The organism is Candidatus Tisiphia endosymbiont of Beris chalybata (assembly GCF_964026555.1).
GTDB lineage: Bacteria > Pseudomonadota > Alphaproteobacteria > Rickettsiales > Rickettsiaceae > Tisiphia.
Window position 1 is genome coordinate 403,701 of the sequence record NZ_OZ032159.1, and the last position, 57,671, is coordinate 461,371.

The following is a 57,671-nucleotide window of genomic DNA, read 5'->3' on the forward strand; positions in this document are numbered from 1 at the left end:
GTTTTAGAATCCAATCTACTATCCGGAACCACCCTCTATACCCTAATCGTGTATGGTATCACCATAACATAAAAGCTATACGCTACGGTGCAGGGCACTCATACTCTTAATGCTAATTTAGTTTTGGGGACAGGGGATTAGGACATCTGGGCACTGTTAAGAGACACTTAAAAGATTATCCCCATTATGGAGAAGAAGCTTAAATCAGAGGAAGGTACAGCATAATCGGTTAAGCTATTGACAAGGAGTATGCTAATGCTTCAAAAAAATCAGTAAAATTTACGGCAATTTTACGAATATGATTTTTTATCCTAAACCAGTGATTCTCTATTGGATTTAAATCAGGCTAATAAGTAGGCAACAATATAAGGTTCTGTCGCATTTATTGACTAATAGTTTAGCAGAAGGTATAAAGACATAAAAATACAGTCAAAATAATTAAGATGCCATTTCAAATTTCTGCTAAATTGTTAAAATATTTCAAAGGATATTGCTCATCAGCTGAAATCATCATGTTATTTGTCTACATGAAGTGTAGATTTTCTTTAAGCTATAGAGATTTAGAGGAGATGGCTGGAATTAGAGGAGCATCGATAGATCACGCCACTTTACAAAGATGGGTTATAAGGTTTGTAAAATTAATAGATATGCAAGTCAGGAAATACAAGAAGCCAGTTGGTAGAAACTGGAGAATGGATGAAACGTATATTAAAGTAAAGGGTAACTGGGTTTATCTGTATAGAGCAGTTGATACTATGGGTAACACCATAGATTTCTGCTTAAGGAAACATAGAGATACTGCAGCTGCTAAAGCATTCTTTCGGAAAGCTTTTAGACATAACGGTCATCCTATAAAAGTGAATATTGATAAAAGCGGTAGCAATACTGCTGCCCTTAACAGCATTAATAAGGATTTGCACGAGGAACAAAAAATTAAGGTTACTCAGGTTAAATACCTCAATAACATAATTGAGCAAGATCATCGCTTTATTAAGAAACGAACTAAGCCGATGCTTGGCTTCAAAAGTTTTGCTTCTGCTAAAATTACTATTGCTGGCTGCGAGAATATTAGGATGATTCAAAAAAAACAAATTACTAAGGCTAACTATAATTTTTCTACTTTTGAAAATTTTGTAACATTAATGGCTGCATAATATTTTAATCTTGAGATTTTTAAATCCAGATAAAACTACACTTGCAGATGCGACAAAACCGGATTTCCACCTTGCTTAAGTGACGTGGAAGCATTAACAATGGAAGTGGTGGGAGAATTTATCGGTTTGCACCAAGACAAGCAGATATGGGAATATTTTAAACGTCATTTTCAAGAATGGTTTCCCAATCTAAAGAGTAGACCGTCTTATGTGAAGCAATGTAGCGGTCTTTTATCTATTAAGAACATGCTGCTTGCCGACTTGTTTAAGAGTGCAAGCAAATCAGATCTGCATATGATAGATGGGGTACCGATTCCTGTAATAAATTTGGCCCGAGCAACGAGAGGGCGATGTTTTAAGGAATACGCTGACTATGGGTACTGCGCTTCGAAAGATAGCTATTATTACGGTTTTCTAGGACACGTATTAATTAATGAAGAAGGTCGAATAGCTGGATTCATGATAACTCCTGCTAATGGGTCTGAACGTGAAGCTCTGCAAGTAATGTCTCCTAATATTAGTGGCATGGTACTGGGCGATAAAGGCTATCTTGGTCAGGATTTAAAAGATGAATTGGCCACCAAAAACATTGATTTACAAACACCTTTAAAAAAGAATATGAAGGATAATAGATCCAAGAATTTCCTTAAATGGATTACTGCTACTCGTCGTTTAATTGAAACTGTTATTGGTCAGCTTACAGAACGTTTTGCTATTAATGCTATCAGAGTTAAGAGTTACTGGCATCTACAATCTCGCATCGCTAGAAAATTACTTGCTCATACTATTGCTACATTTTTGACAAAGTCTTTAAAACTTGTGCCAACACAACTCGAAAAATTAGTTACCTGCTAAAAAAAAGTCGAACATGGCGTATCTATTACATAATCTAAGAACTCATCACTTGTTATTTTTATGTTCACAAATCACTCATCGTAATTAGGGCAATTGTAAATATTTCTGCAAAAATTCCCCATAAGACTACAAGTCAGTATTTATAAGGGTTATATGATTACTTTTTTATATTGTTGTAGAAATCTTTCAGTAAAATAACAAAATTATCTATTACAAGCTTCCTTTGTATTCCTAATTATGATCAAGAACATAATTCCTGAACTGAAGGACTAGTAATAGCTTTGAGATGTCAAAATAGACATCCGTCTAATTATACAATTTTTCTAAACCAAGACAATGCCTTACTTGACAGGATGCTCCAACTCAAAAACTGTAAAATATACATGTCCAACAAGTGAATGTTAAATATAAGCATTATATTTGACATTCATTTTAAAAGGTTTTGTCGCATCTGCAAGTGTAGTTTTATCTGGATTTAAAAATCTCAAGATTAAAATATTATGCAGCCATTAATGTTACAAAATTTTCAAAAGTAGAAAAATTATAGTTAGCCTTAGTAATTTGTTTTTTTTGAATCATCCTAATATTCTCGCAGCCAGCAATAGTAATTTTAGCAGAAGCAAAACTTTTGAAGCCAAGCATCGGCTTAGTTCGTTTCTTAATAAAGCGATGATCTTGCTCAATTATGTTATTGAGGTATTTAACCTGAGTAACCTTAATTTTTTGTTCCTCGTGCAAATCCTTATTAATGCTGTTAAGGGCAGCAGTATTGCTACCGCTTTTATCAATATTCACTTTTATAGGATGACCGTTATGTCTAAAAGCTTTCCGAAAGAATGCTTTAGCAGCTGCAGTATCTCTATGTTTCCTTAAGCAGAAATCTATGGTGTTACCCATAGTATCAACTGCTCTATACAGATAAACCCAGTTACCCTTTACTTTAATATACGTTTCATCCATTCTCCAGTTTCTACCAACTGGCTTCTTGTATTTCCTGACTTGCATATCTATTAATTTTACAAACCTTATAACCCATCTTTGTAAAGTGGCGTGATCTATCGATGCTCCTCTAATTCCAGCCATCTCCTCTAAATCTCTATAGCTTAAAGAAAATCTACACTTCATGTAGACAAATAACATGATGATTTCAGCTGATGAGCAATATCCTTTGAAATATTTTAACAATTTAGCAGAAATTTGAAATGGCATCTTAATTATTTTGACTGTATTTTTATGTCTTTATACCTTCTGCTAAACTATTAGTCAATAAATGCGACAGAACCGTTAACTGTACACCTTTCCTACAAGGTATATTAAGGAATGTTTTTATTGAATTATTTTAATAATTAATGTATAAATTCGTTTACAAAAAGTTAAAGAATTTATACTTAATTAACCTTAATTATAGGATGTTTATGATAGAATTAGATAAATTATTAAATGAAATAATTAACAAAAAGAAGGAATCCGTACAAGACAAAATAAAAAAGATTAAGGAATTAGAGAATACACCTAATATAGGAGAGATATTATTTACTGTAATAGAAAGCAAGTTACAAAACATAATAACGGACGATAATAAAGATAAGGGCTTACATTCTACAATAGATCTAATAGATGCATTAGAAAAAGAGAATATTTTCTTAAAACATCAATTAAAAACTCTTGCTAACACTAAAACACAAAATGTTAAAACAAAAGAGGTTAAAACTATTCTAAATGTAGCTATTAAGACAGTTACGAAAACTGAACCGATTCACTTAATAGAATGGGGTGCTGAGCTTGAAATTTTTGATAAGCAAGGACGTAGTTATTTGCATACTATAGCCTCCGACATCAAAAACTCTGGAATATTATCAGCTGTAGCAGAAAAAATAATAAAAAACGCTCCGGAATTACTAGATCACCCGGAGAATACATGGGATAAGACAATTATTGAGGTGGAAACTCCAACTATGAAGCGTGGTGAACTACGTACTCCTACACATATTGCAGCATATCAAGGTAATAAAGAAATATTCCATATTTTCCTAAAAAACGGCGCTAATATAACATCTACCGACCAAAAAGGTTACGCTCCTCTTCATTGTATGCTGGCTACTCAAAATATGAGGATTGATATATTTAATAAATACTTAAATCATAATGGTCCGGTTGCTCTTTTAACTGCAGATGGTGAAAATATGATAACAGTAATAAAGTCATCAGCCAAAAGAGGTAAATATAAGATTGATGCTAATTTCTATTCTACTGTAGAACAAATATTAGGAGTAGCTTATGCAAATGGCTTAAAGCTAGAAATAAAAGAACTTAATGATTTCTTAAACGATATAAATACTAAAGGCATTATTACTAGAGAAGAATTCTTGAAAGAGATGCAATTAGTATTGCAAGAAGAATTTAATAAATCAGGTGATTCTAGGTTGTGTTGACAAAAAAAATAAGGTTGAGGTATAAGAGATAGAGGATTGCAATAATAATACTAAGTGGTAGTTTTCAGTCATTGAAACAAAGAAACCACCACAATGAAGTATTACATAAATGAACGAGTATGGGAAGTAATTATAACATTTTTAAAACAAACTAAAGGAATACATAGCCATGATGAAGCTAGCTTAAGGAAATTTATTGAGGCGATATGGTTTGTAACCAGGAGCGGATGTCAATGGCGCCTTTTACCTGAATATTATGGATATTGGTACAGTATTTATCGTAGATTTAAGAGATGGGTAGAACAGGGTATATGGGAAGCATTAATGGATTATGTAACAAGGGATGCAGATATGGAATCAACTATAATCGATGCGACTATTGTCAGAGCACATGCTTGTTCATCTGGGTATCACAAAGGCAATCAAGAGCAAGCAGCCTTAGGTAGAAGTAAAGGTGGTTTTAGTACTAAAATTCATACTAAAGTTGATGCGCTTGGTAATCCTTTGAAGTTTATTCTGACTGCTGGGCAGAGGAACGATATTACTCAAGCTGAAAATCTTACCAAAGATATCCACGATATTACCTTGATAGCAGATAAGGGGTATGATAGTAGTGCCTTTGTAAAAAGCTTAGAGAATAAGGGTTGTAAGGTTGTTATTCCGCCGAAATGTAACCGTAAAGTACAACGTGAATACGATAAACATATTTATAAAGAACGACATTTAATAGAATGTTTTTTCAGTAAAATTAAACATTTTAGACGCATATTCTCTAGGTTTGATAAAATTCCCGACACCTTCTTAGCTTTCCTAAATTTTGCAGGAACTTTAATTTGGTTACGTTAAATTTTTTGTCAACACAACCTAGTATTAAAGATAAAATTGATATACTAAAGGAATCCTTAATAGCTCAATCAGAGGAAAGTGACACAATATCATCACAACTAGATCTTTCTAAAGTATCTTTGCCAAAAGAAAACACTAAAAAAGTAGAGCAAATCACTGAAGATAAGAAAATAACACCTGAACTTACTCCAAGCATAACATTACTAGTAGAAGAAGAAATGGCTACAACTTCTAAAAGGCCACTTGAATTAAGCAATGATACGGGAAAAATTAAAATTAAAAAGCTAAAATTAGATGAAACCAGTACAACATTATTTGATGAGATATTATATACTGTGAATGATGCAGAGGATATAAGTATGGAAGCATCAGAAGTAGCAGGAGCAAATAGCAATCTTGATAGTCTTGATAGTTATGAGTAGCAAGAAAATAACGAGCAAAGGAGGGGAGAAGAGTTAATAATGCAAACGTTATCATGAAAAAATGGGACGAGGAAAGCAATATAGGGTTTTACCGCATATCCGGGCTAAACTGGCAATAGAATACAAATTATGGCTAGAAAGCTGATACTTAGTATCTATTCAGTCCTCATCTAGGGTAAGATCTGGGTGAGGGCTCACAGAATATATGGAAATTTATTAAAATTTTAACCATTCACTGCAAGGGCAAATTCTATAAATTGCCGCAAATGTATCCTCAATAATAAATCCCAGTTCTACCTGAGTGGGGGCTGAATAGATACGATACTTACAATGTAGTATAACGATAAAAACTAGCACGTGATATTTTCAAGGTTTTACAAATATCAGTGATACTCATCCCATGGTTTTTATGCATCTTTTTAGCCATTAAAACTTTTGGATTGGTATTTTCGACCTTTTGACGCCCACCATTTTTTCCTCTAGAGCGTGCGGATTCCAGACCAGCTTTGGTTCGTTCCTGAATAAGGAGACGTTTGAATTGAGCAAGTGAGGAGAAGATATTAAAAATCAACTCTCCAGATGCAGTAGTGGTGTCAATTGCTCCATCACAAATGGATTTAAAGAGTACCTCATTTAGGAGGCCATTCAAAAACAGGGGCAAGATTTTTTTACTTTAAGTTGAAGGCTCAAAATCCATTTTCCAATTATATAGTGTTTGTCTTGAAACTTTAGCCATTCTTGCTACATACGACACTGCATACTTACCATCTTTCATCATATTTACGTATTCCTGCCTTATAGTTTTATCTGCCGAATGATTACGCCCTTTGTATTTTCCTTGTTCTTGCGCTCTTTTTACTCCTTCATAAATTCTTCTGTTTATTAAACTTCTTTCAAACTCTGCTATAGACCCCATCATATTAAACATTAACATCCCTGTATCAGTTCCAGTATCCATTTGTTCCTTTAGGCTTTGAAAACTTATAAAGCGCTCTTTTAAACTGCTAATAATACCTATCAAATCTTTTAAACTTCTACCTAATCTATCAACTGAAACAATAATTAATGTGTGACCAGTTTGAATTTTATCTAATAATTTTGTTAACTCAGGTCTTTTAGCACTTGTACCGCTAATAATCTCCGAATAGATTTCTTTACATCCAGCATTTTTTAATAAAGCTATTTGTTGATCTAAGGCATCACGTTGATGTTTAGTTGAAACTCTAGCATAACCAATTTTCATATTTAATATTTTAACGTAAGTTTATGATGAAGATAATTATTGAGGCTTTTAAAAGGTTCTGTCGCATTTATTGACTAATAGTTTAGCAGAAGGTATAAAGACATAAAAATACAGTCAAAATAATTAAGATGCCATTTCAAATTTCTGCTAAATTGTTAAAATATTTCAAAGGATATTGCTCATCAGCTGAAATCATCATGTTATTTGTCTACATGAAGTGTAGATTTTCTTTAAGCTATAGAGATTTAGAGGAGATGGCTGGAATTAGAGGAGCATCGATAGATCACGCCACTTTACAAAGATGGGTTATAAGGTTTGTAAAATTAATAGATATGCAAGTCAGGAAATACAAGAAGCCAGTTGGTAGAAACTGGAGAATGGATGAAACGTATATTAAAGTAAAGGGTAACTGGGTTTATCTGTATAGAGCAGTTGATACTATGGGTAACACCATAGATTTCTGCTTAAGGAAACATAGAGATACTGCAGCTGCTAAAGCATTCTTTCGGAAAGCTTTTAGACATAACGGTCATCCTATAAAAGTGAATATTGATAAAAGCGGTAGCAATACTGCTGCCCTTAACAGCATTAATAAGGATTTGCACGAGGAACAAAAAATTAAGGTTACTCAGGTTAAATACCTCAATAACATAATTGAGCAAGATCATCGCTTTATTAAGAAACGAACTAAGCCGATGCTTGGCTTCAAAAGTTTTGCTTCTGCTAAAATTACTATTGCTGGCTGCGAGAATATTAGGATGATTCAAAAAAAACAAATTACTAAGGCTAACTATAATTTTTCTACTTTTGAAAATTTTGTAACATTAATGGCTGCATAATATTTTAATCTTGAGATTTTTAAATCCAGATAAAACTACACTTGCAGATGCGACAAAACCGAAAGTTTAAGTAAATCTGCTAATTGTACTAAGCTACCTTTTTGTAATAAAGTACTGACTGCCTTATGTAAAGCAGGACGATTGTTTAGTAAAAGTGCCACGCTTTCATCAAGTAGTGTCTCATCATTACAATCTAAAGGCTTATTCCGCAGGTCTTTTTGGTCATTAATTGTAGAATTTTTGCTCATAATTCGCTTGTAATATTAAGTTTTCAGTGGATTTAATTTTTACATGTCTTGAGGCTTAATCTAGTTAGGTTAGGAGTGTTTACAAAAAATTTGCGTGCGAATTTTTAAATATTTGGGCGCAAAAGGTAGCTTGTCATTTCTCTTAAAAATTCTTAAGTTATCCTAGTTAACTTAGGTAGAAAATTTATTGTGGAGTGATTGGTTAATAGCTCTGATATATTTAAGGTAATGTGAGGTAAATTTGAGAAATTAATAATATTAGCTACTAACTTTAATAAAAACTAGTTAATGAATTGACAAATTATTAATAATTGTTTGTTATTATATGTAGGTTTATTAATAATGCAAGCATTTTATTATAATTGAGAAATTATGCTTATCATTTTGTTTTATATTGAAAGAAATTTAAATATATTCACTTACGCATGTACGTAAAAAGACTCAAGAAGCCAGTTAATAACCTCTAGAGAATAAATATACTCTTCGCCTTTCAAGAGTTGTTTTTTCATTTTATCAAAGTTTCGCGTGCTCACGTACTTAGTTGTACGCTGCGCGCGCTCACCCCTCAAAATAAAATCCAACTCTTGAAATCCATTGCGTATACTACGCTATTGCTATTGCAGCACAAATAAAGTAGAGTATTATTGTACTGTATCAAACCTATTAACAAGTGGTACAATTAATAAGTAATATTAGATTTCTTTGTACTATTGCGGTACAATATTGAGTACTAATGTCTACAGCCTAGTAACTTAAGCTATATACTGCTCGTACCTGAAGAGTTGGTATACGATAGAATCAACTTCAAGAAGAGCTAGGGGTGTCAAAGTCGAGAAGCGCAGCGTACTATAATAAGTTACTTTGCTATTCTTCATCATAGTCGTCTTCCAGGTTAATATCTGACTGCGTCAATAAGTGTTTTATAGCATCTATTGATGTATAATTAATATTACCTTTATGACGTTCTATGGCTATTACTTCTTTCATGAACGCTCTAAAAGTTAGCCATTCCATTAAATCATCATGGCTTCTTCTATCATAATTTACAGCTATTCTCTCGACCTCAGGATAATTGTCTAATTCTTGTTCTTGAATATATGATTTGAACAGATTCCATTTCTCTTGAGGATTATCAAGAGCCTCATTTTGATCTTGACTCACAACATCCTTCATCTCTTCTATCTTTATCTTATTATCAATATCTTTTATCCTACTTTCGGTAAAAAATTGATCATAATCTAAAGTCATTATCTCTTGTAACTCTTGATCATTATTAGCTACAATTAGTTTGTTAAAATTAGCAAAATAGGTTATTTCTGCAATAGTAGGGGGAATATATTTTACTAAAAAATCAATTATATATACTGCTCTTCGTAATGAGCGTATATCTAGGTGCATTATAGAATTTTGTTTTATATAACCTTCTGCTAAAGTAATAGGATACAGTCCTTCAGGTACATCTTGATAATGTACTGCTAATGGCAAATTCTTGGCTTCTTTGTAATAGGCCAGGATAAATCTTTTATCATCACCAAAGGCTAAACACTTAAGCTTTCTTAAAGCCTTGATTAATAAATGTTGATTATGAATTTTATAGTACAACCTTACTGGCATAAAGGCTTCACGAGTAGTGGTATAAACTACACTCTTCTTATTATTTTGACTCTTTTTATTGAACATTGTTAACATAAATTTTCTTATAATTATTTTATCTAATTTTATAGCAATGTAGTGATATACTACTCCTCTTTCAAAAATTGTTTTTTATTTTAAATGGCAAGCGCGCGCAGCGTACATGCCAGTACGTGAGTCCATGATAAAATAAAATCCAATTCTTGAAAGACGAGTAGTATACACGTATTGCCAGGTTGATGTGATAGAGATGCACTAAACTACTCCCCGCTTATAAATTTCTTTATTAAATTCTAGCAATTTATTGGAACTAAGTTGGTCAAGCAAATAAGCCTTTACCTCACTAGGTTTTGCATTAAACACTTCGTTTCGCTTCTATCTTAGTTTTAAAATAGGCTATCTCTATATTTTGTTCTGCAAATGGTATAAATTGTTGGTATGTTTCTACATTATCTACTAGTTTCACTTGTTGCATCAATTTTAAACTGCTACTAGTTTGACCGATTCCTTACGAACACGCAAAGCCTCAATAGTCTGTTTAGAAATCAGATCGCGCTCAATTTCTGAAGCCATAGAAAATCCCATAGCAACAATTTTACTTTGAATAGTATTATCTAGATGCCAATTACCTTTTACAGCATAAATAGCAATACCTTGTTCAGTAACAATTGATAACATTTCCATGCATTCAAGCATATTACGCCCCAATCTCGATAATTCACTGACAATCATTTTATCCCCTTTCTGCATCTCATCCAAAATTATAGCAATCTTGCGTTTACGCCAACTGATCTAACCAGAGATAGTTTCTTCAACAAAAGTAACTTTACCTAAATTCTTTTCATTTGCTAAATATAAAATAGCAGCTTTATTTTTTTCGAGATCTTGATCGATAGTTGATATTCGTAAATATGCTATTCTTTTTGCCTAAAAAATCTTAATTAGAAGAAACCCTAATTATTAGCATATTTTTATAATAGTTCTTATAGAAATAGCAATGATTTTATTTGAATTTATATTATCAAAGAAACGAGCGTTTTTATATAATTATCTATCTAAATAAATTATGGAATAATTACAAGATAATTATTTTTAAAATCTAAATTAGACCTCTTGCATAACCTAAAGATAATTGAAGAATTTTTAGGAGAAACGAAGTCGAGTACCGCAGCGTACATAGACGTACGTGAGAAACAGAGAGGAGTTTCGACGACAAAATTACCAATTAGATTAGGTTATGCAAGAGGTCTATTTAGTAAATTGTGGAGGTGGATAGAGTCAAATAAAGTGAGCCGAAGGAAAATATAGAATCAATTAATGTGAGCCAAGAATTTTTTATGGTCAATTAAATCGAGCCAGGCTGTATTTTTAAAGTCACTTAATTTGAGCCGTTTGTGCCGTAGCAAAGCTGCAGAAGAGATGGCAGTAAGTCTTGCCGGAGTCGTCTACTAGAAGCTGGTTTCAAACCACCTCAAGCGGCTGTTATTAAGAGTAATGGTCGTGAGTATTGAGGAAAATCAGTATAAACTGGTGAGGGAACCAAGCAAGGAAGAAGTACGAGCAGTATAGTACGCTGCGCTGCTCGACTTTGACCCTCCTCGCTCTTCTTGCAAATGATATAAGCTATACTAAAAAAGAGAGAAAGTATTAGCAACACTTTATTTAAATCCTGAATTGCTAGCAGAGGTGATTTCTTATAAAGCTTCAGCAAAAGACGAAATCGACCATTATAGATAGAAACCTTCCCAGAACCTAGTAGGACTGGCTTCTAGAAGTCTAAACCCCTTTAAAGGTTCGACTACCAGCGAAAAACGTAAATTGCTAAATTTTGTATTTGCGAACCTAGAACTAAATGGCTGTAAGCTTGATTACTCCTTGCGTCCGCCGTTTGATATGGGTTTTGTCGCATCTGCAAGTGTAGTTTTATCTGGATTTAAAAATCTCAAGATTAAAATATTATGCAGCCATTAATGTTACAAAATTTTCAAAAGTAGAAAAATTATAGTTAGCCTTAGTAATTTGTTTTTTTTGAATCATCCTAATATTCTCGCAGCCAGCAATAGTAATTTTAGCAGAAGCAAAACTTTTGAAGCCAAGCATCGGCTTAGTTCGTTTCTTAATAAAGCGATGATCTTGCTCAATTATGTTATTGAGGTATTTAACCTGAGTAACCTTAATTTTTTGTTCCTCGTGCAAATCCTTATTAATGCTGTTAAGGGCAGCAGTATTGCTACCGCTTTTATCAATATTCACTTTTATAGGATGACCGTTATGTCTAAAAGCTTTCCGAAAGAATGCTTTAGCAGCTGCAGTATCTCTATGTTTCCTTAAGCAGAAATCTATGGTGTTACCCATAGTATCAACTGCTCTATACAGATAAACCCAGTTACCCTTTACTTTAATATACGTTTCATCCATTCTCCAGTTTCTACCAACTGGCTTCTTGTATTTCCTGACTTGCATATCTATTAATTTTACAAACCTTATAACCCATCTTTGTAAAGTGGCGTGATCTATCGATGCTCCTCTAATTCCAGCCATCTCCTCTAAATCTCTATAGCTTAAAGAAAATCTACACTTCATGTAGACAAATAACATGATGATTTCAGCTGATGAGCAATATCCTTTGAAATATTTTAACAATTTAGCAGAAATTTGAAATGGCATCTTAATTATTTTGACTGTATTTTTATGTCTTTATACCTTCTGCTAAACTATTAGTCAATAAATGCGACAGAACCTGATAGTAGTGCCTTTGTAGAAAGCTTAGAAAATAAGGGTTGTAAGGTTGTTATCCCGCCGAAATGTAACCGTAAAGTACAACGTGAATACGATAACCATATTTATAAAGAACGGCATTTAATTGAGTATTTTTTTGGTAAAATAAAACACTTTAGGCGTATATTTGCTAGGTTTGATAAAGCACCAGCTGTCTTTTTAGGTTTCTTAAATTTTGTTGGGGCTTTAATTTGGTTACGTTAAATTTTTGTCCACAGAACCTAGCGACTTTAAAGATTTTTTTGTCGCTGTAGAACATGGAGTACTAATGTCTACAGCTTAGTGACTTAAGCTGTAGTCTAGTTTAACCTAAGTGACTATAATGGTCTAAGCTATACATAAGTAATAGCTTAGACCATTAATGTATACGCGGCAACAATCAGATTTTGGTGCAATCCTAAATCTGATTGTTAAAGATAATATTAGAAAGTAACTCCAGCGAATAAACCAGCAGAATATTGTTTAGTACGTTTAGTCAGCTGCATGCTCGCTCTTATACCATAGTTGATATAGCTATCGCTCTTAGCGCGCACTTCTCCACTTAAAGTAAAGTTTGATTCATCAACTTTATAAGTAGGCACAGAAAACAAACGTGGCATATCTGATACCCTTCCTTTCGCTTGCTTCTTTATTGAATTAATACATTCATACCCATACGACAAAGTAAGAGATGGTATTAATGTTAAATTATCTTGTACCTGATAAGCTTGGGCAAGAGTGGCTCCTATTTCAGTAATTAAAGATTTACGATTTGGGATATTAAATTCCATAGTAGTACTTCTAATATCGCCTACCTCTTTATAAGATTTGACCGATACTTCTTGATAGTTCACATTGAAAAATGGTGTTACCACTAATTTAGTTTCATCAATATAGTTATACCCTACCCCTACAGTACCAAGATAATGCACCCCTGATGGTTTGCCTCTCTCTTCTCTGGTAGCTAGCCCAAGCGCAATCTTACGTTTAATATCATATTTGATCTGGCCCGCTCCTACTGCTGCATATATAAACACCGGATTATCGAATTTGTAGGTACCATTGATAGAGACTAGATATTCTTTCATATCGGCTTTACCATGCCCATGCTTGAAATCCATATTAGATTTAGCGCCATTAAGTTGCAGACCTAAATTGAAGTTTTCATTCATTTTATAGTTAATTTGAGCATAAGCACTGCCAGTATTAGCTTTTTTAATACCTAATTCTTTCTTACTGATTGTTTTAGTACTATTATAAATATAATCACCACCTATATCAGCGGTATAAAACTGCTCCACTGGGTGCAGCACATTATTATGAGCGCTAGCATGCATAGTTTGCAAAGCGTTAGTACCAACTGCTATTGGTAATTCTCTGACGAATGCTACCCTACTTGGAGATTCAATAACTGACTCTACATATTGGGCAGTAATTTTTTGTGCAGCTTCAGTAGGGTAATTAGCTCTAAATACACCAAAATCTCTATATGTTCCTGCGATATCTTGATCCGAGAGATAGGCTTTAGGATTATTACTAATTTCTTCAACTAATCTAGCATAATCAACATATATAACATTAGCATCCGGAGCATGTTGCGCTATCCCATCAGCCACTGCTTTATTAAATACTTTACTGAGTGCTTTGCCCAAAGTTTTAACTTGGAGATCTGTATACGGATGAAGTGCTAGTTGTCTATAATATTCATTAAAATGAGTTAGAACAGCTATATAATTCGCTCCATCAATAGAAATAGTCTTTATAAAATTCCCTACATTGCGTTTAACATCACTGGCCCCCGCAGCTGCAAGAGGAAACTGATTAGCGTCGGCCCTTCCATTTTGTATTGTAGCAAGCATTTGGTCGAAAGTTAAAGCGTGCTGATTGACTATATCTTGCATTAGCAAAGCTCCCAATGGCTGCATATCACTTGGTCCCATATAAACCATGAAGAGCGCATTAGAATCAATTTTCCCACCGTTTGCTTTATAATTTGCATAATAATTAGCAGGCGCTAATCCTGTACCCCTAAAATTATTCTTATTATTCTCAAACTTAAAGCCATAGCGCTGAGTAAGTAAAACAGCCCAGCTATTAGGGAGGTAAGTGAAGCTATCCCCCAAACTATAGACATTTGTAAAATTTTCTTTTGGGTGGGCAGCAATAGCAACGCTAGAGGTTAAGCAAGTGGTAGCCAATAAAATGCTGGCAAACAGTTTATTTTTGTGTTTCATGGGGGATCCTTCAATAATTAAATATATTTTATGTACTCTATAAACTTGCTTTTATACTCCTAAACTTTAAGAATTGGCACGCTGGGGTCTAAAGTTCTGCAGGAAGCCACTTAACATGTATGCTGCCCTCCTCTACTGCGGCCCTTCTAGCTCTTCCTTGAAATTGAACTTCGTCTCCCAACTCTCCAAATCATAGAAGTATATTTATCGCTGACTGGGGAATGCTAAGGAAACTTTGTCTTATAGCATATGCAGCTCAAAATAATCTTCTTGATGCGCTTATGAACTTAAATTGATAGTTTAAAGGCAAATTCGCTATTGCGGAGGCAATGAATTTTAAAGACATATTAAATAGCCTTAATATATTAGTCAAGTTATTTTGCAAAATACTCGCTAATTCAGGCTAGTAATTCAACTATTATCTCTATTCTGTGATAAAAAAGTTAACATAATTTCTCTAATAACACTAATGTTGCTACTAAAAGTACCGTAGAACGTCACGGTGGTCTGACCAACAAAAAGTAAGGGAGATGTAACAGTTTTTGCAAAAAGTGAAGGAATGGCATAAGAATCTCTGATAAGATAATTATTGGAGAAATTGATGTTAAAAGAAAGAGAATTTATTAAGAGTTTTGAGGAATATTTTTGCGATGTAGAAGATCATCGACAGGCAAGTAAGATATCTTATCCAATAATAGAGTTGTTATTTTTAGGAATAATAGCGATTGCTGCAAGAGCAGAGACTTGGGGAGAGATTGAAGAATTTGGCAAAGCTCATATCGATACTTTAAGGGAATATTTTTCATTTATAGTCAAGTGATGAGAAGTTGGTGATATCGTCACTCGTCACTTGCCTATTATATATCAGTGTCGTTCCATCACTCCTAGCACCAAATTCTCCTGAATTGACTATAGAATAAAGACAAAAACAGCAACTAGGCTAAAAATGATGTTAACTATGGGGTGGGCACCAAAAAATCTAAAACGTTTTGCCAATGCCTAAATATTAAGTAATTGTTCATCAGGTCGCCGTGCTAAAAGTACCGTAGAACGTCCTTTTGGCTACTATAAAACTGCCTTACTTCCTTGTAATTTATTTTTGAAAATATTTAGTAGCATACTCTCCACATCATCTAATAGCATCTCTAAAAATTTTGTTCGAGGTTTGATTTTAAATTCTTTTACTTTCAAGCTGTTATCAATTTTTTTTGTTTCTTGTAGCCACTTAATCGCATCTTCCTGCGTCCCTACTGCGTCCACAAGTTTTAACTTGAGAGCCTGACGCCCGGAATATATACGGCCATCCGCTAATTTCTTAACGTAATCAATCGGTAAACCTCTTCTTGCGGCAACCAGTTCTACAAAATATTCATAATTATCTTCTATATTTAGCATTATAGCTTCCCGGACAGCTTCGGTCACTTTTTCGGTAGGGTTCGGAGCCGCTTTTAATTCTCCGGATTTGAAATTATTAAAGGTAATACCAAGCTTTGTTGCTAAATCTGTCACTTCAAAGGTTTGAAAAATTACCCCGATTGAGCCAGTGATTGTCCCATTATGACTTACGATATAATCTCCGCCTAAAGATATCAAATAGCCGCCACTTGCTGCTAGCGTTCCCATTACTATTGCGACTGGTTTTTTTGCTGATATTTTCCGCAGGATATTATAAATTTTTTCTGACCCTACAACTGTCCCGCCAGGTGAGTTAACATTAACTATTAGAGCACTAATGTGCTCATCGTCAATTATTTTTTCCAGTTTCTTGTCACGTTTTGCATCCTCAAAAATTATCTCGTCTATTAAAACTGAAGTGATATATTTACCACTACCAATATACTGACTACTTTTACTATTTTCTTGTCGTTTAACTATAATGGTAATAATTAATGCTACAAATAAGAAAATAGCTACTAATTTCCAGAGTGCTAACTTACGTTTGTTGTATTTTCTTTCGATTAAATAATCAGGAGGTATTACCATAGTGCTTCTGTGCTCTTTATTTCAATCTCATTAATCTAGCTTGATCTCTTTTCCAATCTTTTGCTTTTATAGCTTCTCTTTTATCATATAATTTTTTGCCCTTGGCAATACCAAGCTCAACTTTTGCTATATTTTTTTTATTAAAATATATAGCAAGCGCAACAAGAGTATAGCCTTTTAAGCGGATTTTACCAATTATTTTCCTTATCTCGCCTACCTTTAAAAGCAATTTGCGAGTTCTACGAGTAGAGTGATTAAATCTACCTGCTTTATCATATTCTGCTATATGACAGTTATATAAAAATACCTCATTGCCAGAGTTCTCGGCATGGCTGTCTTCTATACTAGCTTTTCCTTGCCGAAGAGATTTGACCTCACTGCCTGTTAATATTATACCCGCTTCAATTTTTTCTTCGATAAAATAGTTAAAATAAGCTTTTTTATTTTGAGCTATTATTTTTTTATACTCGTGCATAATTATATAGAACTCTTTACCTAGCTTGTGTTGACAACTGCATAGCTTTTTTTATTTTTTCTTGGGTCTCTGGAGTCGCACTGGTCAAAGGAAGACGAAGCTCTTCTAAACATAATCCTAAATTATGAGCAGCATATTTTACTGGGATAGGGTTAGTCTCTGCAAACAATGCTTTATATAACGGTAATAATTGTTGGTTGTTTTCTTTAGCCGCTTGATGATTATTATTAAACCAATTAACTTGTAACTTTTTACATAAAGCTGGTGCTATATTAGACACCACAGAAACACACCCTGCCCCTCCTTGCGCATTATAAGATAGAGCTAATGCATCATTACCACATAACAAATTAAATTCTTTATTAATTAGTGCTGTTAGCCGTAAAGGCCGTTCTAAATCATTCCCCGCATCTTTAAGAGCTATAATCCGAGGTAACTCTGCTAATCTCACTATAGTCTCATCTGAAAAATCCACTATTGTTCTAGTTGGTACTGCATATAACATTAAAGGCAGATGAGTTGCGTCATGTAATGCTGTAAAATGTAAATAAATTCCCTGTTGAGATGGTTTGATATAAGACGGAATACTACACATAAAGCCATCCACTGAAACTGTTGTGCATATTTTTAATATCTCTAAAGCCGATTGAGTATTCATAGCTGAACAACCAGCTATTACTGTTACGCGCCCTTTTACAAGCTCAGTAGTGAGCTGTAACAAGGTTTTATACTCCTCTAATGTTAGGCTAGTTCCTTCCCCAGTGGTACCTCCCACTACGATACCATCCACTTCATTATCAACTTGATAATTAATTATCTTCTCCCAGGAGGCAAAATCTACTTTATTATTCTTAAAAGGTGTAATCAAGGCTGTAATCAGCCCTTTAAATATGTTGTTATTCATGATTTATCCATTTACCTTTATATAGAAAGCCTATTGAAACTAACTTTTAACTTTGTCACTAGCAAGAGTAGAGTTTATTAATTTTTTCTCGTTTACAGTTTTTAGTTGATTAAAAATAGTTAAAGCTGAGGTTACAAAGCTGCCCGGGTCGGAAAGATTAGCAGGCAAAATTACCGTATTACTCTCTTTAGCGATTTGTCCAAAGGCGCTCATATATTGTTCAGCAATTTTTAAAGCTACCGCATCTTGTCCCCCTACTGTTTGAATAGAATTAGCAATAATTTCTATGCTGTTAGCAGTAGCAGTAGCCACTAATCCTATTGCTTCCGCTTCACCTTTAGCTCTATTTACTTGATCAATATATGCCGCTTCAGAGTTCAGCACTATTTCAGTTTTTACCCCTTCTGCATTATTGATTTTTGCTTGCCTATAACCTTCTGACTCTAAGATTTGGGCTCGCTTCTGCCTATCTGCCGCCACTTGTAATTCCATAGCTTTAAGGATTGTTTGAGGGGGTTGGATATCTTTAATTTCATAGCGCATACATTGGATACCCCAATTTACCGAGGCTTGATTAATAGCTGAGACTATAGCAACATTTAAAGTTTCCCGCTCTTCAAAAGTTCTATCTAATGGCAGCTTCCCTATTTCTGAACGCATAGTAGTTTGGGCTAGCTGAGTAATAGCATAATATGGACTACTTACCCCATAAGAAGCAGCTACTGGATCAATAATCTTAACATACAAAACCCCATCTATTGATAGAGTCACATTGTCATTAGAAATAGCGGTTTGCGCGGTAACATTAATCGCTTCTTCTTTTAAAGTATGCTTATAAGCCACCTTTTGAATGAGTGGAATTAAAAGATTTAATCCAGGTTGTAAAACTTTATCAAATTTACCCAACTTTTCTATTATCCATGCTTGTTGCTGCGGCACAATCTTAATCATCTGAACAATAATAAGTATTGCAATGCAGCCAAAAGCTAATAATATATATTCCATTTTATCCTCTTACTTATATATTTAAGTTCTATTCACAGAGCAGTATATAATATACTGCTCTTAACTGAAGAGTTGACCGAGTATACCAGAATTGACACTAATTTGTTTCTTCTTTCTCTGGCAATAAGTTAACATAACTTCCATCACTAATTTTAGTCAGGCCTTCTATCACTATTAAATCCCCTTCTGTTATTTCATTAGAGATAATTTCTGTAAGGTTATTTAAACTAACCCCAAGTTTAACATAAAGTTTTTCCGCGATATTATTATTAATTTTATATATAAAATCACCTTGATTATTAGTTACTATCACCTCACTATGGTTATCGACCTTCTGATAAAGTACAACTGGTAATTCTACCAAGATACTTTTAGCTCTAACATCTTGGCCTACAATACTAAAAAGGTAATCCCCTACTTGTATTTTATCCCCAACCTTGGGCTTTATTACCCCAATTTCGCCATCAAAAGGTGCAATAATCACCATCGCATTATAAGTATCCATTGTTTTATTAAAATTCAGGGTGGTATCTGCAAATTCTAATTGTGCTTTCTCAAAAGCGCTATTACTGATATATTTTTTACTATATAATAATTTATTACGCTTATAAGAAGCTTCTGCCGATTTTAACATTGCCTGTGCCTGCATCTTGATCGACCTAGCGATAGCTTTATCAATAACTAATAATACTTCCCCTTTCCTAACTTTATTGCCTTGCTTTAGGGTAATTACTTCCAAATTACCAGGAACTTTAGCATAATAATCCCTCGCCTCATCAATTTTACATTGCCCTACTGTGCTAAACACTTCATATAGTTCGACTAGCTCTACCTTAGCACCTCGTACGCTAATAACTCCAGGCTCAGCTATAGCCTTAAACCAAATGAGCCCTATAGAAATAAAAATAATTATCTTAGTGCGCATAATGACAATATTAATATTAAACTTTTGGCCTATAACTCACATTAAGCAGGGCACTTGAAGGAGTTCTCCCACTTAAGGATCCAAGGCCCTTATACAAATTACCGGCTCGATACGAATTATTCAAGCACTCTATTATAACTTCAAATCTGTTAACCATCGATGCTCTGATTCCAAAACTTCAAAACGAATTTTTTCACTTTGTCTATCCAGTTCTACCTCAGGAATTAAAGAGGCGCCTTGATACTCAAAACCATGAAAACTAATTTGCAAATCTGCGCATATTTTACCTACAGCTTCAAGATTCTCTAAGATATCGTCAACAAAAATTATTTTTTTGGGATAATAATTTTTTGCATGTAAAATATTATCCAACACTTTACCCTTATCAACATTCGCCGTCAGAATTACCCCTCCTTTCATAGTAGGAATCCCATCGTCAGTTCCCATCCCTTCAATTAACATTTCATCTTTTAGAGGCGAAGAACTCATAAAATTTATATTGATAGCTTTTAATTCATTTAAACGCCACTCAGTCAAATCTTCAATAACACCAAAATTACCGGTATATAATTTAGTTAACCCCATAGTCGGAATTTGCATTTTTCCTAAAGAATTTAGTATATCAGCTACATAAGGGTCTACTAAGCGCACTGCACGTTTTTGTATAATAATACTAAATAACAAATTTCTTTGACTGCGAGTAAGACGTTTTTTACTTTCTAGGCGCCATTCTACTCTATAAGGATGAGTTAATCGGTACTCTACTTCATCCATAATTAGCACTTCATCCACATCAAATAGTACTAAACTATCTTGATCTAAGCTGCTTAATAGTTCGGCTATTTTTACAAAATCCTTAACTTGCTCAATTTTAGAAAATTTATGGTTATTCATATTATTTAATAATTAGTTTTTACTATTCGTTACAGTTGACTTTCGACTACTACCTCTTCATTTACCACCAATATATTGCCAGAATCCTCATAACTTAACACCTCTTCTATAGAATTAGCAATTACTGCCAAATCTGTTTCCCTGGAAAGTTGATGATTCCCATCTTTAATTAATTTCATTACTACCGCCTTAGAAATAATTTTTGCCATAATCTGATGCGACAAAACATAGGGTACTTCAGTATCTAGCACTCCATGAATTAAATGAACTGGCATTTCTAGATTAATATTATTGTTATTTAGTAATAAATATTTTCTTGCTTCTATTATTAGCCGATAACTTATAGGAAAAACATTATTACAATCCCCTGCTATTTCTAGCCATTGTTGCTGCTCCATTTGTTTTTTATGAGATTCTGGTAGTTTATTCCAAATTACCTCTTCAGTAAAATCTACCGCTGCGGCGATACAAACAATGGCTTTCACTTTCGAGGGCCAGTTTCTTGCCGCGAGAATTGCCAACCAGGCGCCCATACTTGAGCCAACTATAACAGTTGGCTGGGGCACTAGTGCATTTAGCACCATCTCCACTCCCTCTAGCCACGAGCCAATAGTTTCTTCAATAAAGTTTCCTGACGATTTACCATGACCAAAATTATCAAATGTGATATAATTATAATTTAGGCTTTTACAATATTTTTCAAGAAATTGAGACTTTTTACCATTCATATCAGACATTAATCCATGCAAGAAAAGCACTGATGGCGTATTTTTTTGGGTACTGAGACACTGATTATAAGTGATATATTTATTCTTTTCTATATTGTATAATCTATCTATCATATTTTTAATATTAAACTTAAATTAATAAGAAATTAATGACTCCTATAAAATTAACTCAACGATATCATAAACCCACCATTTTGCAAGTAGTTCCCTCACTATTCTCAGGCGGAGTAGAGAGAGGAACAGTTGAAGTAGCAAAAATGCTCAAAGGAGTTGATTATAACGTGATTGTAGTTTCATCTGGCGGCTCATTAGTCAATGAATTAACTACCAATGATATTCCTCATATTCAAATGAATAGTGCTAGTAAAAATCCTTTAACCATATGGAACAATGCCAAGTTACTAGCAGAAATAATTAGAGAGCATAAAGTAGATTTAGTGCATGCCAGGTCACGAGCTCCGGCCTGGAGCTGTTATATGGCAGCAAAAGCCACGAACGCTAAATTTTTAACAACCTTTCATGGTATTTATAATATTTCAAATTTTCTTAAACGATATTATAATAGCATTATGTTAAAGGGAGAAAAGATTATCGCAGTATCACATTTTGTAAAACAACATATCTTAAATAATTATACTATTCCGGAGGATAAAATTACCGTAATACATCGTGGGGTAGATTACCATCACTTTGATCCCAAAAACATTCTCGAAGAAAAATTACAAAAATTTAAAAAGAAATACGGTATTCCTCTCAATGTTCCTATTATCTTACTGCCTTCAAGGATGACTAGCTGGAAAGGGCATCTCTCGTTGGTGGAAGCCCTTGGCAAGTTAAAACAACGAGATTTTTACTGCCTAATGGTAGGAGATTTATCCAAGCACCCTAATTTTACCCAACGCGTCAAATCTTTAATTAACTCCTTAAAATTACAAAGTAAAATTCAAATATTTGGTCATGAGAATAATATGCTTGGTTTATATGCTATTTCGGATCTTGTATTATCTACTTCGATTGAGCCTGAAGCATTTGGTCGCACTATCGCTGAGGGGCAAGCTATGGAAAAAATCGTGATTGCTACAAAGATCGGAGGTTCTATAGAAACAATAATAGATAAGCTTACTGGATTTCACACTAACCCAGGTGATGCTGATGATCTAGCAGAAAAAATCGAATATTGTTTATCTATCATTAACACTCCTGCTGGGGAAAAGATTCAAAAGGCTGCAAGAAAAGCGGTAATTGATAATTTTTCGCTCGAGTTAATGCTGAATAAGACTTTTGATCTATATAATCAAATGTTAAAATAGCCCCTACTCTGCTCTTTGGATTCGCCAGAACCCTTATTGTATTTAGTAGACTTCCCGCATAAGTCAAAAAAGCGCTCAGAAGTAGTATACTAATAAAAGACTACGTGAACCCTTGAAAAATGAAAAAACAATTCAGGTGTGTAAAGAATATACTCAATCTATTAAAGAATTAACACTTAGCTTTATAAAAAATCTTGACAGGATTTTTCTTATCGTTTAGGTTGCTTAAAAATCACCAGGATATTAAATGAATGCAATAAATTCTTATTGCCATATGTGGAATAAAGCGAGAAACAGCAAATTTCGACATATTATTTGGCCTATTCGATCAAATGAATTAGTGAAATTTGTTCCTATGGCTTTACTAATGTTTTTTATCCTCATTAATCAAAATTTAGTGCGTAGTATTAAAGATAGCTTCGTCATAACATTAATAAGCTCGGAAGTTTTAAGTTTTATAAAGCTTTGGGGTGAAATGCCTATGGGACTCTTATTTGTTATTCTTTATACTAAGCTTTGTAACATTATTACTACTGAGCAAGCGTTCAGAGTAATAGTATCTTTTTTTCTGTTATTTTTTATAATATTTGGCTTTATCCTATTTCCTTATCGAGAATATTTTCACCCAGCTCCTGAAATCATAGAATACTATGTTAGTGTTTTTCCGCATTTTAAATGGTTTATTATTATATGGGGTCAATGGAGCTTGGTATTATTTTATATTATGGGTGAGCTATGGCCTATAATCGTATTCACCCTTTTATATTGGCAGCTTGCTAATAAAATTACTACTACTGAAGAAGCGCCTAGATTTTACTCATATTTTACCTTATTTGGTCAAACAAACTTACTAATATCAGGCAGTATAATTATATATTTTGCAAAAGGAGAACATTTCTTATTACCATTATTTTCGCACCTTAATGACAGGACAGAAATCCTTCTGAAATCATTTATGGTAATTGTTATAATCTCTGGTCTAATCTGTTTAGTTCTACATAAAATTGTAGAATTAAAAATTATAGAGACAACTAAAAATATTCGATATAAAAATCAACGAACAGATATATTGAAGCTTGGCCTGCTTGATAGTGCTAAGATAGTTTTTACTTCCAAATATTTAGGAATTATTTGCGTGTTGATGATATCATATTCTATGTCAATCAATTTAATTGAAGGATTATGGATGTCTAAAACTAAACAACTATATCCCTCTACTCAAGAGTTTATATCTTATCAAGGAAGAGTATTGTTTTGGACAGGAGTGTTTACTTTAATTTGTGCTTTTTTAGGCAGTAGTTTAGTTAGATTATATGGTTGGTTTTGGGGAGCAGTAATCACACCAATTGTGATGCTATTATCAGGAACAATGTTTTTCTTATTTGTTATATTAGAGAAACCGCTACTAGCCATAATGACTGGTCTTAGTTATTTCTCTCCCCTAATGATTATCGTATTTGTAGGTGGTTTATGGCACGTTCTAGGCAAAGGTATTAAATATTCCCTTTTTGATTTTACTAAAGAAATGGCTTACATACCACTTGATAGTGAAATGAAAACTAAAGGAAAAGCAGCTGTAGACGTACTTGGAGGTAAAATAGGAAAATCTGCTGGTGCAGTAATCCAATTTGTTACTTTCAGTATCTTTCCTAATACCGTACATAATGACATAGCTGGTTTTTTAATGGCTATTTTTCTTGTGGTCTGCGTATTATGGGTTTACGGGGTAAAAACTTTAGGTAGATATTATAAAAACTTACTAGAACAACAATAAACCTCTTCCAGATAATAGACTATCAAACATAACTAAACTATTACGAGCAAATTAATGACATATGTACCTATGGTGATTGAGCAAACCTCCCGGGGGGAAAGAGCTTATGACATATATTCTAGATTATTAAAAGAGAGAATTGTTTTTGTCTGTGGACCAGTTGAAGATTATATGGCCAATGTAATAGTTGCTCAATTATTATTCCTAGAAGCAGAAAATCCAGAAAAAGATATTTTCATGTACATTAATTCTCCTGGCGGGGTTGTCACTTCAGGATTAGCGATTTATGACACTATGCAATATATTAAGCCTAAGATTTCTACCTTGTGTATAGGGCAAGCTTGCTCGATGGGTTCTTTATTACTTACAGCAGGAGAAGTAGGAATGCGATACTGTTTACCGCATAGCCGTATAATGATTCATCAACCCTCGGGCGGTTACCAAGGCCAAGCTACTGATATAGAAATTCATGCTAGAGAAACTATCAAGATAAAGAAGATGTTAAATCAATTATATGTAAAACATACTGGGCAAAACTTGCCTGCGATTGAACATAGCATGGAGCGCGATAATTTTATGGATCCTGAACAAGCCAAATCTTTTGGATTAGTAGACAAGGTGATCAGTAATAGAGATCTAATTAAAAGCATCTAGACTTATAAAATAATCAATATATACTCACATGATTCTAGAGTCATTAGATAGAACTGTTTCCAGGCCTTAAGAGGAAAAATAAATATTAGGCTCAAGTAAAAATAATTTACTTCCTCCTTTGAAAAATGTTACACTCATAAATAAAAAAGTAAAATCATGTCAAGTGAAGTAGAAAAAAAGGAATTAAGCTGTTCTTTTTGCGGCAAAAGCCAGCATGAGGTAATTAAATTAATTGCTGGTCCAACAGTATTCATTTGTAATGAATGTATTACACTTTGCGTTGACATTATAAAAGAAGAAACTAAAGTAACATTGAAATATGTTACTTCTTCAATTCCTACTCCACAAAAAATTTTTGCTACCCTTAATGATTATGTAATTGGCCAAGACCAAGCAAAAAAAGTCTTAGCAGTCGCGGTATATAATCATTATAAAAGATTAGAATATATTGAATCGGGTAATAATGAGGTGGAATTAAATAAATCAAATATTTTACTTATTGGTTCTACGGGTTCTGGTAAAACTTTGTTGGCTCAAACCTTAGCAAAAATTTTAGATGTGCCTTTTACGATGGCTGATGCAACTTCTCTCACTGAAGCTGGTTATGTAGGGGAAGATGTAGAAAATATTTTGCTAAGATTACTGCAAGCAGCAGAATTTAATATTACCAAAGCACAAAGGGGTATTGTTTATATAGATGAAGTCGATAAAATTGCCAGAAAATCAGAAAATATATCCATTACTCGAGATGTATCAGGCGAAGGCGTGCAACAAGCATTACTAAAGATCATGGAAGGTACTATAGCCTCTGTCCCTCCACAAGGGGGCAGAAAGCACCCTCAACAAGATTTTGTACAAGTTGACACTTCTAATATTTTATTTATATGCGGTGGAGCTTTTATGGGAATAGATACTATAATTAATAGCCGAACTGCTCAGACTTCTATTGGTTTTGCTGCAAATGTAAAATTAAAAGAAGAAAAAAATCATAGCGAAATCCTCAAATTATTAGAAATTGAAGATTTAGTAAAATTTGGTCTAATCCCAGAATTTATAGGCAGACTTCCAATAATAGCCACATTAAATGACTTAGACAAGGCTTCTTTGGTTTCTATATTAACAGAACCCAAGAACGCTATTGTGAAGCAATATTGTAAATTATTTGAACTAGATGAGGTGGAGCTAACAATTGATAATGAGGCATTAGAGGCAATAGCTGAAAAAGCTTTGACCAGGAAAACCGGAGCGCGAGGACTTAAGTCTATAATAGAGAACCTTTTGCTAGAGAGTATGTATAACATTACCAACCTTAAAAAAATGCATGTACATATTTCAAAAGAGGTAATAGATGGTAAAGCTCTCCCAGCCATATCTCCTAAAAATTACCTCAAAACTAGCAAAAAAAAGCTAGCAGTTTAAGGTATAAAAGTTTTTGAGATATTGGCTAAAGATGCGGAAGAAAGGGTAAAGTGTATAGTGCCCTCCCTAACCAAGACAAACTATCTTTACGATTACAAAGCTATGATCACGAGACGTAGCGCTATAGCACCAATAATAGGACATCTTAAAAATTTTGGTAGGATTGGTAGAAATTACTTGAAGGGCCTAACGGGAGATTCATCAATCCGTTAATCTCTAGCATAGGACTGAACTTGCATTGTTTGGAACACTCCTCTTAATGGAAGAGTAGGCCAGCTGAAAGTCCTCGCTAGCCTCTTCTCCCACTTAATGCTGGGTGTAATAGTTATTAAGACATAGATCTAAATTTTTTATCTCTTCTTCTGTAGTAGAAAATGATGTTACAAAACGATATAGATTTTGTTCAGGAGCTTCCCATGAATAAAAAATGGCAACCGCATATTGATAGAAATTCAGCTAATTTTTTATCTAATATGACAAATAACTGATTGGTATCTACTGGATATTTAATCTTAATGTTATGTTTTTGAAAAACAAAATTCAAAGCCTGCGCCATTAAGTTAGCATGCGTTGCATTATTGAGCCATAGATTATCTGTAAAGTAGGCTAAAAATTGGGTAGCAAAAAATCTAGTTTTTGACATAAGTTGACCAACTTTTTTATGGATATAGTCAAAATTCTTAGCATAATCTTGATTAAAAAATACAATAGCTTCTGCATTTAAACATCCGTTTTTTGTGCCCCCAAAACTCATAACATCTATTCCTGATTTCCAAGTTATATCGGCAGGAGAGCGATTTAAGTTTTACAATACTATTCGCAAATCTAGCTCCATCCATATGGATTGGCAAATCATATTTTTTTGCTACCTCTGTAATAGTTTTTAGCTCATTTAATAGACCTCTTGCATACTCATCACAACCATAAGAATTTTGTATGCCAGTTTGCTGCAATTATTGCTTCCATTATGCTAAAACTTACCGCAGCTGTATTATCACTTTTAAAATTCATATTTTACCTACATTTTCCTACCCGTATTTAATCTATTTAAATTAACTATTATTTGATATAAAAGTTGTCAACTTAAAGAATACTTAGCCTAAATTTTCTATATTAATTTTATCAAAATCATTTTTAATAATAAGTTACTCAATAACAACTAGTTGAAGGTTTTAACCAAAATTGAGACTATTGTATGGAAGAATTTAAAAGCCTATATGGGACTTTATACACTTCATACTAAAACCACATCTCTTATCCCTCTACCTTAAAAATTTTTTCAATACATCCTAGCAATTTATTGACACTTTGTCACTCACTTCTCACCCACTCTCGTGAATGGGTACAACTTCAAACACGTCAATTTTTTTAGGGTCATTCATTTTATCTACAGTATTTTATTGGAAAATTATTGATTTTTCGCCGGATTAAATACTATGGAAGCCAGACCTCCTTTATCCCCTAAGTGATAAGCTTTCGCTACAGTCTATACATTTTCCATTCTCTTATCTCCTTTATATATATTAATACACCCCCCGGACTATTGCTAGTCGTATTAGCTATATACTCTTCACCTGTCAAGAGTTGTTTTTTCATTTTATCGTGGTAAAAGTAAGTCTGGATTTTTTTGCTATATTCTATGTGTGGTAAAATTGATGGTCATATCGATTTAAATTTTGTAAAAGGCTAAGATAGTTAATATTTTTTCATTATTATGATATACTAAATCTTAACTAATTTGAAATATAATAATAACTATCGAAGAGGATAATATTATGTTAAGTGCCGATATTAATCAATTAATAGAACAGATGAGCACAACTCACCAAGGGGATGTTGAGGTGTGGGAAAAATTTGCTCTCGCGATAAAAAAAGATGAGGTGGACTGTCAAGAAGTAGCCGACTCTCTTACGGCTAGCGGTATGGATCTTAATCGTTCTTATCAATCTGTATATAGGAATGATAATATAGAGAATATAAACAATTACACGTTTTTAACCTGGACAATAGCGCAAGGGCAGGTGAAGGTGGGGGAAGTATTGCTTAAAGCAGAGGCTCATGGTAATACACGGCAGCTTTATTCTTTAGCAATAGCATCAGAGCGCCTTGAGGTCGTAAAACTATTACTGGATTATGGAGTTAAGCCTAATATTTTTGCTCTTTGGGAGTTGGACCCTATATCACAAGGAGAGTTGGTTAATGGACGCGCAGATATAGCAAATTTATTATTGACCCATGAAAATGGAATAGATATCCCTCAAACTGATGCAGGTCGGAAAGCTTTAATGGTAGCAGCAGCGGTAGATACGTCTACAGTAGCAATACTCCTTGCAAAGGGGGTAAATATAGATATCCAAAACTGGGAAGGCAATGGCAATACTGCTTTGATGGAAGTAGCACTAGCGGGCAGTACTGCCGGAGTAGAAGCTCTTCTTACAAATGGTGCGGATATAAATATCCGAAGTCAAAGAGGTGATACTGCTTTGATGATGGCAGCACAGGAGGGACATACAGATATAGTAAAAACTTTCCTTACAAATGGTGCGGATATAAATAACCGAAATCAAGGAGGTATTACTGCTTTGATGATGGCAGCACATGGGGGACATACAGATACAGTCAAAACTCTCCTTACAAATGGTGCGGATATAAATAACCGAGGTCAAAGAGATAATACTGCTTTGATGATGGCAGCACAGGAGGGACATACAGATATAGTAAAAACTCTCATTGAAGAAGGTGCGGTTATAAATATCCAAGCCAAGGACGGTAAAACTGCTTTGATGATGGCAGCACAGAGGGGACATAGAGATATAGTAGAAGCTCTCCTTACAAATGGTGCGGATATAAATATCACAGATCAAAGTGGTAATACTGCTTTACATTATGCAGTTAGTGGGGTAAGGCCAATTCTTGAAGTAGTAACAATGTTGCTTGACCAGGGGGCTGATATGCTGGCTCGCAATAAAGACCAGCAAACGCCTCGAGATTTAGCAGCAACTCGGAATCCCATAATAATGAGTGTATTCAATAACTTTCAAGAAAAAGTCAGGGGGGGGGTAGCTGACAACCTCATTAGAAATGACCCGGAAGAGATAAAGGAACGTGATGCGCGAAGCAAATCTTCCCCACGAGATACTTCCCATGTTGCGCAAGCAGGGCGGCCTAAACGTCCATCACCGACACCTTCAATTTCACCCAAGCCCGGAGGGAGAGGAGTATAAAAGGGAAAGTAATAACTGTGCTGCTTAAAGCAAGGAGGGTTCCTAGTGGATAGTCCCTCCGACAGAACTGTAGAACTATAATCAATTGATGAGAAGTTGGTGACATCATCATTCAATAGCTTGCCTATTATATATAGGCTCTACCATCGCTCCTAGCACCAAATTCTCCTGAATTGACTATATAGTAGCTAATAGCATTAGAGAGCAAGAAATATAGTAAATTTTTAAATAGTTAATAGGCATTGTCCGATGATTTTCTGAAGGGCAGAAGTTCTATTTTGGATAAGGGGTTTAAGTTTTGATTTTAAAGTATGCCAACAATGTTTAGTAAAAACATTGGGCGCACTTAATTTAACGGCTAATCCTATCTCCTTAAGTATATGGTCAGGATGTGCTCTTACATAAACACTTAATATTTCAAGTAGAACTTTCTGCCAAAACCTTTTTTCCTAGCTCTAACGAGTATGCTCTTGCCATACCCTTTATTTTATATTAACTTACATATTGTCTATTAACTATCTCAGAATTTACTATATACTACTCGTACCTAAAGAGTTGGTAGACGATAGAATCAACTTCAAGAAGAGCTAGGAGAGTCAAAGTCGAGCAGCGCAGCGTATAGAGAATCATATCTTTACCCACAAGTAAGGAGAAGATTGCAAAGAGGTAAAGAATCTGCTAACAAGAGGTTCATAATAAGTAGAGAGGTTTAACCAAATGGAGCGGTGGGTAGAAGAGGGATTAGATTCTATTGATTTAGGAGATGCGAGGTTAAATGAGCGTTCTAAGGAGATACTGGGAGCATTTTTTGGTAAGCATAGTGCTAGCATTAATAGTAGTTTTAAGGGCTGGCCGGAAGTAAAGGCCGCTTACAGATTTTTTGATAATGACAATGTTAGTAGTGATCAAATATTACACCCTCATTATCAAGCAAGCGTTAGAAGGATAGAAAAAGAAGAGATAATTTTATGTGTACAAGATACTACGATTTTAAATTATAGTCATCGCAAGCAGCTGGTCTTGGTCATATATATAATACCAAAGATCAAGGATTGTTATTACATCCTACTATTGCTTTTAACAAGAGCGGGGTTTGTCTTGGCGTGCTTGATAATAAAAGCTTTATTAGAGATGAATTACAGGGGAAGAAAGCAAGGAGCATAGCTAAAGCTATAGAAGAGAAAGAGTCCATAAGATGGATAGAGAGTTAACGCCATGTTCGACTTTTTTTTAGCAGGTAACTAATTTTTCGAGTTGTGTTGGCACAAGTTTTAAAGACTTTGTCAAAAATGTAGCAATAGTATGAGCAAGTAATTTTCTAGCGATGCGAGATTGTAGATGCCAGTAACTCTTAACTCTGATAGCATTAATAGCAAAACGTTCTGTAAGCTGACCAATAACAGTTTCAATTAAACGACGAGTAGCAGTAATCCATTTAAGGAAATTCTTGGATCTATTATCCTTCATATTCTTTTTTAAAGGTGTTTGTAAATCAATGTTTTTGGTGGCCAACTCATCTTTTAAATCCTGACCAAGATAGCCTTTATCGCCCAGTACCATGCCACTAATATTAGGAGACATTACTTGCAGAGCTTCACGTTCAGACCCATTAGCAGGAGTTATCATGAATCCAGCTATTCGACCTTCTTCATTAATTAATACGTGTCCTAGAAAACCGTAATAATAGCTATCTTTCGAAGCGCAGTACCCATAGTCAGCGTATTCCTTAAAACATCGCCCTCTCGTTGCTCGGGCCAAATTTATTACAGGAATCGGTACCCCATCTATCATATGCAGATCTGATTTGCTTGCACTCTTAAACAAGTCGGCAAGCAGCATGTTCTTAATAGATAAAAGACCGCTACATTGCTTCACATAAGACGGTCTACTCTTTAGATTGGGAAACCATTCTTGAAAATGACGTTTAAAATATTCCCATATCTGCTTGTCTTGGTGCAAACCGATAAATTCTCCCACCACTTCCATTGTTAATGCTTCCACGTCACTTAAGCAAGGTGGAAATCCTGCTTTCCTTACTTTGATATTTTTGGTTATTATAGTCATTTTTTCTTCTATGAAACAATACACAGTAATGATAAACTCTTCTAGGGTCATAGCTTCTTTCTCGATAATTGAACTATGACCTTATTAGGCTATCCTATTCTTTTGTCAATCTTAAAAAAAAGTCGAACATGGCGTAGAGTTATAGATTAACTAATAAAATAGCTGGGAACTATAAGGATAAATTATTCATCAATATAGCTGATAGGGAGGGAGATTTTTATGAGTTTTTAAGTGAATATAAATTAGGGGAATCTGCTGCCCATATTATTGTTAGAGCTAAAAGTGCGTAATGCGCCCCGAAAACTAGAGCAGTGATAGAGAGACTATTTTATGTTAAAATAAATATAAAATAGGAGCAGTCGAAAATGAGTAAGCCAAAAAGTTACAGTAAAGAATTTAAGTTTAAAGTATCGCTAGAGATGATCCGAGGAGATTTGAGTATTGCTGAAATAATCTCAAAATATCAAGTTCCAAGGTCGGTAATGACAAGGTGGAAGAAACAATTTTTGGAAAATGGTGCTGATATTTTTAAGTTTAGCTATGAAAACGGTAATTCCTCTAGTTCTACAAGCGAAATAGAGAAACTGCATGCAACTATTGGCAAATTGAAGGTAGAAAACGATTTTTTGCAGCTCGTATCTGCCAAGTTGAAACTATAAAGAGGAAAGTGATGGTAGATAAGGATTATAAAGATTTAAGTGTTCGTCGGCAAAGTCAGCTATTGAATCTGAACCGCTCCAGCCTATATTACAAGGATTCGGAGAAGGATCAAGATAATTATTTAAGTAATAGAATAGTTGAGATCTATAGTAATTATCCGATATATGGTTACCGGCGAATAACGGCGATACTTAGGAGAGAAGTGGTAATTGTTAACAGCAAAAAAGTCAGGAGGTTGATGAAACTAATGAATTTGCAAGCAATTTACCCTTCGATTAATACAAGTAAAAGAAACCTAAAAGAAGCTATTTATCCATATTTGCTATCAGGGTTAGAGGTTATAAAGCCAAATCAGGTATGGCAGGTGGATATCACTTATTTAAGGGTACAAAGTGGTTTTATGTATTTGGTTGCATTAATCGATGTTTATACTAGATTAGTAGTAGGATATCGTTTATCAAATAGTTTAAATACAGAGAGCTGTTTGCTAGCGTTAGAAGATGCTATAGCTAAATATGGGAAGCCGTCGATAATTAATAGTGATCAAGGTAGCCAGTTTACCAGCGAGGATTGGATTAATGAATTGAGGAGATGCGTCATAAGCATCAGCATGACGGGCAAAGGCAGGTGTAACGATAATGCCCATATCGAGCGTTTATGGCGATCGTTTAAGTATGAGGGGTCGTATTTATACCGGTGTACTTCAGTTTTAGAGTTGAAAAATAATATCCCGAAATGGTTGAATTGGTATAACAATCAAAGGCCCCATCAGGCTTTGGAGTACAAAACGCCGTTTGAGATATATAGTGGATTTATGGATAAGTCTTGCGACTTACCCACAATTCCACTATTACCACAACAGCTACAAAATTATAAAAATAATATTTTTGTAGATAGTTTATGAAAATAATAGTCTCTCTATTTAAAGCTTTTTTGGTCTAAACATAGGGGCGCAGTTCATTGAGCTTCTTGACTTTACGCGGGGGATCCAGCTTTATTCTACAAAATTTAATAGTTTGGACTACCGTTCTGTCTTTTCTTTTTTTATCTATTGCACAGAGCTGAAATATAACCTTAGAGCTTGCTCTTTGCTGTCTTAAATAACCAAATAATTTCCTTGTCTCATCAGGCTCATTCCCGCTTAATAACCTGTCACTGAGCTAGGGTTCCTAGAAATTAATGCCATATTATGCACAGAAGAAAACCCACCTCAAGGTGAGATGCCGGTGGAATGGCTGCTATTTACTACGCTTGATATAGATAAGGATTCTACGGTATTAGAGATAGTAAAATATTACCAGTTAAGATGGCAAATTGAGATATATTTTAAGATATTAAAAAGCGGTTGTAAGATAGAAGAATTACAGCTAGAGAATATCGCTCGGCTAAAGAATGCCATATCAATAGACCTCTTGCATAACCTAATCTAATTGGTAATTTTGTCGTCGAAACTCCTCTCTGTTCCTCACGTACGTCTATGTATAGCTTAGGGTACTATGATACATACACGATAGTACGCGGGAAGCTTAGTAGTCATGCTTGCTTGAAGATAAACACCCTGTACGCACCTTAATGAACTATACTATACGCTGCGGTACTCGACTTCGTTTCTCCTAAAAATTCTTCAATTATCTTTAGGTTATGCAAGAGGTCTATTACTTTCCATAATCGTTCAATTGGGTTCAAATTTGGACTATATGCCGGTAAATAGTGCAATTTTATACCATTTTGCTCAGCAAAAACAGTAACCTCCCCACTTTTGTGATACCCAGCTTGATCTAATATCACATGCACCTTATTAGCTTTAGGATATGCACTCTTTACTTGCCTTCAAAACTTTACTATATTCTCACCATTGATTGTCTCAAATTCCTGAGTTATAACTTTCATCAAACTAAGATCTATAGCGCCGGTGATATTCATCCTAGTTCCGGAAGCAATAGTAGCTATAGCTTTATCGCTACCAGTTTTAATCCATCCATAAGCCACCTGAGTAGCCATGGTAGGATGCACTGAATCGGCAAATAATATTGGTTCTTCTTCTGGTGTTATTCTTTTTAAATTTTCATAATATTCTATAAAAACCTTTTGTTTCTCAGGATCTGCCTTATACGGTGTTTCTTTAGGTTTCTTATAAGAAAATTTATTAGCCTGAAGCCAACTGGTCATGCCAGCTACTGTATAGCTTATGAACTGCGCCCCTATGTTTAGACCAAAAAAGCTTTAAATAGAGAGACTATTATTTTCATAAACTATCTACAAAAATATTATTTTTATAATTTTGTAGCTGTTGTGGTAATAGTGGAATTGTGGGTAAGTCGCAAGACTTATCCATAAATCCACTATATATCTCAAACGGCGTTTTGTACTCCAAAGCCTGATGGGGCCTTTGATTGTTATACCAATTCAACCATTTCGGGATATTATTTTTCAACTCTAAAACTGAAGTACACCGGTATAAATACGACCCCTCATACTTAAACGATCGCCATAAACGCTCAATATGGGCATTATCGTTACACCTGCCTTTGCCCGTCATGCTGATGCTTATGACGCATCTCCTCAATTCATTAATCCAATCCTCGCTGGTAAACTGGCTACCTTGATCACTATTAATTATCGACGGCTTCCCATATTTAGCTATAGCATCTTCTAACGCTAGCAAACAGCTCTCTGTATTTAAACTATTTGATAAACGATATCCTACTACTAATCTAGTATAAACATCGATTAATGCAACCAAATACATAAAACCACTTTGTACCCTTAAATAAGTGATATCCACCTGCCATACCTGATTTGGCTTTATAACCTCTAACCCTGATAGCAAATATGGATAAATAGCTTCTTTTAGGTTTCTTTTACTTGTATTAATCGAAGGGTAAATTGCTTGCAAATTCATTAGTTTCATCAACCTCCTGACTTTTTTGCTGTTAACAATTACCACTTCTCTCCTAAGTATCGCCGTTATTCGCCGGTAACCATATATCGGATAATTACTATAGATCTCAACTATTCTATTACTTAAATAATTATCTTGATCCTTCTCCGAATCCTTGTAATATAGGCTGGAGCGGTTCAGATTCAATAGCTGACTTTGCCGACGAACACTTAAATCTTTATAATCCTTATCTACCATCACTTTCCTCTTTATAGTTTCAACTTGGCAGATACGAGCTGCAAAAAATCGTTTTCTACCTTCAATTTGCCAATAGTTGCATGCAGTTTCTCTATTTCGCTTGTAGAACTAGAGGAATTACCGTTTTCATAGCTAAACTTAAAAATATCAGCACCATTTTCCAAAAATTGTTTCTTCCACCTTGTCATTACCGACCTTGGAACTTGATATTTTGAGATTATTTCAGCAATACTCAAATCTCCTCGGATCATCTCTAGCGATACTTTAAACTTAAATTCTTTACTGTAACTTTTTGGCTTACTCATTTTCGACTGCTCCTATTTTATATTTATTTTAACATAAAATAGTCTCTCTATCACTGCTCTAGTTTTCGGGGCGCATTACGTTATGCCATATTGAGCTTTACCATACTCACAAATATCTTTGGATTTAGTATATGTATGAACCTGTAAATACTCTATAAGCTCAGTGGTTTTGGTATCATCCAGTTTACTACTCGAACCGCCATTCTCTGACTTGAGCTTTTGTTCCATATTATGATAATCTTTTAAGTGTCTCTTGACAGTATCCAGATGTACTAGTAAGGCTTCCGCTATTTTCGCTTCACTCCAGCCTTTATCTCGCAAAATTACGGCTTTGATCCTATCGCATATATCTCTACTCTTCTCCGTCTTGTGACGCTTCCTAAGACGCCCGATCTCTTCTGGATTTAAATTATTGTTCATACAACTTGTAATAGACTATTTTTCTGTTATTTCAAGCATTATCATTCATGATGGGTATATATGTCTTGCTGACTTCATTTAACCCTAGACAAATCATTTCATGTACAAATCTTCTATAAAATATCTGTCCAGTTAAGAAGAGGAATTGGTATTACAGGTTCAAGGCTCGTGCCTTTCAGTTAAGGTTCTGAAATATGGAATTGATCGTTTACTGAAGACTGATGATGAAGTAGATAACAAATTTACTGATACCGATACAATGCTCATAAGTCTGGCCCTTGAGGCGTGCGAAACTACAAAGGTTCCGAAAGCCTTGCAAAACGTAAAATGATAAATTTCGTATTTCAGAACCTTAAACTAAATGGCACGAGCCTTGAACCGACCTTGCGTTTCCCGTTCGATATTTTTTAAAAAACGATCGTCTGTTCCGATTGGCGGAGAGAGAGGGATTCGAACCCTCGATACGGTTAACCCGTATAACGGTTTAGCAAACCGTCGCCTTCGGCCACTCGGCCACCTCTCCAATATATTACTCATATTTTAAGAATTAGATTTTATTTTGAGCCATAGATAGACGCAACGTACATATGTTACGTGAACACGCCAAACTCAGGTAAAATAAAAAAGTAATTCTAGAAAGATGAGTAGATTCTGTGAAGGTTTCTATCTAATGGTCTTATCGATCGTTATTTTCGTTCTCGAATCTTCACATACATTTAGTACGCTGCGGTTCTGTGAGCAAAAATGCCTATAAATCTACTCCTTACATAGAAACCTTCATAGCACCTAGTATACTGCTCGTACTTCAAGAATTGGATTTTATTTTAAATGGCGAGCGCGCGCAACGTACATGCTAGTACGTGAGCACGTGAGCCCATGATAAAATAAAAAAACAATTCTTGAAAGACAAGTAGTATATACCTAAAACTATTATTTTTACTAGCTTACTTATAGCACTGAACTATCTGCATTTCCATAATTATTTTACTTAAATCGACTTGAGGTGAATATCTTCCAACTGTTTATAATCTATCTGGCCCCCAGACAACATAGGTATTTCTTGCAAATTGATAATTTCCGGCAAATAAGTCAAAGTTAATAAATTTTTATAGAGTATTTCTATAAATTTGGCGTTATTAATAGAAAAACTAGTAGTAAAAAGAATAATCTTCTTTTCTCTATTAAGGTTCTTGAGATAAATAACCGCATTAATACTATCCTCATCTATCATATTTGCCAATTGCTCTATTAATAGTAAAGAAATCGTCTTATCCTCTATTCTAATAAACTGTTCTATTTTGCCTAAAATAGTTATATAACCATCTTCGTCAATCCTGACTATATCTTGTGTCTCTAGCCACCCTAAACCTAGTTCAGAAGCAGTAAAGTGCAGGACCGCCGGATTGTTAGCAAACATCTCACCAAGCATAATATTCGGCCCTTTAACAAATAGCTGCCCTGCTCCTTCTACTCCCTCCACTTGCTTAATATAATATTCCACCTGTGGTACTAACCGACCTACAGTTCCTGGCCTATAATGCATAGGGGTATTGCAGGCAATTATCGCTGACATTTCAGCAGCACCATACATTTCAAAAATTCTCACCCCAAATTTATTAAGCCATAATTGCCGGGTTTTTTCATGCAGTTTTTCTCCATAAGCAAACGCGTATCTTATAGAATAAAAATCATAAGGATGGGCATATAAGGCATAGCTACTCAAAAATGTATCAGCGCTAAATATAATAGTAGCGCCAATATCATATATTACTTCAGGAATATTGCGATAATGCTGAGCAGAAATATAAAGAAATGTGGGCACCCCACTTAATATCATCATTATAGTACTGCTTAAGCCAAAGCAATCAGAAAAAGGCGTTGCAATAAAAGCAAGGTCGTCAGGACTAAACTGCAATTTAGCAAGAAGTTGAAACCTATTTGCTTGCAAGTTCCTGTGAGATAAAACTATTGCTTTTTGGGCAGTAGGCCAGTCAGAAGTAAATACCACCACTGCTGGACTTTGATCCTTATGATTAGTACAGATATGTTTATAATAGCTTTCTGGGAATAAATTGCAGATAAATAATTTTATTCTCAAGCGCCAGCTAATTCGTTGCTGGAGATCTTCTAAATAAATAATTTTTATATTAGCGTCTGAAATTTTTACAATAGTTTCTTGTAATCTAGCTTTTTCTATAAATTCTCTTGAAGTATAGATTATCTTGACCCTTGTTGTGTGACAGGCAGAAATTATATTGTTTACTTCACTCATATAGTCAAGCATGACAACCGTAATACCTAGAGCTTGCATAGAATAAAAAGTACTGACCGCTTTAATGATATTAGGCAACATGAGAGCTAAATAATCTGAGTTTTGGGCATCTCGTTTAATTAAATATGCTAAAGTAAAAGAGTCTAATAATAATTGCCGGTAAGTAATAGGATGATAATCTCCATCTTGGACTATACCTTTTTTAAAGCCATGCACTTTGGCAGATTCAATAAGCGACTGGAAGAGAGTGTTTTTATAATCAGAACTTTCAAACATCATATCAACCATAATATCGTAAAGTGCCTGCCCCATATATTTACGCTTTGTCCTATTATCCATATTCTGGATGCCCTGTTTTGAAGCGAATTGGACTGGCGGTAAAATTGTTACAGTAATTTTAGGGAAAACACGAGTTTTTAATATATTTTTAAGTTTTGAAAAATGTGTAAATTGTGTCCCATCTATTCTCACGGGTAAAATTGTTGCCCCAGCTTTTTCTGCAATCATCCCCGGGCCTTCGTAAACTTTCATTAGAGAACCCGTAATACTTATTCTGCCTTCAGGAAAAATAGCAATTTTTTTATCTTTTTGTACTTCCTTAATTAAGGTTTTAATAGCCATTGCACTAGTAGAATCTACTGATAAAGTTTTATTCAGTTTTAAAAATGGCCTTACCCACCACGCTTTAGCTATAGCTGTATTAATAGCAAAAGTCATCTCTTCAGGCAGATAAGTTGCCAGCACTGCCGGATCAAGATAGGAAATATGATTAGCTATAATCACTACCCTCTTACCAGCCTTGTAAAAATTTTCGATTCCTTTAACCTCAACATTATACATAAAATCGAAAATAAATTTTAAAACTCCTCGAACTACAGAAAAAGGAAGAATTTTTACTTCTGGGATTAATTCATAGATATAATAAGCAACTACTATATTCAGGACACTAATAAATAATATGACAAATGGAATGGAATATCCCCAATAAAATAAGAGAGAAAGGATAAGGGTAGATCCCGCCATAAAAATAGAATTTATAAAATTATTAATAGCAATTATTCTGCTACGATGCGCAAAGGAACTGAAATATTGTAATACTGCATAAAGAGGGACTATATATACCCCCCCTATTGCTGAAATAAAGAATAAATCTATAATAATACGCCAATTATGTTTTTTAGATAAAAAAACCAATATACTTCTTAACTGCTCTGGTTCATATTGGATCATTCCGATTCGGCTAGCAAAAAATAAATCAATACCAAATATACTTATACCTATTGAGGCAAGAAAAATATATTTAGTAGTAATCTCATTTTCTAAAATCTTGCTACACAGGAAGGACCCTACTCCTACTCCAATAGAAAAGGTAGCAAGAAATAAATTAGCCACATTTTCATCAGCTCCTAAAGTTTCTTTAGCAAGAGATGGAATTTGAGAGAATATTGCGGCACTAATAAACCAAAACCAAGAAATTCCTAGAATTGCTAAATATATCTGTTTCTTAGTTTTAACATATTTGAGCATTTCTATGCTTTCTTGATATAAATTAAAATTAATTTTTATCTTGAGATTAGCATTATTGGATCTGGGCATGAATAAGCTAGTGATCAACCCTACTATCGCAATAATTAGCAGCACCATTATAATTAAATTACTATTTATGGTATAATATCCTCCTATAATAGTACCTACTAAAATAGAAAAAAATGTGCCGGCCTCCACAAAACCATTAGCCCCTAATAATTCATCTTTATGGAGATGATCCGGCAATACGCTATATTTAATTGGCCCAAAAAAAGTTGAATGTATGCCCATAAAACAAATAGACAAAAACAGTACCCCTAAATTATTACACCTGAAACCATAAGCAGCAAAGATGGCTATAAATAGCTCAAATAGTTTAATAACTTTAACGATCATAGACCTCTCATATCTATCTGCTAGCTGTCCTGCTAAGCTAGCAAATATAACAAAAGGTAATACAAAAATGGTATTAGCTGCTAATACCATTAAGGGAGCTGATAATAATAATTGATTAGATAATTGATAAGTAATTAACATAATCAAAGCGTTTTTCATTATGTTGTCATTAACACATCCACAAAACTGCACCACAAAAATAGGCAAAAACCGCACATCTTTAAATAGATATAACAAATTTGATCCCATATTTTCTCCAAAAATTTATCAATCGATTATACTCTAAGTTACTCCCAACACTAACATTAAAATAAAATTAATTTTGCCTGTATATATTAGACTTCCTGCATAAGTCGAACAGAGTGGGGGATTTTTAGGTTCTTATATCTACTTATAACTTATTTCTAAGATATAAGAACCTAGATCGACTTATATATGAAGTCTATTTTATCGTGAACTCACGTGCTCACATATTGACATGTGTGCTGCGCTCGCTCACCATTCAAAATAAAATGATGGTTTTGAAGTACGAGCAGTATATACGTGAATATCTAAGGCCTGGAATCCCTCTACGGCTACCCCAATTCTTATAGTGCCTCACAAGATACCCAGAGGGCAGCGCTAACCTTGCATTTGATTAATATCCCTTAGATTTATCGACCCCTTATTTCTAAAATATACTAATAATATTGCAAGCCCTATGGCTGTCTCCGCTGCAGCTATAGTCAAAATTATTATACTAAAAATCTGGCCGGTAATATCATTCGCATAAGCTGAAAATGCTATGAAATTTACATTAACTGCTAGCAACATTAATTCTATTGACATGAGTAGGGCAATGACATTCTTACGATACAAAAACAACCCCACCATGCCTATACTAAAAATACAAGCTGATAAAATCAAATAATGATCCAATGTAATATTATTATTCATATTTAATGCCTTCTATCCCTTCATTTATATCAGGGTTAAGTATTAATAGAGAATTCTCTTTACTTTTACTGTTTTGCACCACAATATTTTGTCTTTTCACCCCTGGCCTATGCCTAACGGTTAAAATAATACATGATATCATGGCAACAAATAAAATAATACCTGCCATTTGGAAAGGTAAAATAAAATCAGTATATAATACTAACCCAATTGCCTTAGTATTACTTATATCTGCAGAGGCTACAAAGTCATTAAGCCTAGCAGGAATATTTTTAGTCCCTAGCAAAATAATTAAAATAAAGTCAGTAAACATAATCAAGGCCACAACACTGCTGACAAGCAAGTTTCTTTTAAATTGTTCTACAACATATATTGAATGTATATCTAACATCATGATTACAAATAAAAAGAGCACGGCTACGGCCCCCACATATATCACAATCAACATCATGGCTAAAAATTCTGCTCCTAATAAAATCATTAGGCCAGAAGCATTACAAAAACTAAAAATTAACCAAAGTACAGAATAAATGGGGTTTTTGCTAATCACTACCAAACAACTACTGATAATCATAAGGCTAGCAAATAAATAAAAAAATATCTCCATAATCAATCCTATTTATATTTATAATCCTCTTGTAACTTAATTGCTAATTCTTGTTCCCACATGTCACCATTTTTCAATAATTTGTCTTTGTTATATATTAATTCTCTATGAGTAAAAGTAGCAAATTCAAAATTAGGTCCCTCTACTATGGCATCAACTGGACAAGCTTCTTGGCACAGACCGCAATAAATACATTTGGTCATATCAATATCATATCTAGTAGTTCTTCTACTCCCATCTGCTCTTTCTTCTGCTTCAATAACGATCGCTTGCGCCGGACAAATTGCTTCACACAATTTACAAGCAATACATCTCTCCTCCCCGTTAGCATAACGCCTTAGGGCGTGCTCCCCTTTAAATCTTGGACTAATCGGTCCTTTTTCATAAGGATAATTTAAGGTCACTTTGGGCTTAAAGAAATATTTCAGTGTTAATGCTAAGGCAAATACTATTTCAAATAGGAAAAAAGATCTTAGATAATTAATTATTTTCATATAAAATGCTCATTTTCCTCTGTTACCGTTTTTATTGGGTTCCCTGCATAAGCCGCAAATAGCCCGCGGGATTTTTAGGAAAAACAAAGCCAAGCCGAGCTGTGCACAAGGATGTGCATGAGGAGCGGAAGGGCCACGTTTTGACAACAAAATCACCTATTAGAGGCTTATGCAAGAAGTCTATTATAGGAGAAGTCTAATAGATCTCTTTCGAAACTTGTATCACCCTGTAACTATATACTGCTCGTACCTGAAGAGTTGGTAGACGATAGAATCAACTTCAAGAAGAACGAGGAGTGGCGAAGTCGAGCAGCGCAGCGTACTATAGTACGTGAGCAGCCTCGATCTTTAGGGCAAGACGACGCCAATTCTTGAAGTTCAGCGAGTATATATGTCTAATCTAGCCAAGGATCATCATCTAGCTTCCAAGAGGGCGTTGCAGTTTTGTTCGCCTCATTTTCTTTAAATCCTCCGACCAATAGCAAGTATCCGAAAGTGGTCTAACATCTTGTGCAATGCCGCAGCCAGCTCAATTAGGTAAATTATTGGTAAATACTAATATAGCTGACAATAACACCACCCACAATAAAGTAAACGGTAAAAATACTTTCCAGCCTAATCGCATCAGTTGATCATACCGGTATCTCGGCAGCGTAGCTCTTATCCATAAAAAACAAAATAGCAAAAACCCAACTTTCAAAATAAACCAAATGAAACCTGGAATAAAACCTAATAATGCAATACCAAAAGGAGGTAAATACCCCCCTAAAAAGAAAATAGTAGTCATTGCACTAACTAATATCATATTAGCATATTCTCCTAGGAAAAATAATGCAAATCCCATCGAAGAGTATTCAACATTATAACCTGCCACTAGCTCAGATTCAGCTTCTGCTAAATCAAAGGGTAATCTATTAGTTTCGGCAAGTACCGAAATAAAAAATATCACCCCCATTGGTAGTAACATTAAATCTACCCACCAAGGTAATAATTGTTGTTTTTCAATAATTTCTGATAAGTTAAGGGTCCCTGTGGTTAATAGCACCGTTACAATCACAAGTCCAATAGATACTTCATAAGAAATCATTTGGGCAGAAGCTCGGATAGCTCCAAAAAAAGCATATTTTGAATTACTAGCCCAACCAGCTATAATTATTCCGTAAATACCTAAGGAGGAAATCGCCATAATATATAGAACTCCCACATTGATATTAGCCAATACCATTCCTTTATCGAAAGGTATTACCGCCCAACCTATTAAGCTAAGTATAAAAGTAATCATCGGCGCTAAAGTAAATAATATTTTATCCGCGGGGTTTGGAATAATTGCTTCCTTAAATAGTAATTTTAAAGCATCCGCTATTGGCTGCAATAAACCAAAAGGACCCGCCATATTCGGACCTATTCTAAGCTGGATTAACCCTATAACTTTACGTTCAGTATAGGTAAGGTAAGCAACGCAAAGAAGCAATGGGATCGTAATAGTAAGTATTTTTAAGGATATAATAATTATTGGTAATATATATTGCCCTAACAGCTCTATCATGCTACTTTTTCTCTTTGTTGTTTTGCTGCTACACATTTTGCCATAGTCACCGAAGCTCTACTAATAGAATCAGTCATATAATAATTTATCGGATTACTTACTATATCCTGCCTCAGCAGTTGCTCGCTAGATAAAAACTTGCTAAAACCCCCTTTTACTATACTATCCATATTGGCAAAGATAGGGAATTCACTTGCTAGATTGCGCCTAATATCCGCTAGGTTTCTTATCCCTATATCTATTCCTACACTATCTGCTAGCTCCTTGATAATAAGCCAATCTACTTTAGCTTGCCCCAGCGGGTAAGTAGCCGCGTTAGTATATTGAGCTCTTCCTTCAAAATTAACATAAATTGCATCTTTTTCTATATAGCTAGTGGCAGGAAAAATTACGTCCGCGGCATTTGCACCTCTATCGCCATGATGACCTTGATATACTATAAAAGAAGATTTTAATCTCTCCATATCTACTTCATCACTGCCTAATAAATAAACCAGCTTGATCTTTCCCTCTTGCGACTTACGCAAGATCTCTACCACACTACTACCGCCATTTTGGGGGCTAAAGCCAATATCTAAACTCCCTACCATCGAAGCGTGATTATGTAATATGTTCAAGCCATTCCAATCTTCCCTAACTATTTTATATTGCTCTACCATTTGATGAATAAGAGATAAAAGCGCGTATCCATCATCTCGCGCATATACTCCATCGCCAATAATTATGATAGGCTTTTTTGCATTTTGTAATTGTTTAGCAAAATTATGCTCTCCCGTGATTATTTGGCTAATTATAGCAGGATCAGTACCTAATTCATTTGTAAAATAAGTTTGGTTATCCACATTCCCAATTCGATATAAATCTAACTTGCCCTCCCTTTGTAATATACCCAGGCGTGAATTCAGCACTGGAGCTACTTGTCTAATGTTAGCCCCTATTATTAAACACAAATCAGCTTCTGGTAATTTAGCAATAGTAGTATTAAATAAATAATTCCCTCTATTTGAACTATCAATTTTATAATTAAATTGATTACTATCAAAATTATTACAGCCTAATACTTGTAACATAGTCTTTAACAAAAACATTGATTCTACGCAGGCAAGCTGACCTGCGATAGCACCTATTTGGTTTCCTTCTAATATTCTTAATTTTTTTGTCACTAGCTTGATAGCATCATCCCAGGATGCTTCAACTAACCTACCATTTACTCTGATATAGGGAGTATCTAATCGTTGATATCTTAGCCCATCGTAAGAAAATCTCGCTTTATCTGAGATCCATTCATCATTAATCTCATCATTTACTCGAGGTAATATTCTCATGACTTCGTCACCCCGAGTATCGATTGCTATATTACAGCCTTGTGCATCCAACACATCGATAGATGGAGTTCTGGACAACTCCCAACTCCGAGCTTTAAAAGAATAAGGCTTGGAATTTAGCGCTCCCACCGGACAAATATCTATAATATTGCCTGAAAGCTCCGAATCAAGGCTCCGCTCTAAATACGACGTCACCTCCATATGTTCTCCTCGAAAGATAGCTCCTATTTCTTCAATACCTGCTATATCAGTGGCAAATCTTATACATCTTGTACATTGAATACATCTGGTCATATGGGTCTTGATTAAAGGCCCCATATATTTATCTTTGACTGTCCTTTTATTTTCTACGAATCTGTTACTACCTCTACCATACTTAAAAGCTTGATCTTGCAAATCACACTCTCCCCCTTGGTCACAAATAGGACAATCTAGGGGATGATTGATTAATAAAAACTCCATGACCCCTTCGCGCGCTTTCTTGACTTCAAGGCTATTAGTATGAATCACCATAGAAGGGGCAACTGGCATAGAGCAAGAAGCCACTGGCTTAGGAAATTTTTCCATTTCTACTAAGCACATCCTACAATTCCCTGCAACTTTTAAACGTTCATGATAGCAAAAATGTGGCACTTCTATCCCTAGCTTATTACAAGCTTGTAGTATTGTAGTACCTGCTTCCACTTCAACTTCAATATTATCTATAGTGATTTTTATCATTATTATAATTTATGTTTAATTCATGTATTATACTGATATTTTATTCTAATCGCTAATATAAATTTGGTATAAATTAGACTTCCTGCATAAGGCAATCTAGGTTTTGTAAAGGTTTCTATCTCATGGTCGATTTCGTCGTTATTTTCGTTCTCGAATCCTCACATGCACCCTAGTGCGCTGCGGTTCTGTAAGCAAAAATGCCTATAAATCTACTCCTTACATAGAAAACTTCACAGAACCTAGTCAGTTATTTTGTCTTTGCGACTCTACCTGGCGCTTTTCAGCTACATCTATGTCATGAATAATATACTACTCGTCTTTCAAAAATTGTTTTTTTATTTTATCATGGACTCACGTGCTCACGTACTGGCATGTACGCAGCAAACGCTCGCCATTTAAAATAAAATCCAATTCTTGAAGTACGAGCAGTATATCATGTTTTAGTAACTGGCTTAGTGTCTTCTAACAATAGACCTCTTGCATAACCTAATCTAATTGGTAATTTTGTCGTCGAAACTCCTCTCTGTTCCTCACGTACGTCTATGTACGCTGCGGTACTCGACTTCGTTTCTCCTAAAAATTCTTCAATTATCTTTAGGTTATGCAAGAGGTCTATTGAATCTATAGGTTCAAATCCTCACATACACCCTAGTGCGCTGTAGTTCGAGGCAAAGAGTCTCCTTGAAATTCCCTGCGCGATGCGAGTTTCCCAAGCGGCCTGTTAAGTAAATTTTTATGTGGAATTGTTTCTTAATTTGTTAATCACCCTAATTCAAGCTTAAGAATAATTTCTCTTATCTTGCATTGGTATTACTTAGTATACTTTAGTAGGTTCTGGGAAGGAATTTTTTATAGAAGTGATTTATAGAGCGTTTTAATCGAAAAATAGTGGGAATTTTATAGGATATAGTGTACTGATGTTAAAAAATTTCTACTATTTTTCAGACAAAATACGCATAAATCAAGCACGCATAAATCAAGCTATAAAAATTTCCTTCCCAGAACCGAGAAACTTAACCTTGAAATGAAGCTTTACAGGGATGATATTTGTAGTATTATATAGTATCTTTAAATATTTAATAAACAATTACAAACAATGAATATTCATGAATATCAAGCGAAGATAATTTTACAGCAATATAATATACCCACTTCTACAGGTGCGGTAATATTGCGCAAAGAAGATATTGATCGATTAATTGATGAATTAAATGCAGATCTATATGTAGTGAAAGCTCAGATTCATGCAGGTGGTAGAGGTAAGGCGGGCGGAGTAAAGGTTGTGAAGGACAAGGAGGCTGCAAAAAAAGCTGCTCATGCCATGTTTGGCATTAATTTAGTAACTCATCAGACTTCTCCAGAAGGGCAAAAAGTCCGGCGTGTTTACGTAGAGGCCGGGAGTGATATTTTAAAGGAATATTATTTTAGCGCAGTCTTTAATCGTAGTAGTAGCACGATCACTTTTATAGCTTCTACCGAAGGAGGGGTGGATATTGAAGAAGTAGCGCAGGCAAGCCCAGAAAAAATTATTACCGTGTCCATTGATCCAGCAATAGGAATACAATCTTTTCATTGCCGTGAGATAGCTTATAAACTTGGCTTTAAAGGTGAGCAAATCAAACAGATGATGCAAATTGTTGACTCAACTTATAAAGCTTTCATTGAAACGGATGCGAGCCAGATTGAAATCAACCCCTTAATTACTAAACCTGATGGCAGTTTACTTGCCTTAGACGCTAAAATTAATTTTGATGATAATGCTTTATTTAAGCACCCGAATATTGCCGCCTTAAGGGATGAAGATGAAGAAAATGCTCTAGAGACTAGAGCGGCTAATGCGGGCATTAGTTATGTGAAAATGAAAGGTAATATTGGCTGTATGGTTAATGGAGCAGGACTGGCTATGGCCACTATGGATATTATTAAGCTATACGGCGCGGAACCGGCAAATTTCTTAGATGTTGGCGGAGGAGCTGACCGCGAGAGAGTAACTGAAGCGTTTAAAATAATTTTATCAGATCAGGGAGTACATGGTGTTTTAGTTAATATTTTTGGTGGTATAATGCGCTGTGATATTATTGCTGAGGGGATCATTGCTGCAGTAAAAGAGATCGGTATTACGGTTCCCCTAGTTGTACGTTTATCTGGCACTAATTTTGAATTAGGACGAAATATCTTGGGTAATTCAGGACTAAAAATAATTGCAGCCAATGATTTAAATGACGCCGCTGAACAAATTGTTGCAGCAGTAAAATAATATCTAGATTATTTATAAGAATTACCAAAGTATTCTTATATAGAATAAGGTTAAAGATGTAATGACTTACTTAAAATACAGGAAATAAATATATGGCTATATTAGTTGATAGAAATACTAGAGTAATTTGTCAGGGTTTTACTGGCTCACAAGGAACCTTTCACTCTGAACAGGCCATTAGCTATGGAACTAAAATGGTAGGAGGAGTAACGCCAGGAAAAGGAGGGCAAACTCATTTAGATCTACCAGTATATAATAGCGTACGTGAAGCAGTTGTAAAAACGCAAGCAAATGCTAGTGTTATTTACGTCCCCCCCCCCTTTGCTGCTGACTCAATTCTAGAAGCGATAGATGCAGAGATTGAGGTAGTAGTATGCATTACTGAAGGAATACCAATTCTCGACATGGTAAAAGTTAAAAGAGCGCTGGTGGGGGCAAAAACTAGATTAATTGGCCCAAATTGCCCTGGTATTATTACCCCGGGGGAATGCAAGATAGGAATAATGCCGGGCTATATCCATAAAAGAGGTACTATAGGTATTGTATCTAGATCGGGTACTTTAACTTATGAAGCAGTGGCCCAAACTACTGCAGTAGGGCTTGGACAATCTACTTGTATTGGTATTGGGGGAGATCCAGTTAATGGTACAGATTTTTGTGATGCTATAGAATTATTTTTGCAAGATAATGAGACCCAAGCCATTATTATGATAGGTGAGATAGGAGGAGACGCAGAAGAAAAAGCTGCTGAATTAATTAAATCTGCAAAAATCAAAAAACCAGTAGTGAGTTTTATTGCTGGTATAACAGCACCGGAAGGTAAAAGAATGGGCCATGCCGGGGCTATTGTTTCTAAAGGGCAAGGCTCAGCGGAGCATAAGCTAGAAGCATTACAAAGCGCTGGGGTTACAATTACTAGGTCGCCAGCTAATATTGGCAAAACTATGCTAGAATTATTGCAGGATAAGTGTTAAATGCTTAATAAGCTATGTGAAAATCTTATTTTACAGCTTCAAAATAATAAGTATGATTTTTTAAAATTTGACTTAATTAAACAAGAGCAGATCAAGGAGATGGCTGCCTCTATTGCTAATATATATGAAAGTATTATTATTATCGGTTTTGGCGCGTCATCTTTAAATATTAGAGCATTACTTAGTGCCTGCATTAGGCGCTCCAAACAAATAGTATATCTTGATAGCTTAGATCAAGTAGAACTTAATGACAAATTATCCTCTATCAATTTAAATAAGTCAGTATTTTTTTCTTTGAGTAAATCAGGTAATACTAACGAAACATATTTATTAACTAAATATGCTTTAGAAAGTTTACCAGTTTCTCCTCGCAATATGTATATTATTGCACCTTTTACTGATAATTTACTTAATAATTTAGCTCAATCTTTTAAAACTCATTTTTTTGAACATGACAATATATGTAGCGGAAGGTTTGGAATAATTTCCAACGCTTCTTTATTGCCCGTAGCTGTGGCAGGTCTTAATATAAGTAAAGTTGTTGCGGCAGCTACCAAAAAAATCTTAGAGATTATCTCAGATAGCACCGTTATTTACCAAATAGCTGAATATTATTTGCAACAATATTCTTTAGGTAGAAGCATATTAGTAATGTTTAATTATAGTTACCAATTAGATGGTTTATGTAAATGGCAACAACAAATTATAGCTGAGACACTGGGCAAAAATGGCTTTGGGATTACACCTGTAATCGCAAGAGGCACCTTTGACCAACACAGTCAGTTGCAGCTTTATTTAGAAGGGCCAGATGACAAATTTTATAAAATCATTACTAATAATCAAGGAGACTCTGAGATTGCCACAAGCTTAGCTACTCATGCAAATAATATATATCATGCCTTAATCCAGGCAAAAAGACCAGCTACATTGATCAATTTTGAACCTAATGAAACAATAATAGTTGAACAAATCATTGATACTATGCTGTCTATTATTGTGATAGCAGAGCACTTAAAGATTAACCCATTTAATCAACCGGCAGTTGATCAGTGTAAATATATATAATAGACTTCTTTCGAAACCCGCTTCAGGTAGAGAATTTGAAGGAGACTCTTCGCCCATAGTACCGCTGGTCCATCGAACGGTTGTTTAAGCATCTCAAAAGCGGAGGCTTTGATATTGAAAAAAGTCACTTAGTAAATTTGGATAGATTCAAAAAATTATTGGTGGTAACTGCTATTGCTTCAGCTTTAATAGTTAAGAATGGCTTAATACAAAATTCACTAAACCCAATCCGTATAAAACTCCAAAAAACCACTGAAAAACAATTATTTTCATTATTTACTTACGGGTTTGATCATATTAAAAATATCTTTTATCAATCTATCATTAATAGCTGTAACTCAACTAATACGCACCTTATTAATACCTCCAAAAATAGAACTTCTTACTACTTACTCTGCCTCCCTACAAAAATCGTAGGGTACTATGAGTCTTTAGACACGACGCCAATTCTTGAAGTTCCTAGCGTATATAATTAACCATTGTTTACTGCCTTATCTTTTTGCCGATTATCAAGAAACTGCTGCAGTTCCTGATCATGAATTGTTTTAATGGGGTTAAATATAGTCCCTTTTGCATTTAGTTGGAGTTTTACAGGAATGTTTTTCTTATCTTCATCTTTAATCTTCTCTTCCTCATTTATATAAAATGATAATATTGAATTTAAGGTAAGACCATAATTATATATATTGACCGCTAGAGAAGCGGCCCCGCTAATATATTTAGTATTAAACAGGATATCTTTCAGTATGGCTATTCCCTTGTTTAACTGCAAATTTCCATGTAACTTAGCTATCTCAGTTTGACCCTGAGAGCTTGCTATTGCTAGATCGTCTTTTAAAGAATCGGAAGTATAAGCTTTAGCATTCACTTTTTCTACTAGCGTATCTAGCGAGAGATTATCAATTTTTGCATTTTGTATTATAAACGCAGATTCGTTAGTAAGGTTATATAATAATCTTTCTAAAGTATCGCCATTAGTAGTAAACTGCCCATTAATACTGAGCCCTCCGTAATTATCTAAGAAACCTTTGGGTAGTAACATAGAGAGCTGCGCTAAATTAATAGAATTTAATGCATAAGCAAAACTTAGAGTATATGGATCCAATAAAATACTTCCGGCAGCTTTTAATTTCCCCCCTAACATTTCTGCTTCCAGGTTACTAATATTAAATAAGGTATTATTATTGGCTAATTCTAGTTTAAGGTTTTGTAATATCAATTTACCTTGAGTAAGCTTAGATAAAGCAGCTTGCAATTTTAATTCCAATTTATTGAAATCGAACTCATTTAATAACTTATTCCTTAAGGTTAACAAAGTGCTAGGAGTTACAGGGTCTATCACGAATGCGCCATCTCTTATCTTAATATCTAATTGTGGCTTAATCTTACCTGCTAATAATTTAGCACTAAGATTAAGATAAACATCATCTTTTCTTAAATCAAAGTTAGTAATTTCAATATTTCCAGGAGCAACCGCTGCCACTAGGTCTACTTTTCCAAAATGTCTATCCCCTATAATCATATCATTAATAGTCACATCAAAGTGACCAAAATATTGTATAGTTCTAATAGGTATATATTTAGTAAAATACGTCTCAGACTGCATTTCTGTTGTTAAACTTTTAATAAAATTTATCATAGGAGAAATTATTGGAAACCCAGGTCGCGTCAAATCAAGAGAGGACATCTCTAGATTTGCCATAATATGCGGCATAGAGCCAATAAAACTAGTAGTAATATCCCCGGTAACTGTTGTGTTACCAGTTTTTATTAAAAGATTTTGCAAATATACATCTATTAAAGTTAATTTGAGATTTGATTGTAAGGTAAAAGGAGCGGGTTGAGTACTATCTATTTGTTTATATCCGATAGCGTCTAATATTTTACTAAGGCTTTTATGTTGCAGGTAAATCCTTCCTTCAAATATACTCCTTACAGAATTTTGGGTCACATTACCGGTAAGTTGAAAATTTCCTCCCGACTGAATTTGCGCAGAAAAATCTTTAACAGCCAAGCGACGATTTTCTAATCCTAATAATAATTGAGTATTATTTAATATTTCGCCCCCCCCTAATATTATTTGATCTGCTGAAATAGAGGCTTCTAATATTTTATCATCAAAAATAAATCTTAGACCGTAGGAGGAATCGCTAAACTTATTAATAGTATCTGAAGGGCCGATAAGAGCAGGGATATTTATTTTAGAAAAAGCTAAGTTTATGGTACTACTTACGTCATTCATTTTACTTAAATAAATGAAACCCTTGCCAAAGGATGAATTAGAATCTACGATTAAATTTTCGAACTTTAATAATTGTTCAGCCGGTAAGATATCAAAAGCTATCTTGACCATTTCATGTTGTTTAAATTTCCTAAAGAATGCTTTTAAATCTGGCATAAAATTGCTAAGAACACTAGCTAGATCTTGCACTATATATTCACCCTTCCCACTAATTAACTTCGCGTCATTATATGTTTCTACTAGATGAAAATTATATTCGTCATTATAAAGAGTTAAATCAAAGTTTGCTTGTTGGCCTTTTTGTTCTACAATGGCAGAAAAATGTAATATATTATCCACTATCCCTTTAAAGCCAAAGCTATTAGCTAAGTGATCTGTTGGAGTAAAATAACAATTACTTAAAATCGCCATAGGTTCACTCTTTTTATTTAGGATGTTTAGATTTATAATGTGAACATTAATTTTACTAAGTTCCTGCGTTAGTAGTGAACTAATCATTTTATCATGATTTACAATTTCTATCTCTTTAGGATCCAAATATATTTTGGCATTATATATTTTGACTGCTTTAATCTTAGGTGTTAATTTCAGTAACGAATATAAATCAAAATACATCTTAACATTTTCTAATTCCAGCCGCCCTTCTTCTTTTATATAATTAATCAGCAAGAACGGAATAGGAAATTTATTGATTTTAACTGTTCTGATAGATGAAGTTGCTACTCCTAACTCGTGCGCTAGGGTCGGTAACATTAGATCAGTATTAATAGAATTGTTAATTGTTACCATAATACATGTTAACAATGACATAATTGCAACAACAATTATGAGTATTTTCCTTACCATAAAACCAAATTTTTTTAAGAGGTATACTATTCGTCTTTCAAAAATTGTTTTTTTATTTTATCATGGACTCACGTGCTCACGTACTGGCATGTACGCAGCAAACGCTCGCCATTTAAAATAAAATCCAATTCTTGAAGTACGAGCAGTATATCGTATTGCTATATATTATCCACGTCGCAAGAATGGGAATTTATTTTAAGACATAATGTACAAAATAATTATGATCCTATTTACGCCTTAGAGCACTTCAGGTAAAATGAACTAATAATGAAGCAACTTGCTCAAAGCATTTTAACTTTTTATTATATTTAACAACTATCTGCAATCAAGCACTAAACCTGATTGTGAAATATAATCTTTTTTCAAAATAGTTAAAATGCATACATAGCACTGCTCCAAATATGCTTGTTGCATTAGACTTGCTGCAACCTAGACGGTAATTTTGTCGTTGATATATGTAAGCTCTAATAACCGTCTTTGTTTCTTCTAACATCTAAAAAGGGCTAGTTGGGCTTACGCTGCAAGCCTAACGATAATTTATGAGTAAAAATTTTAGAAATTCTTTATTTGATAGTTGATTTTTATAAATTTCTGCTGTAACTTATAGTTACAATAATATTTATAAAATTAAACTTATTGTATAAATATCTCTATAAATAAACTAATAATTTCAAATTTTTATAAGATTATTTAAGACTAAAATGTCACTCCCAGTATAAAAATTTTCTATTTATTAATAATAATTAACTTAATTTTTATCACTGTAGGTGATATAAGAAGGAAAGGTTTCCAATTATAAACAATAATTAACATGATCGAGAACTTGATACTGTTCGTACTTCAAGAAAAGTAATAGTTAAAAAATATTGGTTTCTGTCTATTACTTAAGGTTATTTGTGTTAATTGATTATATAATTTAAAAAAATGTAGATAGATATGAACAAATTCATCCAACCAGATGGCAAAGTCATTCTTGCCCAAACTCGTTTAACTAGACAACAAACTGAAGCCGTAGGGTTACTCTCAATAGGTACATTTTTGGAATATTTTGATTTGATGCTTTATGTGCATATGGCTGTATTATTAAATGATTTATTCTTTCCAGAGTATGATCCCTTCACTAAAAAATTACTCTCGGCCCTAACCTTCTGCTCTACTTACGTATTAAGGCCTTTTGGCGCATTATTATTTGGCTATATAGGGGACTATATAGGAAGAAAAGCGGTAGTAATAGTTACTACATTTTTAATGGGGGTCTGTTGTATAACTATTGCTACTATCCCTACCTATGCTGAAATAGGCATTACAGCCTCTTGGGTGCTTATAGCATGTAGGATGATACAGGGGATGGCTGCAACTGCGGAAGTTCGGGGGGCAGAAATTTATTTAACTGAAAGCTCAAAACCGCCCATTCAATATTCCTTAGTTTCTTTAATCACGGTATTTTCTGCAGTAGGAACAACGGCGGCCCTGGGCGTGGCATCAATTTTTACTAGTATGGGTAATCAAAATCAATCAAGTTGGCGCTTAGCGTTTTGGGTAGGAGCCGGCATTGCATTAGTTGGCTCTGTTGCGCGTACTAGCTTAAAAGAAGCAGCTGAATTTACTAATAAAAAGAAACGGTTACAAGAAAGACTCACTGAAAACAAAGTTGAATTTACTGAAATAAATAAAGACATTCTGGATCAAGATGTACCTGTTTTAACTTCTATAGCGTATTTGTGTATTCAATGCGCTAGACCTCCGTGTTTTTATTTTGTTTATATATATTGTGGCGATATTCTAAAACATGATTGTGGATTTTCACCCAACCAGGTTATTACGCAAAATTTTTGGGTATCTATAGTAGATTTTCTAGGAATATTGGGCCTGACATATCTTGCTTATATAATGCATCCCCTAAAAATACTAAAATGGAAATTATATTTATTCTTAATAACAATTATTTTATTTTCTATAGTGGTGTCATATACTCTTAATCCAAATTATATTTTTGTTTTTCAATGTTTAGCAGCTTTATTTGTATTTGATCACGTACCTGCTTCTCCAATATTTTATAAATATTTTCCTATTTTCAAAAGATTTACATATACTAGTATTCTAAGCGCGGTAGCTAAATTATGCACCTATGGGATAGTTTCTATCGGCCTAGCCTATACTACTGAGCATTTAGGGCCTGGAAAGGGATTATTGATAATAATTATACCAGTGGCTATAGGATTTTTTATGGGAGTAACTTATTTCGAAAAAATGGAAAAGAAGTACTAACAGATTTTTCCAAAAAGAAATCTGTATTAGTTACTACCCCTAACTTTATATTTTGAATATAGCATTTTTCATATAAAGTATCGCAAAGCCAGGGAAGCTCTATCACATCACATAAAACTAAGAAATACTTTAGAGTCTCTTCTATAGTTTTCTTAGCTTTTTCTGGAGATTTTGCTTCAATAGTTTGAATGTTATGAAGACGATCAAATAATTTAATTAGTAATAAATCGTATTTCTTGTGTTGAAATAATAAATGTAATATTTCTGCAGCACTAATCTTGCGGTCTTTTTTTACTCTAGTCAGCTCCTCTACCTGGGCTGCGACTACCCCGCCAAAAATCATTTCTATCATCCCTTCTGTCATTCTAGTGTCTTCAATAGTATCATGAAGTATGCTAGTAACAATAATATCGGTCTTAAAAATATGGTCTGACACCATATAGGCTACTTCTAGGGGGTGAGAATAAAACGGTTCCCCAGACTGCCTTTTTTGTAACCCGTGATATTTTTTAGCATAAAAAATAGCTTTTTTAATTTCTTCAATATCAATAGGGCTGTTTACTTCCTTATTTAACTGCGTAAGCTTACTCAATAGCCTATCAGCATATTCACATAACTCCAGTTTTAAATGCCAAGTCTTAATATCTTCCATAATTACAAAAATTTAATAAATTTTATATTAGTCCTCTTTCACCCCTCGTATCAAGCGAACAGGTTTCTTGCATAATTCGCATCGAGTTTCAAAAAAGGACTTTGTAAGGAGTAGACGCACAGAAGTAATATATACTACTAACTTTGCCGGATTGTTTTTTTTATTTTATCGTAAACTCATGAGCTCACCTCCTTACATATACGCTGCCTGCTCGCCATTCAAAATAAAATCCACTTGAAGTACGCGCAGTGACATGAGCACGCGAATCCTAAAAAAATAAACAAAACAATTCAGATGCGCAAACAATATACTTTTAAATGTATATACTTTTCCTTATATAGTCTTGAGATCATTATAACATAAATATCAATTATTATCCTCTTACTAACCGCTTAAAAGCTATAACAAAAATTCGCCATTATGGCCCATAAATATTTTGTTATAGAACATAGGTGTAATATAAAAGCAAACTTTTGTAGCCCAATATAACTAACGAGAAACTTACAAAATGTTCCTTACATTTCAAGGTAAAAGCTCTCTAGCCCGCATCTCTAATACAGCTGAAAGTTGGTTTATGACAAAGCTAATAACAGCTTACATGCGACGCGACTTACTATTATATCGCTAAAAACCTGACCATTTTAGGTTAATGCTCTTTGTATTCTTCTACTTACAGACCCGTTATTTAGGGAAATTTTTTCATTCCTTGAGTAATTTTCTGTCTCAAATAGATAAATATGTGGTACTATGGTTACTAATTTACCACAGGAGTATAGAATAATAAATGTTTGCCCAAGAGAAGCTAATTGTTATGGGAGTAATATTATCAGCGCAAGGGCTTAAGGGAAATATAATAGTAAAATCTTTTACCTATCCCGCACTTAATATTATGAATATGCGTTTAGTTAATCAACAGAGACAAACAATTATTTTAAAGCTAATTAAGCAAAATTCCAAAAGCAATTTAATTTGCAAATTTAATGAAATTAATAATAGAAC

The 57,671-nt window shown here is 34.2% G+C and carries 54 protein-coding genes, 1 tRNA gene and 3 pseudogenes (1 of these 58 only partly in view); 24 read left to right on the forward strand and 34 right to left on the reverse strand.

Features of this window, described 5'->3' with window-relative positions; all coding sequences use genetic code 11:
* Nucleotides 1-443 precede the first annotated feature (443 nt).
* Nucleotides 444-1,154, forward strand: a complete 711-nt coding sequence (locus tag AAGD44_RS02025) for an IS6 family transposase (protein WP_341764349.1) — start codon at nucleotides 444-446, stop codon at nucleotides 1,152-1,154.
* Between the two features lie 84 nt (nucleotides 1,155-1,238).
* Nucleotides 1,239-2,009 carry an IS982 family transposase gene (locus AAGD44_RS02030; RefSeq protein ID WP_341764360.1) on the forward strand — a complete coding sequence of 257 codons (771 nt, stop codon included), beginning with the start codon at nucleotides 1,239-1,241 and terminating at the stop codon, nucleotides 2,007-2,009.
* Between the two features lie 498 nt (nucleotides 2,010-2,507).
* Here the strand turns inward: AAGD44_RS02030 and AAGD44_RS02035 are convergent, their stop codons facing one another.
* Nucleotides 2,508-3,218 carry an IS6 family transposase gene (locus AAGD44_RS02035; protein WP_341764349.1) on the reverse strand — a complete coding sequence of 237 codons (711 nt, stop codon included), beginning with the start codon at nucleotides 3,216-3,218 and terminating at the stop codon, nucleotides 2,508-2,510.
* Nucleotides 3,219-3,424: 206 nt separating this feature from the next.
* Between AAGD44_RS02035 and AAGD44_RS02040 the strand changes: the two genes are divergently transcribed.
* From AAGD44_RS02040 to AAGD44_RS02050, 3 genes are all read left to right on the forward strand, one after another.
* A complete protein-coding gene (locus AAGD44_RS02040; protein WP_341764361.1) occupies nucleotides 3,425-4,441 on the forward strand; it encodes an ankyrin repeat domain-containing protein in 1,017 nt (338 codons plus the stop codon).
* Between the two features lie 93 nt (nucleotides 4,442-4,534).
* Nucleotides 4,535-5,287, forward strand: coding sequence for an IS5 family transposase (locus AAGD44_RS02045; protein ID WP_341763544.1), 753 nt, complete (start codon nucleotides 4,535-4,537; stop codon nucleotides 5,285-5,287).
* Nucleotides 5,288-5,292: 5 nt separating this feature from the next.
* Entirely contained in the window at nucleotides 5,293-5,709 is a 417-nt protein-coding gene (locus tag AAGD44_RS02050; RefSeq protein ID WP_341764362.1) for a hypothetical protein, read from the forward strand.
* Between the two features lie 325 nt (nucleotides 5,710-6,034).
* On the opposite strand, the gene AAGD44_RS02055 is transcribed toward AAGD44_RS02050, so the two are convergent.
* Nucleotides 6,035-6,370: a recombinase family protein gene (locus AAGD44_RS02055; RefSeq protein WP_341764363.1), complete on the reverse strand. Its 336-nt coding sequence runs from the start codon at nucleotides 6,368-6,370 to the stop codon at nucleotides 6,035-6,037.
* 12 nt (nucleotides 6,371-6,382) lie between these two features.
* Entirely contained in the window at nucleotides 6,383-6,952 is a 570-nt protein-coding gene (locus AAGD44_RS02060) for a recombinase family protein (protein WP_341764364.1), read from the reverse strand.
* Nucleotides 6,953-7,080: 128 nt separating this feature from the next.
* Between AAGD44_RS02060 and AAGD44_RS02065 the strand changes: the two genes are divergently transcribed.
* On the forward strand, nucleotides 7,081-7,791 hold the full coding sequence (locus AAGD44_RS02065) for an IS6 family transposase (protein ID WP_341764349.1): 711 nt from the start codon (nucleotides 7,081-7,083) through the stop codon (nucleotides 7,789-7,791).
* A gap of 35 nt (nucleotides 7,792-7,826) precedes the next feature.
* Here AAGD44_RS02065 and AAGD44_RS02070 read toward each other — a convergent pair whose 3' ends face one another.
* The 4 genes and pseudogenes from AAGD44_RS02070 to AAGD44_RS02085 form a co-directional block, all read right to left on the reverse strand.
* Nucleotides 7,827-8,039 carry a hypothetical protein gene (locus tag AAGD44_RS02070; RefSeq protein WP_341764365.1) on the reverse strand — a complete coding sequence of 71 codons (213 nt, stop codon included), beginning with the start codon at nucleotides 8,037-8,039 and terminating at the stop codon, nucleotides 7,827-7,829.
* Nucleotides 8,040-8,903: 864 nt separating this feature from the next.
* Nucleotides 8,904-9,728 carry a hypothetical protein gene (locus tag AAGD44_RS02075; protein WP_341764366.1) on the reverse strand — a complete coding sequence of 275 codons (825 nt, stop codon included), beginning with the start codon at nucleotides 9,726-9,728 and terminating at the stop codon, nucleotides 8,904-8,906.
* A gap of 298 nt (nucleotides 9,729-10,026) precedes the next feature.
* Nucleotides 10,027-10,149, reverse strand: a complete 123-nt coding sequence (locus AAGD44_RS02080) for a hypothetical protein (protein WP_341764367.1) — start codon at nucleotides 10,147-10,149, stop codon at nucleotides 10,027-10,029.
* Nucleotides 10,150-10,151: 2 nt separating this feature from the next.
* A pseudogene (locus AAGD44_RS02085) lies at nucleotides 10,152-10,589 on the reverse strand (recombinase family protein).
* Nucleotides 10,590-10,784: 195 nt separating this feature from the next.
* On the opposite strand from AAGD44_RS02085, the gene AAGD44_RS02090 reads away from it, so the two are divergent.
* Nucleotides 10,785-10,979 (forward strand): palindromic element RPE1 domain-containing protein, encoded by a 195-nt coding sequence (locus AAGD44_RS02090; protein ID WP_341764368.1) that lies wholly within the window; start codon nucleotides 10,785-10,787, stop codon nucleotides 10,977-10,979.
* A 648-nt stretch (nucleotides 10,980-11,627) separates the two neighbouring features.
* On the opposite strand, the gene AAGD44_RS02095 is transcribed toward AAGD44_RS02090, so the two are convergent.
* Both AAGD44_RS02095 and AAGD44_RS02105 read right to left on the reverse strand, forming a co-directional pair.
* Nucleotides 11,628-12,338, reverse strand: coding sequence for an IS6 family transposase (locus AAGD44_RS02095; RefSeq protein WP_341764349.1), 711 nt, complete (start codon nucleotides 12,336-12,338; stop codon nucleotides 11,628-11,630).
* A gap of 533 nt (nucleotides 12,339-12,871) precedes the next feature.
* Entirely contained in the window at nucleotides 12,872-14,662 is a 1,791-nt protein-coding gene (locus AAGD44_RS02105; RefSeq protein ID WP_341764369.1) for an autotransporter domain-containing protein, read from the reverse strand.
* A gap of 601 nt (nucleotides 14,663-15,263) precedes the next feature.
* Here AAGD44_RS02105 and AAGD44_RS02110 point away from each other — a divergent pair.
* Entirely contained in the window at nucleotides 15,264-15,482 is a 219-nt protein-coding gene (locus AAGD44_RS02110; protein WP_341764370.1) for a transposase family protein, read from the forward strand.
* A 245-nt stretch (nucleotides 15,483-15,727) separates the two neighbouring features.
* Here AAGD44_RS02110 and sppA read toward each other — a convergent pair whose 3' ends face one another.
* The 7 genes from sppA to AAGD44_RS02145 form a co-directional block, all read right to left on the reverse strand.
* Nucleotides 15,728-16,645 carry a signal peptide peptidase SppA gene (sppA, locus tag AAGD44_RS02115; RefSeq protein WP_341764371.1) on the reverse strand — a complete coding sequence of 306 codons (918 nt, stop codon included), beginning with the start codon at nucleotides 16,643-16,645 and terminating at the stop codon, nucleotides 15,728-15,730.
* A 16-nt stretch (nucleotides 16,646-16,661) separates the two neighbouring features.
* Complete coding sequence (gene smpB / locus AAGD44_RS02120; protein ID WP_341764372.1) at nucleotides 16,662-17,120, reverse strand: SsrA-binding protein SmpB; 459 nt, start codon at nucleotides 17,118-17,120, stop codon at nucleotides 16,662-16,664.
* A 16-nt stretch (nucleotides 17,121-17,136) separates the two neighbouring features.
* Complete coding sequence (dapA, locus tag AAGD44_RS02125; protein WP_341764373.1) at nucleotides 17,137-18,024, reverse strand: 4-hydroxy-tetrahydrodipicolinate synthase; 888 nt, start codon at nucleotides 18,022-18,024, stop codon at nucleotides 17,137-17,139.
* 39 nt (nucleotides 18,025-18,063) lie between these two features.
* Nucleotides 18,064-19,029, reverse strand: coding sequence for a stomatin-like protein (locus AAGD44_RS02130; RefSeq protein ID WP_341764374.1), 966 nt, complete (start codon nucleotides 19,027-19,029; stop codon nucleotides 18,064-18,066).
* 97 nt (nucleotides 19,030-19,126) lie between these two features.
* Nucleotides 19,127-19,954, reverse strand: coding sequence for a hypothetical protein (locus tag AAGD44_RS02135; RefSeq protein WP_341764375.1), 828 nt, complete (start codon nucleotides 19,952-19,954; stop codon nucleotides 19,127-19,129).
* A 132-nt stretch (nucleotides 19,955-20,086) separates the two neighbouring features.
* A complete protein-coding gene (locus AAGD44_RS02140; protein ID WP_341764376.1) occupies nucleotides 20,087-20,848 on the reverse strand; it encodes a DUF2608 domain-containing protein in 762 nt (253 codons plus the stop codon).
* A gap of 29 nt (nucleotides 20,849-20,877) precedes the next feature.
* Nucleotides 20,878-21,690, reverse strand: a complete 813-nt coding sequence (locus AAGD44_RS02145) for an alpha/beta hydrolase (RefSeq protein WP_341764377.1) — start codon at nucleotides 21,688-21,690, stop codon at nucleotides 20,878-20,880.
* A 35-nt stretch (nucleotides 21,691-21,725) separates the two neighbouring features.
* Here AAGD44_RS02145 and AAGD44_RS02150 point away from each other — a divergent pair, with 35 nt between their 5' ends.
* From AAGD44_RS02150 to clpX, 4 genes are all read left to right on the forward strand, one after another.
* Nucleotides 21,726-22,886: a glycosyltransferase family 4 protein gene (locus AAGD44_RS02150; RefSeq protein WP_341764378.1), complete on the forward strand. Its 1,161-nt coding sequence runs from the start codon at nucleotides 21,726-21,728 to the stop codon at nucleotides 22,884-22,886.
* 247 nt (nucleotides 22,887-23,133) lie between these two features.
* Nucleotides 23,134-24,660: an NTP/NDP exchange transporter gene (locus tag AAGD44_RS02155; protein WP_341764379.1), complete on the forward strand. Its 1,527-nt coding sequence runs from the start codon at nucleotides 23,134-23,136 to the stop codon at nucleotides 24,658-24,660.
* Nucleotides 24,661-24,714: 54 nt separating this feature from the next.
* Entirely contained in the window at nucleotides 24,715-25,314 is a 600-nt protein-coding gene (clpP, locus tag AAGD44_RS02160) for an ATP-dependent Clp endopeptidase proteolytic subunit ClpP (RefSeq protein WP_341764380.1), read from the forward strand.
* A 156-nt stretch (nucleotides 25,315-25,470) separates the two neighbouring features.
* Nucleotides 25,471-26,733, forward strand: coding sequence for an ATP-dependent Clp protease ATP-binding subunit ClpX (clpX, locus tag AAGD44_RS02165; RefSeq protein WP_341764381.1), 1,263 nt, complete (start codon nucleotides 25,471-25,473; stop codon nucleotides 26,731-26,733).
* 403 nt (nucleotides 26,734-27,136) lie between these two features.
* On the opposite strand, the pseudogene AAGD44_RS02170 reads toward clpX, so the two are convergent.
* Both AAGD44_RS02170 and AAGD44_RS07800 read right to left on the reverse strand, forming a co-directional pair.
* Nucleotides 27,137-27,517 (reverse strand): annotated as a pseudogene (locus AAGD44_RS02170) (beta-eliminating lyase-related protein); the annotation flags it as partial.
* Nucleotides 27,429-27,686 carry a beta-eliminating lyase-related protein gene (locus AAGD44_RS07800; RefSeq protein ID WP_410520995.1) on the reverse strand — a complete coding sequence of 86 codons (258 nt, stop codon included), beginning with the start codon at nucleotides 27,684-27,686 and terminating at the stop codon, nucleotides 27,429-27,431. The pseudogene AAGD44_RS02170 and the gene AAGD44_RS07800, both read right to left, overlap by 89 nt.
* Here AAGD44_RS07800 and AAGD44_RS02175 point away from each other — a divergent pair.
* From AAGD44_RS02175 to AAGD44_RS02185, 3 genes are all read left to right on the forward strand, one after another.
* Nucleotides 27,638-27,775 carry a hypothetical protein gene (locus AAGD44_RS02175; RefSeq protein WP_341764382.1) on the forward strand — a complete coding sequence of 46 codons (138 nt, stop codon included), beginning with the start codon at nucleotides 27,638-27,640 and terminating at the stop codon, nucleotides 27,773-27,775. The genes AAGD44_RS07800 and AAGD44_RS02175 overlap by 49 nt on opposite strands.
* 733 nt (nucleotides 27,776-28,508) lie before the next feature.
* Nucleotides 28,509-29,957 carry an ankyrin repeat domain-containing protein gene (locus tag AAGD44_RS02180; protein WP_341764383.1) on the forward strand — a complete coding sequence of 483 codons (1,449 nt, stop codon included), beginning with the start codon at nucleotides 28,509-28,511 and terminating at the stop codon, nucleotides 29,955-29,957.
* A gap of 717 nt (nucleotides 29,958-30,674) precedes the next feature.
* Nucleotides 30,675-31,121 (forward strand): transposase DNA-binding-containing protein, encoded by a 447-nt coding sequence (locus AAGD44_RS02185; protein ID WP_341764384.1) that lies wholly within the window; start codon nucleotides 30,675-30,677, stop codon nucleotides 31,119-31,121.
* A gap of 66 nt (nucleotides 31,122-31,187) precedes the next feature.
* Here AAGD44_RS02185 and AAGD44_RS02190 read toward each other — a convergent pair whose 3' ends face one another.
* Entirely contained in the window at nucleotides 31,188-32,072 is an 885-nt protein-coding gene (locus AAGD44_RS02190; RefSeq protein WP_341763539.1) for an IS982 family transposase, read from the reverse strand.
* 314 nt (nucleotides 32,073-32,386) lie between these two features.
* Here AAGD44_RS02190 and AAGD44_RS02195 point away from each other — a divergent pair, with 314 nt between their 5' ends.
* The 3 genes from AAGD44_RS02195 to AAGD44_RS02205 all read left to right on the forward strand — a co-directional run bounded on the left by AAGD44_RS02195 (nucleotide 32,387) and on the right by AAGD44_RS02205 (nucleotide 34,111).
* Nucleotides 32,387-32,680: a hypothetical protein gene (locus AAGD44_RS02195; RefSeq protein WP_341763459.1), complete on the forward strand. Its 294-nt coding sequence runs from the start codon at nucleotides 32,387-32,389 to the stop codon at nucleotides 32,678-32,680.
* Nucleotides 32,681-32,691: 11 nt separating this feature from the next.
* Nucleotides 32,692-33,585 (forward strand): IS3 family transposase, encoded by an 894-nt coding sequence (locus AAGD44_RS02200; RefSeq protein WP_341763476.1) that lies wholly within the window; start codon nucleotides 32,692-32,694, stop codon nucleotides 33,583-33,585.
* A gap of 316 nt (nucleotides 33,586-33,901) precedes the next feature.
* A complete protein-coding gene (locus AAGD44_RS02205; protein WP_341764385.1) occupies nucleotides 33,902-34,111 on the forward strand; it encodes a transposase in 210 nt (69 codons plus the stop codon).
* Nucleotides 34,112-34,250: 139 nt separating this feature from the next.
* Here AAGD44_RS02205 and AAGD44_RS02210 read toward each other — a convergent pair.
* The 13 genes and pseudogenes from AAGD44_RS02210 to AAGD44_RS02270 all read right to left on the reverse strand — a co-directional run.
* Nucleotides 34,251-34,496 (reverse strand): annotated as a pseudogene (locus AAGD44_RS02210) (transposase); the annotation flags it as partial.
* Nucleotides 34,497-34,511: 15 nt separating this feature from the next.
* Nucleotides 34,512-34,886 (reverse strand): winged helix-turn-helix domain-containing protein, encoded by a 375-nt coding sequence (locus AAGD44_RS02215; protein ID WP_341764653.1) that lies wholly within the window; start codon nucleotides 34,884-34,886, stop codon nucleotides 34,512-34,514.
* A 40-nt stretch (nucleotides 34,887-34,926) separates the two neighbouring features.
* Nucleotides 34,927-35,820, reverse strand: coding sequence for an IS3 family transposase (locus AAGD44_RS02220; protein WP_341763476.1), 894 nt, complete (start codon nucleotides 35,818-35,820; stop codon nucleotides 34,927-34,929).
* A gap of 11 nt (nucleotides 35,821-35,831) precedes the next feature.
* Nucleotides 35,832-36,125, reverse strand: a complete 294-nt coding sequence (locus AAGD44_RS02225; protein WP_341763459.1) for a hypothetical protein — start codon at nucleotides 36,123-36,125, stop codon at nucleotides 35,832-35,834.
* 75 nt (nucleotides 36,126-36,200) lie between these two features.
* Nucleotides 36,201-36,545, reverse strand: coding sequence for a helix-turn-helix domain-containing protein (locus AAGD44_RS02230; protein WP_341764386.1), 345 nt, complete (start codon nucleotides 36,543-36,545; stop codon nucleotides 36,201-36,203).
* A 432-nt stretch (nucleotides 36,546-36,977) separates the two neighbouring features.
* A tRNA-Ser gene (locus AAGD44_RS02235) sits at nucleotides 36,978-37,068 on the reverse strand.
* A gap of 465 nt (nucleotides 37,069-37,533) precedes the next feature.
* Nucleotides 37,534-40,989, reverse strand: a complete 3,456-nt coding sequence (locus AAGD44_RS02240; RefSeq protein WP_341764387.1) for an acyl-[ACP]--phospholipid O-acyltransferase — start codon at nucleotides 40,987-40,989, stop codon at nucleotides 37,534-37,536.
* Nucleotides 40,990-41,361: 372 nt separating this feature from the next.
* Nucleotides 41,362-41,676, reverse strand: a complete 315-nt coding sequence (gene nuoK, locus AAGD44_RS02245) for an NADH-quinone oxidoreductase subunit NuoK (protein ID WP_341764388.1) — start codon at nucleotides 41,674-41,676, stop codon at nucleotides 41,362-41,364.
* On the reverse strand, nucleotides 41,669-42,283 hold the full coding sequence (locus tag AAGD44_RS02250) for an NADH-quinone oxidoreductase subunit J (RefSeq protein ID WP_341764389.1): 615 nt from the start codon (nucleotides 42,281-42,283) through the stop codon (nucleotides 41,669-41,671). Before AAGD44_RS02250 ends, nuoK begins: the two co-directional genes overlap by 8 nt.
* A gap of 8 nt (nucleotides 42,284-42,291) precedes the next feature.
* A complete protein-coding gene (gene nuoI, locus AAGD44_RS02255) occupies nucleotides 42,292-42,771 on the reverse strand; it encodes an NADH-quinone oxidoreductase subunit NuoI (protein WP_341764654.1) in 480 nt (159 codons plus the stop codon).
* A 535-nt stretch (nucleotides 42,772-43,306) separates the two neighbouring features.
* Entirely contained in the window at nucleotides 43,307-44,323 is a 1,017-nt protein-coding gene (gene nuoH, locus AAGD44_RS02260) for an NADH-quinone oxidoreductase subunit NuoH (RefSeq protein WP_341764390.1), read from the reverse strand.
* Complete coding sequence (gene nuoG / locus AAGD44_RS02265) at nucleotides 44,320-46,368, reverse strand: NADH-quinone oxidoreductase subunit NuoG (protein WP_341764391.1); 2,049 nt, start codon at nucleotides 46,366-46,368, stop codon at nucleotides 44,320-44,322. The genes nuoH and nuoG overlap by 4 nt, the downstream gene beginning before the upstream one ends.
* A gap of 433 nt (nucleotides 46,369-46,801) precedes the next feature.
* Entirely contained in the window at nucleotides 46,802-46,975 is a 174-nt protein-coding gene (locus AAGD44_RS02270) for a palindromic element RPE1 domain-containing protein (RefSeq protein WP_341764392.1), read from the reverse strand.
* A gap of 489 nt (nucleotides 46,976-47,464) precedes the next feature.
* Between AAGD44_RS02270 and sucC the strand changes: the two genes are divergently transcribed.
* From sucC to AAGD44_RS02290, 4 genes are all read left to right on the forward strand, one after another.
* A complete protein-coding gene (gene sucC, locus AAGD44_RS02275) occupies nucleotides 47,465-48,625 on the forward strand; it encodes an ADP-forming succinate--CoA ligase subunit beta (RefSeq protein ID WP_341764393.1) in 1,161 nt (386 codons plus the stop codon).
* A gap of 92 nt (nucleotides 48,626-48,717) precedes the next feature.
* A complete protein-coding gene (sucD, locus tag AAGD44_RS02280; RefSeq protein ID WP_341764394.1) occupies nucleotides 48,718-49,599 on the forward strand; it encodes a succinate--CoA ligase subunit alpha in 882 nt (293 codons plus the stop codon).
* Nucleotides 49,600-50,664, forward strand: coding sequence for a hypothetical protein (locus AAGD44_RS02285; protein ID WP_341764395.1), 1,065 nt, complete (start codon nucleotides 49,600-49,602; stop codon nucleotides 50,662-50,664).
* An 80-nt stretch (nucleotides 50,665-50,744) separates the two neighbouring features.
* Nucleotides 50,745-51,140 (forward strand): hypothetical protein, encoded by a 396-nt coding sequence (locus AAGD44_RS02290; protein ID WP_341764396.1) that lies wholly within the window; start codon nucleotides 50,745-50,747, stop codon nucleotides 51,138-51,140.
* Here AAGD44_RS02290 and AAGD44_RS02295 read toward each other — a convergent pair.
* Entirely contained in the window at nucleotides 51,137-53,752 is a 2,616-nt protein-coding gene (locus AAGD44_RS02295; RefSeq protein ID WP_341764397.1) for an AsmA-like C-terminal region-containing protein, read from the reverse strand. The two genes, AAGD44_RS02290 and AAGD44_RS02295, sit on opposite strands and share 4 nt — an antisense overlap.
* Before the next feature lie 936 nt (nucleotides 53,753-54,688).
* On the opposite strand from AAGD44_RS02295, the gene AAGD44_RS02300 reads away from it, so the two are divergent.
* On the forward strand, nucleotides 54,689-56,020 hold the full coding sequence (locus tag AAGD44_RS02300) for an MFS transporter (protein ID WP_341764398.1): 1,332 nt from the start codon (nucleotides 54,689-54,691) through the stop codon (nucleotides 56,018-56,020).
* On the opposite strand, the gene AAGD44_RS02305 is transcribed toward AAGD44_RS02300, so the two are convergent.
* On the reverse strand, nucleotides 55,977-56,672 hold the full coding sequence (locus tag AAGD44_RS02305; protein WP_341764399.1) for an HD domain-containing protein: 696 nt from the start codon (nucleotides 56,670-56,672) through the stop codon (nucleotides 55,977-55,979). The genes AAGD44_RS02300 and AAGD44_RS02305 overlap by 44 nt on opposite strands.
* Nucleotides 56,673-57,456: 784 nt before the next feature.
* On the opposite strand from AAGD44_RS02305, the gene rimM reads away from it, so the two are divergent.
* Nucleotides 57,457-57,671, forward strand: the 5' end (the start) of a protein-coding gene (rimM, locus tag AAGD44_RS02310; protein ID WP_341764400.1) for a ribosome maturation factor RimM. Its footprint extends 307 nt past the window's final position; only the first 215 of its 522 coding nucleotides appear in the window; it begins with the start codon at nucleotides 57,457-57,459; the stop codon falls past the right edge of the window.

Excerpts from the sequence above, each read along its gene's own strand:
- AAGD44_RS02195 (WP_341763459.1), top strand. The coding sequence starts at position 32,387 with ATGAGTAAGCCAAAAAGTTACAGTAAAGAATTTAAGTTTAAAGTATCG.
- AAGD44_RS02220 (WP_341763476.1), bottom strand. The coding sequence starts at position 35,820 with ATGGTAGATAAGGATTATAAAGATTTAAGTGTTCGTCGGCAAAGTCAG.
- AAGD44_RS02095 (WP_341764349.1), bottom strand. The coding sequence starts at position 12,338 with ATGCCATTTCAAATTTCTGCTAAATTGTTAAAATATTTCAAAGGATAT.
- AAGD44_RS02305 (WP_341764399.1), bottom strand. The coding sequence starts at position 56,672 with ATGGAAGATATTAAGACTTGGCATTTAAAACTGGAGTTATGTGAATAT.
- AAGD44_RS02135 (WP_341764375.1), bottom strand. The coding sequence starts at position 19,954 with ATGCGCACTAAGATAATTATTTTTATTTCTATAGGGCTCATTTGGTTT.
- clpX (WP_341764381.1), top strand. The coding sequence starts at position 25,471 with ATGTCAAGTGAAGTAGAAAAAAAGGAATTAAGCTGTTCTTTTTGCGGC.
- AAGD44_RS02025 (WP_341764349.1), top strand. The coding sequence starts at position 444 with ATGCCATTTCAAATTTCTGCTAAATTGTTAAAATATTTCAAAGGATAT.
- AAGD44_RS02035 (WP_341764349.1), bottom strand. The coding sequence starts at position 3,218 with ATGCCATTTCAAATTTCTGCTAAATTGTTAAAATATTTCAAAGGATAT.
- AAGD44_RS02250 (WP_341764389.1), bottom strand. The coding sequence starts at position 42,283 with ATGGAGATATTTTTTTATTTATTTGCTAGCCTTATGATTATCAGTAGT.
- nuoG (WP_341764391.1), bottom strand. The coding sequence starts at position 46,368 with ATGATAAAAATCACTATAGATAATATTGAAGTTGAAGTGGAAGCAGGT.
- AAGD44_RS02185 (WP_341764384.1), top strand. The coding sequence starts at position 30,675 with ATGGAGCGGTGGGTAGAAGAGGGATTAGATTCTATTGATTTAGGAGAT.
- AAGD44_RS02130 (WP_341764374.1), bottom strand. The coding sequence starts at position 19,029 with ATGGAATATATATTATTAGCTTTTGGCTGCATTGCAATACTTATTATT.
- AAGD44_RS02155 (WP_341764379.1), top strand. The coding sequence starts at position 23,134 with ATGAATGCAATAAATTCTTATTGCCATATGTGGAATAAAGCGAGAAAC.
- AAGD44_RS02075 (WP_341764366.1), bottom strand. The coding sequence starts at position 9,728 with ATGTTAACAATGTTCAATAAAAAGAGTCAAAATAATAAGAAGAGTGTA.
- AAGD44_RS02300 (WP_341764398.1), top strand. The coding sequence starts at position 54,689 with ATGAACAAATTCATCCAACCAGATGGCAAAGTCATTCTTGCCCAAACT.
- AAGD44_RS02060 (WP_341764364.1), bottom strand. The coding sequence starts at position 6,952 with ATGAAAATTGGTTATGCTAGAGTTTCAACTAAACATCAACGTGATGCC.
- AAGD44_RS02145 (WP_341764377.1), bottom strand. The coding sequence starts at position 21,690 with ATGATAGATAGATTATACAATATAGAAAAGAATAAATATATCACTTAT.
- AAGD44_RS02240 (WP_341764387.1), bottom strand. The coding sequence starts at position 40,989 with ATGGGATCAAATTTGTTATATCTATTTAAAGATGTGCGGTTTTTGCCT.
- AAGD44_RS02285 (WP_341764395.1), top strand. The coding sequence starts at position 49,600 with ATGCTTAATAAGCTATGTGAAAATCTTATTTTACAGCTTCAAAATAAT.
- AAGD44_RS02070 (WP_341764365.1), bottom strand. The coding sequence starts at position 8,039 with ATGAGCAAAAATTCTACAATTAATGACCAAAAAGACCTGCGGAATAAG.
- sucD (WP_341764394.1), top strand. The coding sequence starts at position 48,718 with ATGGCTATATTAGTTGATAGAAATACTAGAGTAATTTGTCAGGGTTTT.
- AAGD44_RS02040 (WP_341764361.1), top strand. The coding sequence starts at position 3,425 with ATGATAGAATTAGATAAATTATTAAATGAAATAATTAACAAAAAGAAG.
- AAGD44_RS02150 (WP_341764378.1), top strand. The coding sequence starts at position 21,726 with ATGACTCCTATAAAATTAACTCAACGATATCATAAACCCACCATTTTG.
- nuoK (WP_341764388.1), bottom strand. The coding sequence starts at position 41,676 with ATGAATAATAATATTACATTGGATCATTATTTGATTTTATCAGCTTGT.
- AAGD44_RS02225 (WP_341763459.1), bottom strand. The coding sequence starts at position 36,125 with ATGAGTAAGCCAAAAAGTTACAGTAAAGAATTTAAGTTTAAAGTATCG.
- AAGD44_RS02140 (WP_341764376.1), bottom strand. The coding sequence starts at position 20,848 with ATGAATAACCATAAATTTTCTAAAATTGAGCAAGTTAAGGATTTTGTA.
- AAGD44_RS02065 (WP_341764349.1), top strand. The coding sequence starts at position 7,081 with ATGCCATTTCAAATTTCTGCTAAATTGTTAAAATATTTCAAAGGATAT.
- AAGD44_RS02200 (WP_341763476.1), top strand. The coding sequence starts at position 32,692 with ATGGTAGATAAGGATTATAAAGATTTAAGTGTTCGTCGGCAAAGTCAG.
- AAGD44_RS02105 (WP_341764369.1), bottom strand. The coding sequence starts at position 14,662 with ATGAAACACAAAAATAAACTGTTTGCCAGCATTTTATTGGCTACCACT.
- nuoH (WP_341764390.1), bottom strand. The coding sequence starts at position 44,323 with ATGATAGAGCTGTTAGGGCAATATATATTACCAATAATTATTATATCC.
- AAGD44_RS02205 (WP_341764385.1), top strand. The coding sequence starts at position 33,902 with ATGCCGGTGGAATGGCTGCTATTTACTACGCTTGATATAGATAAGGAT.
- smpB (WP_341764372.1), bottom strand. The coding sequence starts at position 17,120 with ATGCACGAGTATAAAAAAATAATAGCTCAAAATAAAAAAGCTTATTTT.
- AAGD44_RS02045 (WP_341763544.1), top strand. The coding sequence starts at position 4,535 with ATGAAGTATTACATAAATGAACGAGTATGGGAAGTAATTATAACATTT.
- AAGD44_RS02190 (WP_341763539.1), bottom strand. The coding sequence starts at position 32,072 with ATGACCCTAGAAGAGTTTATCATTACTGTGTATTGTTTCATAGAAGAA.
- AAGD44_RS02110 (WP_341764370.1), top strand. The coding sequence starts at position 15,264 with ATGTTAAAAGAAAGAGAATTTATTAAGAGTTTTGAGGAATATTTTTGC.
- AAGD44_RS02180 (WP_341764383.1), top strand. The coding sequence starts at position 28,509 with ATGTTAAGTGCCGATATTAATCAATTAATAGAACAGATGAGCACAACT.
- clpP (WP_341764380.1), top strand. The coding sequence starts at position 24,715 with ATGACATATGTACCTATGGTGATTGAGCAAACCTCCCGGGGGGAAAGA.
- dapA (WP_341764373.1), bottom strand. The coding sequence starts at position 18,024 with ATGAATAACAACATATTTAAAGGGCTGATTACAGCCTTGATTACACCT.
- AAGD44_RS02230 (WP_341764386.1), bottom strand. The coding sequence starts at position 36,545 with ATGAACAATAATTTAAATCCAGAAGAGATCGGGCGTCTTAGGAAGCGT.
- sppA (WP_341764371.1), bottom strand. The coding sequence starts at position 16,645 with ATGGTAATACCTCCTGATTATTTAATCGAAAGAAAATACAACAAACGT.
- AAGD44_RS02295 (WP_341764397.1), bottom strand. The coding sequence starts at position 53,752 with ATGGTAAGGAAAATACTCATAATTGTTGTTGCAATTATGTCATTGTTA.
- sucC (WP_341764393.1), top strand. The coding sequence starts at position 47,465 with ATGAATATTCATGAATATCAAGCGAAGATAATTTTACAGCAATATAAT.